Genomic DNA, 56,425 nt, shown 5'->3' with positions numbered 1-56,425 from the left:
TGTGTGTCGTGACCAATATCATTCGGTCATTCGTTGACAGCCAGAGGATTCTACCACCCTTCGCCACCCTTGTCAAATGCCATGGTTCTGATCCACGAAGCACACGAAGGAGCACGAAGCGCGGGCCACAACCGCGAAGATCGCGAAGGCCCAACCAGGGTTCACAGGATGCGATTGGATTGATATAGTAAGCTATTTCAACAAATCGAGGTAGTATCTATGTTTACTGTTGGCGAATTCGCCCGTATTGCCCAAGTTTCTAAGCGTTTTTTGCGCTACTACGATGAATTAGGCCTCTTTCCACCAGCCAGTATCGACCACGCCAATGGCCGACGTTACTATAGCGCTGAACAATTACCAGCATTAAATCGTATTTTGGTGCTTAAAGATTTGGGGTTTTCGCTCGATCAAATTCGCGATTTAACCCACGATCAGATTTCTGCCGACCAAATGCAAACGCTCTTACGCCAAAAAAAAGCCGAGATCGAGGCCCATTTACACGCAGAAATGCAACGGATTCACCGCATTGAGTCACGATTAAATGCCCTCAACGACTTCGATAAGCCGTTAAATGTGGTGCTTAAACCAATGCCCGGCCAACCAGTGCTCAGTACACGGATCATCGCTGCAAATTTCGAGTCAGGCTTGCAGGCAATGCAACACATTCGCCAACACTTACCCATCAGCAAACGATATGGCTTGTGCTTTTGTATTTGCCAAGATAGCAATAGCTCAATCTATGATATGGATTTGGAGATTGGCTGTTTTATTGAGCAAACCACCCATCGCCCGGTCAGAATCTCTCCACAGCTTGAATTGCAGTTCAATCATCATCCCGCCAGTAAACTTATGGCAACCAGCGTTGTTCAAGGCCCACTCGAACGCATTTTGACCAGCTATGAGCAACTTGGCCGCTGGGCCGAACTGAATGGCTATCGTCCAATTGGTATGCCACGTGAAATTTCGCTCCAATTGCCCCAAACCGCTGATGCCAGTGATTTACTGACTGAGGTGCAATTCCCAATCGAGCCAAATGAGAACATGATGAGTAGCGCAAAATAGGGCTTGCAGTTAACGTTACGTGAAGATTTAGACTGCTCATGGGTTTGATTTTATATAGGAAACAACCATGACAGCAAACAATTTAATCTTGGTCACCGGAGGCACTGGCAAAACTGGTCAGCGAATCGTCGCTCGTTTGCAAGCCCAAGAACTGAACATACGGATTGGCTCACGTTCAGCCAGCCCCAGCTTCGATTGGCACGATCAGCAAACTTGGCCCGCAGCGTTGGCAGGAGTGCAACGTGTCTACATCTGCTACCAGCCTGACCTCGCTATCCCTGCGGCCATCGACACAATTCGGGCATTTTGCCAGTTGGCGGTAAACAGCGGCGTGCAACATTTGGTATTGCTATCGGGACGCGGTGAACCAGAAGCCCAAGCCTGTGAACAAGTGGTACAAACCGCAGGCATAACCTGGACGATTGTCCGAGCTGGCTGGTTTATGCAAAATTTCAGTGAATCGTTTTTTCACGAGCCACTGCTGAATGGTCAGATCTTCTTACCAACGAGCGATATCAAAGAGCCATTTATTGATGCTGAGGATATTGCCGATGTGGCAGTAGCAGCGTTGACCAACATTGAACAACATCAAGGCCACGTTTACGAAATTACCGGGCCACGGTTAATGACCTTCGCTGAAGCAATTAGTGAAATTGCCCAAGCCAATGGCAAGCCAATCGAATATCAACAAATTCCACTTGAAACCTATCTTGGAGCACTGCGTGAACAACAATGGCCCAATGAGATGCTTTGGTTAGTTGAATATTTGTTCAGCCAAGTGCTAGATGGTCGCAATGCCTACCTAACTGATGGAGTCGAACGGGCTTTAGGTCGCCAACCGAATGATTTCAGCAACTTTGCACGCGAGGCTGCAAAACGGGGAGTTTGGCAGCTTACCAGCATCAGTCGCTAGTTTTCCCGCACTGTACCTTCGGACGAAACTATGCAAGGAGTCTGATGTGACTACTCGATCAATTTTAGTAACCTATGCTAGTCGCGGTGGTTCAACAATGGGGGTAGCTAAAGCGATTGCAACGGTATTAACAGAACAGCGTTTGCCAGTAACGCTCCTACCAATGCAACAAGTAAAGCATCTAAACAGCTATCAAGCTGTCGTTGCAGGCAGTCCCATCCACAAAAATCGTTGGTTGCCTGAAGCCTTGGCCTTCGTCAAAGAACATCAGATCGGATTGAGAACCAAGCCATTCGCAGCTTTTCTGACCTGTTTAGCCTTGGCCATGACCAACCAACCAGCAAAAACCCTTAACGATGTAGCCCAATGGTTGCAACCTGTACGGCATTTCGTACAACCATGTAGTGAAGGGCTATTTGCAGGGGTACTCGATTTGAGCAAGATTAGTTTGGGCTATCGACTCCTCTTTCGCGGCGCAATGACAGTGCGTCGCTGGCGTGAGGGTGATTATCGCAATTGGCATGCAATTGAAGCCTGGGCTGCAACCTTGCCTACTAAATTTAGTAGCATTCACTAAACATAGGTATTGTAAAATCACGCCCTTCGTTTAGGCACAACGAGCGAGGGGCGTGATCCCAAACTATTACCGAAATCGCCTCGATTATGATGATGAAGGTTCTTTACTCGACGCAGGTTTGGGTTGGCCTTCGGCATCAAAATGGGCTTTGGTACGTTGCTCGACAGTGGCCCGAGGTAGCATTACTTTATGGTCGCAGGTCATACAGCGCAACCCAATATCTGCTCCCAAGCGCGTAACACGCCAATGATAGCCGCCACAGGGATGCGGCTTGCGCAATTGCACAATATCATGAATTGCTAAATCTAAATGGGCCACAACCTACCTCGATTGCTGAGCAAAAGCTGCTAGCGCAGCAGCAAGATCAACAGTCGCTACGCCCTCAGCGAGCACATTAACCCGCCATTGTTCGCCAGCCCGCGCCATCCACTCACGCTCGCCATCAAGCGCAATCGCCCCACTCTGCAACTCAATGCCTTCGCCAGCAGCCAAATACGTGGATTCAGCCAAGGCCACGGGTGCGATCAATCCTGGAGCAATCGGTACATTGATCGTTCGCCCCGCTCCTAGCAGTACATGGATGGCGTAGGCATCAGCAGGCGCAACACCACAATGACCGCCGATTGCCGAAAGTCCAACCGTACCAGGGGTTAAACGGGTGGTAACGACCTGCTGCACTTTGCTAATTTCCCAAACGGCCCGTCCACCAAGGCTATCGGCAACGCTGGCAACATCAACTAATGCAAGATCAATTAACTCGTGGTTACGATAAATTTCGAGCAAGGCATGCCGCGTAATCGCTGTAGGTGCAAAACAGGCCACACTCCCGGCAGCCAAGCCAGCTAAAGTTGGCTCCACCGTTTGGGGAAAAGCATTGTTGGTTCCGGTCGAAAGCGCCAAAATGGGGATTGAGCGCGAACCTTTGATTGCGGCACGCGCTGTACCATCGCCCCCAAGCGTGATTAAACAACCAACGTTATGCTGTTCAGCTAAGCGGGCAGCCAACGTCGTGTCATCAGCGTGATCGTGCCATTGGCCCTCAAACGGCTGCAAATGAAATGGCAATTGTTGGCGCTCAGCGGCGTTGCGCACAATTCCAGCATGATCAGGCAAATACCAAACTTCTTCCACAGGCGTGGCCGCCAAGCCTTGCAACACCCGCCGCACAATACTGGTTTTTTCGTTGTTCGAGACACTCGACGCATGGCTGACCACCCGCCGAATATCTTTACTTGAAGCTGGATTGGCTATGATTGCAACACGGGTCATAAATAGCAACCAATCTCCAAAATTGATCTATGAAGGGGCTAGGGGTCAGGGGTCAGAGTTGAAATCGTAACGATTCTAGGTATCTACACCTAGCCCTTGATCCATGATTCCCTTATCCTCCTAGTTCTGAACCCTAGTCCTTAATCCCTAACCTCTCTATTCAAGTTCTCTATACCTCTAGCCCTTAATCCCTGACCTCTGACCCCTCGTTTACTTTTGCAATTTACGCAGCAGGGCTGGAATATTGGGATAAAAGCCAACGCCCAACAATGGCGGTGCAACTGGGCTACCTTCAGCGTTCCAGTAGCGTTGGCGTAGATCGTGGCCATTGGGCAGACGCAGGCTATAGGGAACGCCCAAGACTTTGCCTTCCCCAACCCGCAACCCACGTGGCTGCGAAAATTCTTTGAAAATCGCGCCAAGCAACAAACTAATTCCCGAAAGAATAATCGTTCGACGAAGCCATGGTTTCATCACAAACTCCTCATACATTTATGGATACAAATATGGTGAGCTAGGCATCTCGATTGACACTAAAGTTCCAGCAATTTGCGGCACAATCGAGCCATTAATTTCAGCTGGCACAAACGTTCCTTCAACCCGTACCCATTGATCGTTGCTAAAATCTGCGCCATTGTTGGCCTTGACTCGTAATGATAAGGCGGTACCATCGGCAGTACAGCAGGTTACGACATACCGTCCAACCAGCACTTCATCAGCAGGCAAATCGGGGGTACGATAAACAAAGCCTTCAAAAGCAGCCTGCTTATCGCGTAACACTTCCAGATCGCTCTGACGCACTGCGGTTGTCCATTCGAGTAATGTCCAGCTTTTGCTATCATCAGATAAATTGGTTTTCCAACGGGCTAGCAAATTATCGCTTGAATTGGCATTTAAAGCCTTACCCGAAACCAAATTGGCCCCCAACGGTCGAGCAGGTACAAGCACAGCAAAGGCCACCGGAATCGTCAATAATGCCAGCATACGTTTTGGGATAGCAGGCGCTTTGGTCAAGGCCATGCCAACTGCGACAAGAAGCAACACCACCGCCGTGGCAACTAATAAGCTCGTATAGCGGGGGTGAATATACAAATTCAAGCGATTGGTTTGCCATTTGTAGATAATCATCGCGCCAAGCCCAAACATTACTCCAACCGAGAGCCAGCGCTCAAGCACCTGACGTTGCATCATTCACCTCAGATCAAAACAACATAGCTGATCAAGCCAGCAATAATTGCAAATAAGGCTGCTAGCACGACCATTGCCATCACTGCTGAGCGGCGGAATGTCGTGGTCAGCATCAAGGTACTTTTAATATCAATCATCGGGCCAAAGACCAAAAAGGCCATGACTGCACCTGGATGAAACAAGCCAAGGAACGATAAGGCCAAAAAAGCATCAACCGTGGAACACACGGAAAGCAGCACTGCCACCAACATCAATACCACAATCCCCAACAACGGAGCAAAAAAGCCGATGCCGCTATCATTTAAAGTGAGCAAGGCCGATTGGGGAATGAAGGTTTGCATAGTCGCTGCCAACAACGAACCCATCACCAAATACTGGGCCATCTCAAAAAATTCAACGCTGCCGTGGGCAATCAGGCCTGCCAAACGACCCTTGGGTTGTTCGTGGGTATGGTCGCAAGCACCATGATCATGGTCGCAATGGCTATGATCATGTTCAACATCGGGGGTTAGGGCAAGTGGGGTCAAAATTGCTTCGCGTTTAATTCCAGCTCCAATAATCAAGCCAATTGTTAAGGCAATGATGATTGTAAAGCCGACCCGCGCCAAAGCCCAACGCACATCGCCAAAGGCAATCGAGGTTGAGATCAGCACAATTGGGTTGACCACGGGGGCCGCTAAGGCAAAGGCAATTCCCATTGAGGCTGGTGCGCCTTTGCGCAACAACCGCCGACTGGTTGGAATCGCCCCACACTCGCAGACCGGAAACAGCAAGCCCAAAAGCGAGCCAAAAATTGAGGCTCCAAAGGCATTTTGGGGCACAAAACTGGCCAAATGCTGCGGCTTGACGAACTCGCCAATTAATACCGAAACAATCACCCCTGCACTAAGAAAGGGCAGCGCCTCAATAAAAATCCCTTGAAAGGTGGTGACTAAGCCTTGAAGTTTGTTGGTTAAGGGGGCTAAATTGCTTGGGACAAGCCAGCCGCTCGCCAGCCACAGCCCAAGAATGCCGATGATTGGCGCGAAAAAGAGTAGCCATTTGCGTTGGTTTTTGGGTTTAACATCGATACTGACAACAGCCATGGGGACACCTCGTTGGTTCGACTGTTGCCATGATACCCGAAAATACCATCGCTGAAAACAGCACAATCAAGGTCGATAGATGGTTGATCCCCACACCCAGCTCATTTAAAGCAAGATGCGGAGATCAACCATCTAAATTATTGTTGATAGCCCGTAGCCCGATCAGCAGCATCGCGCAAGCTTTGCACAAACTGTTGCGCTCCAGTAGCACGCTCTTCGGCGGGCAAATTGCCAATATAATCGAGCAAGGCACTGGCGCAAATTGCCCCTTCAGCCATTTTGGCAACTGCGGCCACATGTTCAGGTTTGGAGATGCCAAAGCCAACCGCACGCGGCAATTGGCTATATTGGCGTACTCGCGCCAAGAAATCACCCAAATCGTCTGCCAACGCAGCCCGCGCACCAGTTACGCCGCGCAATGCCACACAGTAGATAAACCCCGACGACAGGCTGGCAATCTTGGCGATACGGGCATCAGTCGAGGTTGGAGCCAACAAGAACACCAAATCCAACTCATGGGCTTTGGCCGCAGCATGAAATTCGTCGGCCTCCTCAGGTGGTAAATCAGGCACGATAAAACCATCAGCACCCGCCGCTTTAGCTTCGGCCACAAACCGTTCAACGCCATATTGAAACATAGGGTTGAAATAGCCCATCAGCAATAACGGAATGCTCATGCCAGTCGCTCGTAATTGGCGCACCGTCTCCAAACAAAACCCAATATCCACTCCATTGGTTAGGGCAATATCGGTGGTACGTTGAATCGTCGCGCCATCGGCCAACGGATCAGAAAAGGGCATGCCAAGCTCAAGCATATCTGCGCCGCCAGCAACCAAGGCTTGGGCTAAACTCAGGGCAGAATCACGCTCAGGGTAGCCAATCGTCAAAAATGGCATCAGGGCTGTCCGACCTTGGCTGGCTAAGCGTTCAAAAGTTTGGGCAATTCGGCTCATAGCGTCCTCAACTACAGCAGCCACCTACTCACGAAACTGGCTGTCATTCCATTCGGCAAAGAGTTCTTGCAGGCGCAAGCGTTGATACTTGCCCGTTGCAGTAACCGGAATTTCAGTGCCAAATACCACAACTTTTGGGCATTTAGCAAAGGGCATGTGGGCACGGCAATGGGCCAAAATTGCTTGCGCATCAAGTTGTGCGCCATCTTCGGGCACAATATACGCCCCAACTTCCTCGCCATACCAATTATTAGGGAAGGCGATCGCTAAGGCGGTGCGCACTCCAGGTACGGCCAACAGCACTTCCTCAATCTCAAATGGGCTATATTTTACCCCACCACGATTGATCAGTTCTTTGAGGCGGCCCGTGATAAACAAAAATTGGCGACCTTGGGCATCCCATTGATAAAAGCCTTCGTCGCCAGAGCGAAACCAGCCATACTTAAAGGCTTCGGCGTTAGCATCAGGTCGATTGAAATAGCCCATCATCACATTATGGCCGCGAATCACAATCTCGCCACGCTCACCTTCGGATAAGGCATGGCCTTGGGGATCATGCACTGCCATTTCGTTCGGCCAAATTGCCACGCCAATGCTCGGATAGCCAAAATCTTCCATCCAATGGCGATATTCGGCATCACTCAGATTGGTTGGTAAGAAGCATGAATAGCATGTAGTTTCGGACAGCCCATATCCATGGAGCACCCGCACCCCAAATTGATCGTAAAAACGTTTGGCGAGGGCAACGGGCAGCGTACCAGCCCCACAAATTAAATAGCGCAAGTGGCTGCGTTCAAATTGGCTGTGTTCTGGTTTGCCTTCGCATAAATATTGCAAAATTGTTGGCACAACCGAAACAATCTGCACGCCTTCGTTGGCGATGCGCTGCCAAAATGTGCTTGCACTAAATGCCCGATTCAGCACAACCGAAGCCTTGGCCAGCAAGGGCGTAACCAAGGTCACCACAATTCCATTCACGTGATGAATTGGCAAAATTGCCATCAAACGGCTGGTTGCATCAATCCCATGCCAGCGCATAATCCCAGTACAATCGGCCAGCAAATTATAGTGGCTCAGTTGCACGCCCTTGGGAGCACCAGTTGTGCCCGAGGTATAAACCAACAACGCTTCATCATCAAGGCTTGGCGCTTGAGTCGGCTGAAAAGTTATAGCTTGAGCCGCCAACGCTTGCTCAAAATCAGCATCCAAGGCCACCACATGCTCAACCCCAGCGGCATGGCTACAAATAAGCTTGGCCCGTTCGAGGTATTCGGTTCGCGCCAACACCACCCGAACCGCAGCATTGCCTAAAATAAAGCCAATCCGCTGATCATCTTCGCCAACATTTTGTGGCGCAATTGTGGCCCCAATTAACCAACAGGCTGCATAAATTGCCACCGTGTCGGGGTGATTATAGGCCAACGTGGCAACCCGTTCGCCATGCTGCACCCCATAAACTGTCGTAAGCAAATTGGCAATTCGAGCCGCTCGCTCAAACAAATCGGCATAGCTCCAACGAATTTCCTCGCCAGCATGATCATTAAAATAGGCCAAATATTCGCGTTGAGCTTCGCTGGCTGCTCGAGCTTGCAATAGCTCAGCCAACGAAGACCATGGCGTTTGCACCGTCGTGGCAGGAATTCCAGTGTAGGTATGGGCAGCATTCAACAACTGCATTGTCGTTGGATCAAGCTCAGGGTGCGTCATTGCACAAATACTCCTTAACGGATAGCACACAGCGAACAGCCGCACCATTATAAACGATGCTGTGGCGAAGAATTAAGTTAAAATAGCGAGTCACAGATTCATACAAGCAAGGAATGTGAGTGATGACAGAGCAACAACCAATGGCCGCCGCGCCAATTAAATATCGCGAAGATGGCGAGGTCGATTGGGCCAATATGTGGGAAACATTCTGCGATTTAGCGCTTGAGGGTGGGCCAGCCCATCGCGGTGCCGAGGCAAACATCCCAATCCAAATCAATGCCAATCCCCAGCATCCCAACTATATGCAGGTCTATGCTGAGTTATGTCGCGGTATCTACGAAGTCAGCGGCTTGAGCGCCCATATCGGCGAAAAGCCCGAGTGGTTGGCGATCGAATGTCCGATTGTTGGTCAAGCTCAGTGGCTAGCTGGCGCAATCAATCAAGAACATGTTGCGGCGCAGGCTACTGGTCAACAGCTGCTTGTGCCAATTCATCAAGATTTCAGCCTCAAAAGCGAAATCAAAAGTGTGATTACGGTCGTCGCCAAAACCACTCACTACTGGACTGAGCACCTGCCACAGTCGGTCAAACAAAGTTTTGCCATTCAAGCCCAATTGAGCAAAGCCGGCAAAAAAATCAAACGGCTGTTCAATCGCAGCTAAATCAATTGCTCGAAGGAAAGCCCAGCAATCCCCATTGCGTCTTAATGGCATCGAAGAGTTATTTTCGTTCGGAGGATTTCAATGGGGATTCACGATTCGTTTGACGATATTGGCAACCAAGCAAGTTCACGACGCTCATTTTTGCGCAATAGTGGGTTGGCAGCCTTAGCAACTGCTGGGGCATTGAGTGCCTTTGATCAAGCGGCAGCCAATACTAAGCCTGCCCAAAGCGAAAGCATTGCCGCCACCACAGGCGAGATTCCAGCCAGTGCCCAATTTGCGCGGCGAGCATTTCGCTCGTTGACCTTGCTGGCAATGAGTGCCGTCACCAGCGACACGCGTTTTGCCCAAAAAGTTTATGGCTTGGCCTTAGCCGATTTAGAAATAAACCTCGCTGGTTTGCAAAACGCCAGCGATAACGTTACCAGCCTGAGCTACACCCCCAACCCCGACGACGACTACGAACCACGTCCTTGGTGGTGGCCACGTCCTTGGTGGCGGCTCAAAGAACAATTATTCACGCCAATTGAGCGGATTCCTGCTGGCGGTTTGGTAGTACTTGACCTCCATCGCAGCCTTGATGCCTTCAACATGGCCTTTCAATATGGCGACCAAACCTTGCAAGCCGAAAATTTGCGTTTAGCTCGCGGCGAATTACGCAGCCACCTGGCAACCTTGAAAGGCTCAAGTAGCTTTGCCGCATGGGAGCCAGGCGATGATATTTGCCCACCTTGGTGGCCATGGCCGTTCCCTCCAATCCGCAAGCCAAGTATTCCTACATCGCAGCCATTACTTGAGCTTGGCACATTAACCAAAGGTTTAATCAACTATGGTTTAGGCCAATCCATGCACAATGCGGCACTTGGTCGCGCCCGCAGCAAAGCAATTATTGTGCAAATTCAGGGCAGTGCTCGCAAAATGGCTGGTTACGGTGGAAGTTTGGTTGGCTGGGAAGATGGCGATGATATTTGCCCACGCTGGCCGTTCCCATGGCCAGGCCCATGGTCACTTGGCCAAGTGCTTGATCAATACAGCGCCGAGCCAGAGCCACTGCCATGGCGGCCTATTGCTAGCGAAGTCTTGCGGGCCGGCACCATTTTTGCCATCGCCAGCAATCTCGGTGATCGTGGCATCGCCCAAGGCTTACGCGATGCAGCAATTGTGCAAATTCAAGATCAAGTTGCCAAATTAGGTTAATTATTGCCAATTGCAGCCGAGCTACGCAACCCGTTTGCTCGGCTGCAAACGATTAAGTGGCCAAATCTCAAGTTCGTCCAGTTCGCGTAACAACCGTTGGGTTGGCACAAACCGCCCAATCGCTTGAATCGAGGCTGGTTGTTCGGGCAGTTGTTGGATAACTTCATGAGCTGCTAAATGCTGGCTCTGTTGAGCGAACCATGGCCGTAGTTGGGCCACGGGCAAAACATACACTTTGCTGGTAGCGGCAACATAGCTATACCAATATTCAGCCGCCGTAATGCTCAAACGACTGGCGGGGTCGGGGTCGGCTTGCCAAGTTGGAATAAAAAGCTGTTGATCGTTGCCAATTTCATCATAGTAGAAGGCAATTCGGATGCTGCGCTTGGAACAGGGAGGCATGCGCACTTTCCAGACAATATTGACTGCTAATTGTTGATACAACGGCACATGGGCAACATCATTAACTTCAAGCGTATCGCTGAAGCTGCGTAAATGCTTCATCAGCAAACGCTTAACTTCACGGCTTTGTTGATCGCGCAGCGAGGGAATTTGCAGAATTGTTGCCATTAGAATGCCTCATTTCGTAGTTGCTTCAGTAACCCATTTTGACTATACCAGAACAAAATTTCTATGTCAAGCACATATGTTCAGTTAATATTAAAAAAGGCCAGTTGCAATAAGCAACTGACCTTAATTTTGAGCCAAAAGTTAATATTTAAAGCTTAACCTTGCCATGCTCCCCAATTTCGGGGCGTTCGCCCGTAACCAGCGCCGACAAAAAACCAGCCACTTGCACAAAGGTACTGTTGGGCGTATCCCAATATTCGACAATTTGCGGCTCGACCTTAATTAAAACAATATTAGGGTCGTTTTCATCTTTAAACCAGGCTTTCGCCAGCGGAGTCCAAAGTTCTTTGATTTTGGCCCGATCATCAACAATTTGGCCTGTACCACTCAGCGAAACATAGCGTGAGTCATCAACATCAACAAAGGCGACATTTACTTGCTTGGATTGGCTTAACTCAGCAATTTTGCCGCTATCACGCCCAGTCATAAACCACAAATCGCCATCAAATTCTTTTTGTTGCACCACCATCGGGCGGCTATGCAACGAATTGTCGCTAGCAACCGTGGTTAACATCGCCAACTTAAAGCCTTTCAATTGCTCGGCGACTTTGCTAATATTTTGTTGGGTAGTTGTTTGATCTTGCATTGCAGTATCCTCCATAACACGTTTTCCACTGCATAACCAAGGCAAGAGCTATGCCAAGAACCATTCCAATTCGTGGTATGATCAAATTGTAATTTCAGCATATCTTCCTGAGGAGGCTTCTGTGGAATATCGACGGTTAGGCAAAGCAGGCATGCGGGTAAGTGCGGTATCGCTCGGCGCATGGTTGACCTACGGCGGCAGTGTCGAAGGCGATCAAGCCGCCCAATGTTTGCGGGCAGCAATCGACAATGGCATCAATTTTATCGATGTTGCCGATGCATATGCCTACGGCGAAGCTGAAAAAGTGGTTGGCGGCGTAATCCGCGATTACAAACGCTCGGATTTGGTGCTTTCTTCCAAGCTCTATTGGCCGATGAGCAACAATGTGAACGATCAAGGGCTAAGTCGCAAACATATTATGGAATCAATTGATAAAAGTTTGCGCCATTTTGGTACCGATTATTTGGATATTTATTTCTGCCACCGTTTCGATGCCAACACGCCACTCGAAGAAACTGTCCGCGCAATGAGCGATTTGGTGCAGGCTGGCAAAATTCTCTATTGGGGAACTAGCGTCTGGGAAGCTGAGCAAATTGAGCAAGCGGTCAGCATCGCCAAACAATATAATGGCTATTTGCCGCAAGTTGAACAACCACGCTACAACATGCTTGATCGCCACATCGAGCCAGCGATCATCCCAACCTGTGAGCAACATGGCCTTGGCTTGACGGTTTGGAGTCCTTTGGCCCAAGGCTTGTTAACTGGCAAATATAATGCGGGCTTGCCAGAGGGCAGTCGCGGAGCCACCACCAAATGGCTTGATCGTGAACTCAACGAAAATAACTTGAATAAGGTACGCCAATTAACCACGATTGCTGGCGATCTTGGCCTAACCACCAGCCAATTGGCCTTGGCTTGGGTGTTGCGTTTGCCGCAAATTAGCTCGGTCATTACTGGCGCAACCAAACCTGAGCATGTGCTCGATAACATCAAAGCTGGCGAAGTTCAATTGAGCGCTGATGTCCAAGCCCAAATTGAGGCAATTCTGGCCTAAAATAGCACAGCCCCACCAACGATCTCGTTGGTGGGGCTGCTTCAAAAGCTTAATTATTTCATAGTCCATTCGCCGCTGCCACCAGTAACCGATGCTGCCACGGCCAAGGCTGCCCCAGTAAAATTACCAAGGTAATCGTTGCCCCGCCAGAACTGAATCGTCACAGCGCCAGCAACCCCCGAAACCACTGTCACTTGGAAGCTGCAATCGCCAACCAATTGATTAGCGGGTACGCCGATATAGGCACCAGCGCTGGTTCCGCCACCAATCCCTATTCCCCACATGGTGCCATAAAAATGGGTCTTTTGGCCATTATCAAAGGTCAAATCGCAGGTACACGTACCATAGATAAAGGCGGTTGCAAAAGTTGCCGAGCCAGTTGCAGTTGTGGTTGAGCTGGCAGCTGATTTTTCTAGGGCATTTTTACTCGCATCAGGAAATGATTGCTTGATTGATTCAATTGTCGCATCATATTGAGCTTTAGCAATCGAGGCATAATCAATTTGTTGTTGAGTCGTCATAATAATTCCTTTACTACACAAATTCTGATGTCGTTTGAATCGATTCATGATTAAAACGTTGAATCAAGCACAATCCTGAATTTTATCAGCAAAATTTCACAAATTAATCTACTATAATCAATCATAAAATTATCATATTAATAAATCAAAAACCATTAAATCATTATTTAAATTTAAACCACAAAAAAACCAGCCATGGCCGTTTCGCCATGACTGGTTGAAAATTAATCGTTACTGGAGCTTACCGCGAAAACCGATTGGCCCTTCGCCAGCATAGACCATCGTGCCATTGAGGGTTTGGCCACCATCACGCGAATCAACATCAAGATTAACTGGATTTTGATTATCACGCGTTCCAATAATCCAATGGCCGCCTGGATGCCATGGAGCGCTATCGCCGCCCCATTGGTTTTCGACAGCATAGTTGTTGGCACTGGTACGGGTTGCGCGGAATCCGATTGGGCCTTCATTGATGTAGGTCATCGTGCCAGTAAATGTTTGGCCATTATCAGCGGAGGAAATATTGATCGCCACAACATTTTGGTTATCACGAGCACCTAACACCCATGTACCGCCTGGATGCCATGGAGCACTATCGCCGCCCCATTGATTTTCAACCCAATACACGCTCATCGGTTGTCCTCCTAACTAAACCGTTGTACCAAAGAACTCAGCCACAGGCCATCGCAAAGCAGCTCAGGCGTTGATGGGAGCTTTGATTGAACGTGATATTACATTGGCTCGTTGCTGGTTCTATCTATTAAACGTTATCCAGCAATCAATCCTGAATACGTTTAGGTGTCTATTTTTGCTTAAATTGATATACGATTTCTTCAGTAGTAAATTGGCAATCGCTACGTTGGGTGGACGGGTCATACCAACATACCCGATAGAATAACGTTGATTCAAGCAAGCGAATTGCTCGCGACCAATAGCCTAAGCGATAACCTGTTGCTGTCGGTTGATAGAGCCACGTTGAATATTCATAATCGGCGATAGAGAGCGAAGAGCGATCTGTTTTTTGCAGTAATGCTTGACATTGCCCATCCAAGGCATTGGCATCAAATTCAAGATCGAAGGCCAAATAGGGCGGATATTTGCCATGCTGAAGCTGACGTTGCGCCAGTTTCTCAGCTGTTTGATCAAGCGCCACTTGCATCATACAATCTTGAGCTTTGATTAAAGGATATTCGACGAATGCTTTGACAGTCAGCGGCAGGATAACCGCCACCAACAGGTTAATGCTTAATCGTCGAAGCCGCCCTTGAGCAACTCGCCACTCATACAATCCGCTGCGCACAAGAATCCCAAGGCTGTTGCCCAGCAAGATCCAATCGCCAAACGGCCACAAATCATGGATCGTTAAGCATAAGATGCCCAGCCCATAGATAGTGCTAAGAATAGCGAAACCCCAGTAACGCAACTTCTTTTTAGGCTGATAAATCAAGCCTAGGCTATACCAACTTAACCAAGCCCCAATAATTGGCCAGAGATAAAACACGAGATACAAGACTATCACTAGCGAGCCTGTAATTACCAATCCAAAGATTGGGGCTACAGCAATCACGATAATGCTTAGTCCCAGCAAAATCACAATCAGAAAGAAGTAAGAGAGCCATCGCATGCAAAACCTCGCTAAACAATCAGCATTTTAGATAGGCTGAGTTTAGCGAGGTCATGTTACACAGGTGTTACAAAAGGTTATGTCAATTACCAAGCTATGGCACATTCGCAGTGCGAGCGGCGGCCAACAGATGATACCATTCTTCACGACTGAGTTCGATTTGCAAGGCTTGTTTGGTAGCAGCAATTCGGCCTGGATTGGTTGTGCCAATAATCGGCAAAATTTGGGCCGGATGACGTAGCAACCAGGCCAACTGGATCGCTTCCGAGCTTACGTCATACTGTTCAGCCAGCTGATTTACCAGTGCAGCAGTAGCTTTAACATTCGCTGGTGCATCGTCATTGAAATTAACGAGCTGCCCAGCCGACAATGGTCCCCATGCCTGAATTTGAATTTTGTGCAGGCGACAATAATCCAATAAGCCAAAGGCCGCATTAAACGGCAAGTTGCTACGATTGGTATCAATGCCTTCGCTAATCAACTGATGGTGCAGCAAACTCAGTTGCACTTGATTAACCACCAATGGTTGATCGAGCGCAGCCTGAATTAAATCGATTTGGGCTGGAGAGTGATTACTAACCCCAAAATAACGAACTTTGCCACTCTGCTGCAATTGATCAAAGGCTTGCGCAATTTCTTCTGGCTCCACTAACATATCGGGTCGATGTAAAAGCAAAAGGTCAAGATGATCGGTATTCAGGCGTTTGAGGCTGCCTTCAACCGATGTAATAATGTGCTCATAGCTAAAATCATAGCGTTGCGGCGAGCCAGGCGGCTCATCAGCAAAGCGAATACCACACTTCGATTGTAAAACAATCTGCTGGCGTAGGCTTGGTTGTTCGGCTAAAAGTTCACCAAAGAGCCGTTCGGATTTACCACGGGTATAAATATCAGCATGATCAAACAACGTAATTGATTGTTCAAGTGCCGCCGCTAAGGCCTTGCGACCGATCTCATACTCGCTACTAGTCCACGGTTCAGTGCTCCAATTCCCACCAATCGTCATACATCCATAGCCAATCGGAGCCATCTGGAGATCGGTGCGTGAAATGGTATAGAGTGGGGTTTTCAGCATACTATCCTCACTATCCAAAACCTTGGGCAGGCTTCAGCCCAGGTTTAGGGTAACATACTTTTAATCGCCGAAATGTCTTCATTATTTCTTCATTGTTTACTCATAATCTAGCAGCACCGACCAAACCGACCCATCCAGCAGGAGGTTTGCTGATGCTGAATCGACGAAATTTTTTGAAAATCAGTGGACTGGCCGCTGCCTATAGTGTGCTCCCCCTCTGGCTAAGCGCCTGTGATCGGGCGGCTCCTAGCGCAATCGCCCAGCCAACCTGGGAGCTTGAAGCTCCGACCAACGGCGATCATCGCAGCCGTGTGGCAATTCGCCATTTGCTCAATCGGCTCAGCTATGGCCCATTGCCCGGCCAAATTGAGCAAGTTCAAGCCCTCGGTTGGGATGCCTACCTTGAACAGCAATTAAACCCAAGCCAGCTTGACGACTCAGCACTTGAGCAACAATTGGCTCAATTTACAACCCTCAAGCTCTCTAGTGCCCATTTAATCGAGCACTATCCCAAAGGTGCGAACGGCCCACGCCTGATTATGCGCGAGCTTCAAGCCGCTAGTTTATTGCGGGCAGCGAGCAGCCAACGCCAACTATTCGAGCTAATGGTCGATTTTTGGAGCAACCATTTCAATATTTACATTGGCAAAAATCAGGTCAAATGGCTCAAAACGGCTGATGATCGTGAAGTAATTCGCCAGCATGCGCTCGGTAAATTCCGTGATTTATTGCTGGCTTCGGCCAAAAGCCCAGCCATGTTGGTCTATCTCGATAATGCCGAAAACGTGCGACCTGGAGTTAAGGTTGGCAAGAAGATGCTTGGCTTGAATGAAAATTATGCCCGCGAACTGCTCGAACTGCATACCGTCGGGGCTGATGCAGGCTATAGCCAAGCCGATGTCCAAGCAGTTGCCCGTGTTTTGACGGGCTGGACAATCACCCGAGCCAACAGCGAGCAGCCTGGACTTTTCCAATTTCTGCCCAAATTTCACGATGTTATGGCCAAACGAATCGATTTTCTGCAGCTAGATTTGGCTGCCGATGGCGAAATCGAAGAGGGCGAATTATTGTTAAAGCTGTTGGCTGAACACCCTAAAACTGCCCAACGATTGGCCTATAAGCTCTGCCTACGCTTCGTCAGCGATGATCCACCAGCTGATTTAGTTGAGCGGGTTGCTCAAGCGTATCTTCAGCACGATACCGATATTCGCGCCATGCTCAACATGTTAGTCAACTCCGCTGAGTTTTTGGCCGCTGCTCAGCAAAAAATCAAACAGCCCATGCATCTGTTAATTTCAGCCATTCGCGCTACCAATAGCAGCATCACCAAACAAGCCTTCAAGGGTAAAAACAACCTCCTTGATCAATTGGAAACCTTAGGCCAAATGTTTTTCAACTGGCCTCCACCCGATGGCTATCCCCAAATCAGCAGCGCTTGGATCAACACTGGCGCGATGCTCAGTCGTTGGAATCTGGCCTTTGCACTCGCTGAAGGTCGAATCGACGGCCTAAAAACCGATGTCCCTAAATTCGCCAAACAGCCAAGCCAAGCCAGCGAATTGGTCGATACGCTAGCCGATTATCTCAATTTAAGCCTTGCCGCCGAGTCGCGAGCCAGTTTAATCGATTATTTAAATGATAGCCAATCACCAAACCCAACCGTTGATCAAACTAAAATCGCTGGCCTACTTGGCCTATTGCTGACCAGCCCTGAATTTCAATTGTGCTGATAAGCACATGGGGGAACGATTTTTAACCACGAAGGCCACGAAGAACACGAATGCTGATTAAACGGTAGTAAACCATTGGTTAGCAATTCAGGTAGTTAATCGGCCTAACCTGCGCGATCTTCGTGGTTTCAAGCTTCGTGGCCTTCGTCGATTATTCAAAGGAGTTTTATCATGCTTAATCGTCGCCAATTGCTAGGGCTAGCGCCAAACTTTCAGGTTGTTCAACGCCAACCTATCGCGGTTAGCCCAGCCCAACGTGATGTTTTGATTTGTGTATTTCAGCGGGGCGGAGCCGATGGATTGAACATGGTTGTGCCGCATGGCGAGGCTGCCTACTACCAAGCTCGCCCAAATGTGGCGATTGCCCAGCCCAACCAACAATTGGGGGCAATTGATCTTGATGGATTTTTTGGGCTGCACCCCAGCCTTGAGCCATTCAAAGAAATTTGGAATGCCAAACAACTGGCGATCGTGCATGCATGCGGCTCGCCCGACCCAACCCACTCGCATTTTGATGCCATGGATTATATGGAGCGAGGCACACCTGGCCAAAAGAGCGACCCGCGCGGCTGGCTAGGGCGGCATCTAGCAGCAACTCAACAAAGCAACGATTCACCATTTCGCGCCGTAGGGTTTGGCTCGTTGCTCCAAGCCTCATTGCGCGGCGGCTCGGCCACAGCACTCACCAGCCTTGAGGCTTTTAATCTTCAAGCCAACCGCCTAGAACTACCCAAACTTCGTGCTGCCCATGGTCAACTCTATCGTGGCTCGGGCATGTTGGTTGGAGCCGCCCAACAAACTTTTGCGGCACTTGAAATTATGCAAAAACTCAATCCAAGCCAATATCAACCGAGCGATGGTGCGGTGTATCCTGATAGCCCTTATGGCAAGGCTTTAAAGCAAATTGCTCAACTGATCAAGGCCGATTTGGGCTTAGAGGTCGCCTGTGCCGACATCGGCGATTGGGATACGCATGTCAATCAAGGTGGCGCTGATGGCGAGATGGCCGCCAATTTGGCTGAATTTGCGGCTGGCCTACGGGCATTGTATACCGATTTGAGCGCCAATTTAGGCCGAGTGACGATTGTAACCATGAGCGAATTTGGGCGCAGGGCTGCTGAAAACGGTGGCGGCGGGACTGATCATGGCCATGGCAATGTGATGTTTGTTATGGGTGGCAACGTAACTGGCGGCATCTATGGCACATGGCCAGGCTTGCAGCCCGAACAACTTTACGGGCCTGGCGATTTAGCAATCACCAGCGATTTTCGCGATGTATTGGCTGAAATTTTACAAAAGCGCCTGCGCGACCAACAGCTTAATGAGCTATTTCCTGAGTATACGCCAAGCCAAAGTTACCAGTTAGTTCGTTAATCTTTACCCAAAACAAGCTTATCGCGCGGTAAATTCATAGTACAATCAGGATTAGATCCTATGATTGAGTTGTGAGGAATTAAGCAGATGGCTAAAATGTATCCTCCAAGCCTTGGTTCAAATAATGAAATCCCTTCATCAGAGCGCCTTTTATACGAAATCTTCCAGAGTCAACTTGATGCTGATTTTATTGTATTTCACAGTGTTGCTTGGCTTGGACGTGGGGCACGCGGCCAGTTAAGCGATGGGGAAGCCGATTTCATTATTGTGCATAAAGCGTATGGCATTTTAGTCATTGAAGCCAAAGGCGGTCGAATTCGCTATAATGCCAACCTACCAACCGATCAACAATGGCAAACGATTGATCGGTTTGAACAAAAGCATCAACTAAAATGTAGCCCTTTTGAGCAGGCCAAACGAAGCAAACATGCACTATGGAATAAATTAAAAGAATTACCTCGGTTCAAGCAACCTAAGCTGTTGTTTGGCCATGCAGTTGCCTTTCCTGATATTACAGCCGACTTCGAAATCTTACCACCAGATACTAACCAATCAACAATTATTGATAGCCGTCATCTTACCGCTATCCAACCTAAAATTATCAAGATCTACCAACAATGGCAGGGAAACCAGCGTTTTGAATCCTTAACTCCTGCAACAGTGGATTTAATTATTCAGTTGTTGGCTCCAGTCATTAGCATTGATATTAGTTTAGGTTCGCGAATCAATCAGTATCAAGCCCAATTATTAACGCTTACTCAACAACAATTTCAAACCTTAAATATGTTACGTCGCCAACGCCAAGCGCTCATTACTGGCTGTGCAGGGAGTGGCAAAACGATGCTTGCGCTCGAAAAAGCTAAACGCTTAGCGACGAACGAAGCAATGAATGTTTTACTGCTTTGTTTTAATCGTCGATTGGCGAATCATCTTAAAACTCTCAGTAGTGGGATTCAAAATTTACAAGTTTATACATTTCATGAGTTTTGCAGTACTATTTGTTCTCAATATCATATCAATAGTAGCAAACCAGCCAATATCGATGAAAAAACTTATTATCGCTATTTTTTACCTGAACAGGCCTTTTTGGCGAGCGATGATCTTAGTGAAGAAACAAAATTTGATGCATTAATTATCGATGAAGGTCAAGATTTTGCTGAAAATTGGTGGGATATTCTCACTATTTTCATAAAGCCAAATCCTATTTTCTATATTTTTTATGATAACAATCAACGAGTTTATCAAGAAAGTAACACATTTCCAATCAATCAAGACCCATTTTATCTTGATATTAACTGTCGTAATACTCAAAAAATCCATCGAGCAGTTCGTTATTTTTATCAGGGTAGCGATGCGGAAACCATCTCTGCCCAAGGCCCAGAAGGAGAAACAATTGAGGTACTATTGTATGAAACACCACAACAAGAACGAGAACTCTTGGGCGAAATACTCGGTCGGCTACACAATCAAGAACAAATTTCAGCGAAGCAAATCGTTATTCTCACACCATATAGCCCACAAAATCTCAATTTAGCCAATACAACAATTGCTGGGTATATTATTAGCGACAAGCCGCGCAACCCCCAACAAATACTGTGTTCTAGCATTCAAGGCTATAAAGGGCTTGAGGCTCCGGTCGTTATCTTAGCGGGATTGGATGAGCGGATTGATGCTGGTGAGGTTGAGCAGCTCCAAACCATTTTGTATATTGCCTGCTCACGGGCAAGCGGTCATTTGATTGTTTTGTTGCCGAAATCGGCCCCAGCTAAAATTCGGAAAGCTTTTACTGGATAACATGCTCGGAGCCAGCCATTGGCTCCGAGCCAGCTTAATTACAAGGCCTCAAATTCCTCTTCGCGTAGTTTTGTCCAAACCCAAAATGGTCGTCGTTCAAGATCAAACGTGGTTGGGTAGGCCATGCTTGCAGTACTAACCTGGCGAATAAGTGGATGGCGTGGTTGTAATTCGGTGGTATAGCTTCGATCCGTAAAGTGAATTTGAATTGTTTGTGGATCAAGTTGCTCTAACACCGTTGACGGAATAGCAAAACTTTTGAGTTGATCAATCGCCCGCTCAGCCATAGTCGGTGTTAGCTCTGGCAACTCACCATGTTGGATGAACCGAATCACATCATACGCCAGCCGACGATCTAACAGTGCGTGAGCATATTGATTATTATAGTCAAGCAGACACCCATAACATGCTCCTGAACATTGACAATCTCGACATAACACAGCGGCACGCTGGAGAATTGCAGTTAATCGGTCGTTTTGGGCAATTGCGTGGGCATAACCAGCCCCATTTGGCAATGTATCGTAGAGGTAAATTTCGGTGCTTAATTGAGAACCCTGCCGCCATGGCCGAATTCCCATGGCTAATTCACTGGGATTAATCTGTAATTCTGCCGCCGCCGCTCGTAATAAGGCCGAACCAAAGGAAAGCCAAACAGCCCTGCCAGCAGTTGTGCGCGGATCAGCATTGTAGGCGCTTGGAAAATTGAGGCCAAACAGCACCACATCGCTTCGCAATTTATGCAACAGAACAGCAGGTGTTTGAAGTTTTTCACCACAATCGTTGTTAGTTTCTGGTGATTTATGTTTTTTATCGGCAGTGAGCGAGCCATAACCACAACGATGGCAGATGTAAAAACCTCGATCATTTGATGTTTGGCCGCGATTGACCATATACAGATCGCATTGTTCTCGGGCAGCAACCCATAAGCGATCAGCATATTCTAAACGGCCACTTGAAACATCTTCACCTATTTCAAGTTGCGCCATTGAAGCATAACCCGAACGCTCTTGCCGCCCTCCACGGTATTTGCTCGGTTTGATGCCCCAATTTGTCCGAAACCCATTTGGGGTTATGGCTGCCAAAACAGCATCCTTCTGAAACGCTGTCCCACATGATTCACAGGGATTTGGAAAGGCCTCAGTGATAACACCCTGTTGATTGAAGGGTCGATAATGGACTGCACGGCATTCAGGGCATTGATAAAATTGACCCTGAGGCCGATAGCCACCATTTTGAAAGTGATCATAAATGCCAGCAACTTGGTATTGTTTTCCATCAACCACCAACTCACTGCCAGGCGCAAATTCAGAAAGCGCAATCTGTAAATCACGGGTTAAATCTTCATCAGGCATGTAACGCTGGGGTTTACTACGATACAGCGGCACAATATCAACCGGAAATGCATAGCGTGGCAAAATCCCTGCATTAATTGCCACTTCCAAAAGTTCCTCTTCTGGTCGTTTTTGCTCAAGTGCCTTACTGATCTGATCAGGTAATGCTTCTAGCCATGCCTGGACACGTTCTGAGTCATAGTATGTCGCTAAAATACTTGCTGCCGAGCGTAGAATGGTGTCGGTAAAGGTTGGGTCGGCTAACTGTTGTTTGAGTTTTTCGATCATGGCAGGAGCCTGATCAACCCTCCCAAACGCGCCTAATACCCCCAAATTATCAGATACACCCTGCATCTGATGGAAAAATTGTTGTAACACTAAGGCATAAATATGGCGTTGGGCAATCACAAGATTATCTATTGGAATAATGGGTAATTTGACTGCGCCAGTAATAATCTGAGCAACTTCACGAAAATAATATTGATCGTGACTACGATCACGCGCGAAGGTCAGTACCGCAGCTACGCCATCACTGCGCCGACCAGCTCGTCCAGCTCGCTGTTGATAATTAGCCACCGTTGGGGGCATATTATGCAAACCAACCACCGTCAGATCGCCAATATCAATCCCCATCTCCATCGTTGTGGTAACACTCAGCATATCAACCCGATGGGCTTGAGGATGCTCACCACGATCGTTAACTGCACCACTCGGCGTATACAGCGGAATAAATTGATCTTTAAAGTGGCGTTCGCGATCGCTGGCCTGTTTACGGCTAATCTGCGCTGTATGTTCCATCACATGCAATGGAAACGGATCAGCAAACATCGATGATTGGTTACGCGCATAATCAACAAGTTTGCGATAATAATTGCCTTCTTGCTGTTCAACATCGGTTAAAGTACATTCATCCATCGTATTTTGGCAGCGTAAACAAACCCCAAAAATCGATTCAGCACTCAAGTAGCGACAAGCCCGACATTGATACATGGTTGTGGTTAATAGTAATAAACCTAAACTAGCAATCGAGATTGCAAAACCAGGCTGAGTTACCCCTTGTACAGGACGCAAAATACCCATTCCGGTCAGTGCGTCCCACAGTTCATGCATCAATTGGCTGAGCGTAATTCCAGCAGTTTGGTTTGAGCTGGCAATAACCGCACGTAAATAACGTGTTATACGGTTGTCGTTTTCTCCCGCATTCCAAAACAAGGTCTGTGGGCTTTTTAAGGCTCCTTGATTCACCACTGTTCGGCGTTCCCAATACTCAATTAATGCCTGATCCCAATCGCGCGGATCAGCACTTGCCGGTAGAATCATATTCTCGCCCAATAAAATCCGTACAATCGAGGTGATTATCCCTATCGTTTGCTCAGTATCAAAGCCAGTCAAGGTTGATCCCGATTCACGAATATCTTGGCGAATATCCTTTTCTGCACTATCGAGCGGAACCCATCGTGCTAAGCCCAAGGCCTCAACCCCAATCTGCCGATCAGCCAATTCCCGCCGAAAATAATCATCAAGCACTGGGCGGGCTAAACGTTTGGCTTCTTCACGATTTTGCTGAAGCGTATTCCAAAAGCCATCTTTTTCCCCAAAGGTTGGATCAATCGCATGATCAATACAAAAGTTGAGGATTGCCTCACGTAAATTGGTTAATGCGTATGGCTGATCAGGGTTGGTAAGCTGTTGTTGATCAAGCAGTTTCATCACAATCTGACGAAAAAGGTCACGTGTTCGTTGAAAATTTAGCGTTCCAACTAGGCGTGCAGCCGTTTGTCGGCCATCAGAAAACGTTAGTAACTTCCGACCTCGATTCGGATTGCTTTGGGTAGAGGTCACCACTGTCGGTTGTACTCGCCGAAAGCTCCATTTATTTTCAACGATAGGTGTCGGAATTGATTGGCTTTTTTGGTCACGAGGGGGCTGAATCCGAAAGGCATGTTCCATCAAGACCGCAAAGAATTGCGGAGTTAATGTACGGAAAGCTTCGGCTACTCCTCTATCAGAGGGATAGATACAACGAGGGCAGGCTCTTGGCAAGCGCATACTCTCGGTTTTTTTTTGCTTGATCGTCTCGGTTTGTTCCCAGACCATCCGGGCATCAGCATCCGTTTCGCGGCATAGACCACTACTTTTAACGGAGCGATAGTTTAATTGCCAATCAGCCTGAGGCTGTTTATCAGGGTTAGGGTTTTCCAAGGCAAATACTTGATAACCACGACTATCGGCGACTATCCGCTCCAAATCGTCATTAGGATATGGCCACAAACGCTGCTCATGGGGATCTTCCGGGATTCCGCCTAAGAAGGCTAAGCCACAGACCCGACACGACATTAACTCTAAAACCCGTGAACCACAGCCACACCAAATAGTTGGGGTAGCATATAATTTGCCACATATCCGTTGGCTTGAGGGCAATTCCGTTACTTCGCTACATTGTGGGTTCATACAAGCCCATAGGCCAGGTAAGCCACGATACATTAGATGCATCCGGCTGGGCAATAATGGTTGCGCATCAGAGGTTGGCTCCATTTTGGCTAAAACGCCTGCTGTTAACATTCCAGCAGTTGCCTGTTGGGCTTGGGTCAGGTCAGCTTCTGCACCCCAGATCGTTCGGGCCAAACGATCAAAATCAACAGCCTTACGGGCAGTCAAACGCCGTAGATCCAAGAGCCGTGGATGTTCAAGCAACGTCTGATACAGCTGCGCTTCAGCCCATCCCTCGCCCAGTGTGCCACCTAAATCGGTGATTAAACCCTTGATGGTTGTAGCCGAAACAGTTGGCTCGGTTAAATCATGTTCTTGAACCGCACCTTGAAAATTCGCAAAAGCAGCTATTTCTTGGCTTGTCGGTGGAGCCGTGGGTTCCGCAAGTGCTTCTGTTTGGGCCGTAATCAGTTGAAATCGATCTGCCGATTGGCCAAAGAGATCAGCAGCAAATGCTTTAACCTTGGCCAGATCGGCTGGTGTTTCGCCTAAACTTGCGCTTGTGGCAATACAGCGTAATTGATTTGGCTCAATCATCAAGCGTTGACACAAGCGACGAATCAAATAGGCTACCTCAGCACCCTGCGCTCCACTATAGGTATGGGCTTCGTCTAAGACCAAGGTAAACCGATGGTTTTGGCGATCTGCAGCCAACCAATCGCGGGTTTGTTGCCAAATCGAGGCCTCAATCGGCCGAACCAACATATATTCCAACATAGAATAGTTGGTAATTAAAATATCAGGCGGCGCAACCTGCATATCCCAACGACACCACATTTCGGCACTATCAGGCCGCAGCCAACCGCCAGTTTTTTGGAGTTCGGCTCCCACATTCTTCCATTGTTCGGCCATTTCCTGATATTCGCGTTCAACCAATTCGCGCTTTTTCGGGTGGCTTGCCACCCCGGCAACTGGGGTTTGGCTTGTATAACGCCCAAAGGTTATTCGATTGCCTGCTAAATGGCGTGATTGCCAATCAAGCGCAGGATCATTGACCAAGGCTTTACGCAAACGACTTAGTTGATCGTTAACCAAGGCATTCATTGGGTACATAACCAAAGCCCGAATCGCAGCAGGTCGTCGTTCGTGGCGACGACTATGCAGCCAGGTGTTTCCATCCCATAAACCACGTTGTGGCTCAACCTTACTAGCTTGCCAACTGCGGGCTTCCCGTAGAATGTCAGCTAAAATCGGCAAATAAAAGGTTTCGGTTTTCCCTGAACCCGTCCCCGTCGATACAATTAAATGTTGTGGGTAACCATTGGCATCCCAAGCCGATGCAAGTGCCATTTGTTGATGTGCATACAATGGATAGCGTGGGTTCAGCAAGCCCAAATTGACGAGTGCTGCCAACTCAGGCCCAACCATGGGATGCTTAAAATCTGCTAGGTGGATTCCTGATTGATAGCGTGGCGTTGTTTCAATATAGGGTTTTTGGCTAAGAACACCATTTTGGCGAATTAATGCAGCCCGATCACGGGCGAGGCTCGAATTAGAGAGCCGATAGACGGTTTCAAGGGATACACTTACTATTTCCAAGAGTTCTTGTTCAACAAATGCTGGACTATACATTAATACAGCTCCTTAGATCCAAAGACGTGATTGGCCTAAGCTTGATTAATTGTCGTGCGCCATTGAATTCCTAATCGGGTTGTTAATACATCACGAACTTCATCACACAATTCCAAGGGCAATTTCAAGCGCCAATAATCGCCATCAGCGCTTGGTTGTTCAGTGATAAGAAATTGCAACCATTGCCAATATTGGGCAGGCAAGCCTTTAGGAATTTGCAAATGTGCGAGTTTCTCAACCCATCGTGCTTGGCGCGGGAAAGTTTGGGCATCAATTTTCCAACGCCATAACACCGCATAGTCATACTCTAAAGCGCTAAGTGCATCGGGATAGTGTTGGTAATAATAACGAGTCAAGTAGGCGGGGCTATCCACAGTTGGTCGCCATCGCACAAGGCAGTTTAGGCGGCGGTTGGTTTGTTCTTTTAAACGCCAGGCTTGATAAAACGGCTGCTGGGCAAATTGCGGATCATATATCTCAAAAACACCTTCAACCGTTAGGGCGCGAGCCTTTTGCGGATCAGGCACCTCAAGTTCAGCAATTGATGGCAGTGCCTGCGTCAGGGTCGCAAGCTCCAACCAAGGTAGAGTTTGTTTGATTAATTGGTGATTGGCCGAATCAAGCCCAATCACACGCCGCTCATACCCACAAGGATACGGTGAATGAGTGTGTTGATAAATCAGGCGTTGGACAAGCGAGAATGATCGGCGTTTAAGCTCCTGATCAATCCGTGGGTCGCCATAAATCACCAATTTTGGCTGGTTAAGGCTACTGGCCCCAATAACATAGGCCGGCATACAGCGATAGCTCGCCCCAAATTCACGTTGAATATCTCCATGATCAAGAAACCATTCCAAACAAGCAGTAACTGCTTGTTGCACAACCTCATATGTTGGCGCAACTGGTAACCATTTTTGCATCCATAGGCTAAGCTGGCGCACGTGCTGGCCAGGATACAGCGCAATTCGATATAAAAGTTGCTGCGGAAAGTATTCAAACGCTCTCTTCTGAAATAGAGGAAGTGTTGGGTTGATTAATTTCATCCAATCAACTCCTTAATCCGAGTCAGCACGAGTTCCAATGCTCGGGCATAGGCTAAAAAGAGACGCTGACAGGTTGATGGAAGTGTCGGTTGGGCGGCCTCGGCTAAAACAACCATACCAATTTCTTGAAGCCCCTTTAACCACGTTAGCGGATCAATATCTTTATCTTGTGGCATCAGGAGTGAAAGCTCATCAAAAAGGGATTCCCAAAATTGTCCAACTGGTTTATTATCAATAAAATCATCAATAATCTTAATAAATTGACGAAAAATTACTTCAACCCCAATTAATGCACAGAGATAAACCCGTGGATAACGTAATTGTTCAATATCTTTTTCATGGCAGGTATACCCGGCTTGCATAAGATGCTGATGGGCGATTTTGCTCATTAAAATTAATCGGCAGTTACGACAAGCATAAATAGTATGCTGAGAATGGTCATCAATAAATAATTTATATTCCCCATCGATAATATTCCAATGAGTTGTAATATCCGTTTCATATATTTCATTATGTGCAATTTTCCCATAAACCCGAATTTTATTGGTTGTAATTAACATTGTACGTTGAAATGCGTTGATATCATATGGATATAAAATATGGGCATTTTGATTAAATGTATGAATATGTGGCAGATGTTCAGTCAAAACAAGTGGAATAAATACAGCTTGTGCTCTCAGCATAATAATAGTATCAATTATGGTTGGTCGGCGTAGCTCAATCCAATGGTTCGTATCTAAAAGATATTGACGCAGCGTTGCCCAACGATCAAGCGTTTGAGTATCTAATACCAATTTACCTAAACGTTTTGGCAACACCTGTTGATTCATTAATTGGATAAAATGTTGCCATTGACGTGTCATTTTAGGCGTTTTAGCTGGCGAAGGTTGGCTTTTTTGCAGTTCGTAAAACCCTAAAAATGAACCAGGCTTTTGTCCATCGGCCTCAAAAAGCGCCAACCAACGAACAACCTGGGGGTTAAGACGCAGATTAAACTGAACTGAGCCAGTCTCAATCCGTTTGATTTGTTGCCAAATTTGGTTCTCCCAAGGGTATTCTCCAAGAACAATTGCAAACAAATTAATTGATTTTTGATACTGAGGTAAATCCATTAATATTTCTAAGCGATCTTCAGTAAGGTATGTAACGATACTATCGGGATCAAGCATTCGTGGTTGGTAACAATCAAAGATTGGGCTAATTGGAATATTTCGCCATGCGACCCAAAAAATAAACGATGTCCGTTGCAAATTCATAATTTGGGTAACAGCCAACGGAAGATCAACAAATCCGCTGGCATCCAGTGATAATGGTATTGTTACGCTATCCAGCGAGCTTTTTGCAACAATCTGAAGTTGAGCATGTGGCCATGCTTGAATCTGTAAACGACTCTGCTTGAGAATTGCGGATGTAAGGGCGGGTTGAACTTTATCTTGGAATACTATATTAACAGCTGATTTAAGCACATAATAGGTCGATTGATATTCAGGATAGGTATATGCCCATTGCAATTTTAGCTGTCCATCAATAGATAACATAAAGACAATCTCTGAATCAGAATCTAATTCTGGTTCAAGGAAATGGTCGCTAAGCTCAGATTGAGGCGGTAAATAAATCTGTAACACATTTTGAGCAGAAGGATCATTAATCAACTGCTTTTTTAATTGTATTTGTAATGGTTTATTCCAACATCCAGCTATTTTAATTAATGGTGGTTGATCAGCGTGAAAATAGTGAATATCATTAATCAAACCGATCTCTAACCCTCCAAGCAAGCTCACAGTTGGCGTTCCATAGGCCTCAAATACCGGGAAATCATAATCAGTCGCGTATTCGTTGAGATCAATAAATGAACAATCATCTGATGGCAAACGAACGGTAACCCACTTAAAAACAAAATCATGCCACAAACCTTTTGGCCTAATCGCCGCTTCATATTCGCTAAATAGCTTTTGGAGATTAGGATCGGCTGCCGATTTACTTGGCAATGCAATTAAATAACGCTCTCCCAATTGCCATGTCCGTAAGCGCTGACCAGAAATTTCATTGAAGATAACTGGTTCATCATTAGAAATTATAGGAAGATCAATTTGTGTATTGTAATTGATTCCATTAACGTGAATAGATATTAGTGTATTTAATGAATTAATCGGTAAATTCAAAGTATATTTATAAAATGTATCATCAAATACCCAATAAACTAATTTTTTATCCCAATCACTCCATAACTTCCCTTGCGGCTGGTTAAAATACAATGTACAATGTAGTTCAATTTGATTTTGAGAATGATTGTAAAAAAATCGCCGGAAACACCGCATTTGAATTGAATTGATTTGATTTTTCGATAAAACCTGATTCGTATTGAGACTTTGTTGATTTAATTCTTTTAAATAATACTGAATTAGGTCTAAAGTAATCGAACTATGTTCCGAATTATGAATACTCTGATAAAGGTGGGTTGTTGTAAATTGATGATCGATTAACCATTTTTTTAAATCTAACTCTAAATCATCAATATTATCAGAGTGAGTTAACAGTTGAAATTCATCGCTCGTCCATGTTAAGCGCATTGTACGCCAAAAACTCTCAAGTAGACGTTTATCCTGGACGAGTAAACCAGCGTGAGCTAAAGGCCATTTAATATTTTTCTTGCCATGCTGTGGAACAAATAAAGCAGCATTTGTTTCACGATAGAAGCGAATCCATTGGCTCGTAATTTCTGGCGCAATATTTGTACGAAGATTATCAAGATCTATTTGCGAATCAAAGAGTTGCTCACAGCAAAGCGTCCAATAACGGTTTAATCCGCCACCTCTTAGTGCAACCAGTCGTAATGCATACAAAAAAACCAAACGATCTTCATGAGTAAAGCGGGCCAAACGAGCGCGGATTTGGGTTAATGGGGATTGTAAGCGTGATGGTAAAAGATACTGACGTAATGTCATAAACAATTGATTTATTTCAGCATCAGTTAATTCTGCATCGCCAATTGGCACCAACAGCCAAGGAATCGTCGGTGGTTGATGGTTCGTATAGCCCAACAATTGTTTAATGCGCTCAATCCACGATGATGGCAAACAAGTTTGCATGATCGCATCACTCACTACTAGACTTGCTACTATGCTGTGATAGGCAATTAGTATAACATAGTTGATTTTCAATCGATAAATATGTTTTGAAGCAGTTTTTTATTGTAAATACACAAAATGTCGCATTTAACGAGGTTTACTAGTTTCAAGCTCGATGTGAGCGGTAATGGTTGCAGATAGCAGCAGGTAAGTATACTTGGGCGCTTCAACAATATTGAGGCGTTTGAATTGAAACTTTTTGTGCCCGCTTCATGCGACAACACGCTATTAGCATACCTTAGACCTAGCCTGTTAGGTGCTTGGAATCAATAAAGATCAATCATGGATGAATGGGAACATTGAGCACGCATAATCGCAGCATTGTCATCAAGCTGTCATCTGCAAGGCTCGTCATGGCGGGGGCTGACTGCTATGCTAGTTAGTAGCAAAAGCAGATTCATCCTAGCCAAGAAGGAGCCAGCAGATGAAATTTATCAATATCAAAAATCACGAAGATGTTAGCGATTTTGCCGATACAGCGTTGGAATGTAAGCAATGCAAGCATCAAATGCGCATCTCTGGGCCATTGCCCAAGAACGCCAAATGTAGCGCTTGTGGCTCAAGCAATGTTGTACGCAAAAACGGCAAATAAGCAGGATTAAAACTTGTAAACGAAGGCTATGAATGATCATAGCCTTTTTTGTTTTAATCTAAGCAGTTTGCCAACATTGGTCAATGCCAACCAGCCTGATAGAGCATGTCCATGCAACAACTACCCAAATCTATCAACAATTAGCTACCAAGGTTGAGCCATTTAAGCTGGTTGACGCGCAATGGCTAGCTCGTTTTTTGCAGCAACTTGAGGCTGAAAACGGGGGTTTTTAGTTCAAAAATTCTAACACTTTCATGGCTAGACAAGGGTGAGCGAATACCGTATAATGGCTAACACGTTCACGTGAGCAATCGCGTGGGCGTTTCTTTTGACTGAGAGTCCTCTCGGTTTTTTTCATTCCATAATCGAGGCAAGTACTATGACCGATAAGCCGTTTTATCTGACTAAAGAGGGTCGTGCGAAACTGGAAGCGGAAATTGAGGAACTTGAAACAACTGGCCGTATGGAAGTTGCCGAGCGGATTCGTCAAGCCAAAGAACTCGGCGATATTTCCGAAAGCGGCGAGTACGAAGATGCCAAAAATAAGCAGGCTTTCCTCGAAGGGCGCATCCGCGAAATCCGTAACATTTTAAATAACGCCCAAATGATTGAAGAAGATGGGGATAACCGCGAGGTACGGCTAGGGTCATCAGTCACGATTCGCTATGAAGACGGCGAAGAAGAAGAATGGATGATTGTCGGTGCTGCCGAAGCTAGCCCCCGCGATGGCAAAATCTCCAATGAATCGCCGATTGGCAGCGCTTTGATGGGTAAACGCGCTCGTCAAAAAGCCACTGCCAGCACCCCCAGCGGGATTATGAAAATGACAGTTCTCAAAATTCGCTAACCAATCCCCACTCAATTCAGTGTGTGACAAAGCCTAAGGCGCACTGGAGAGTGCGCCTTTTGGATTATACAGCGCGTTCTCGGCTATAATAGCCAGCAGGATTCAAGCAGTAGGCCATCCAGCATAGCCCTTTTTCGTTAGCATTAGCACGGGTTGCGCTGGCTCGCTTTACTCTACTATTGAGATTAGCATGGAATTAAACGATTTACAGCAAACACGCTATGGCAAGCTACAGGCGCTGCAAGCCGCTGGCATCGAGCCATATCCAGCCCGAGTGCCGCAACGCACTCATACATTAACCGCCGTGCGTGAGCAATTTTCGGCCCTGGTTGAGGCCAATGCCACGGTAACAATTATGGGGCGCTTGCGCCAACGTCGCGTTATGGGCAAATCAGCGTTCGCCCATTTAAATGATGATCATGGCGCGTTTCAAATTTTCCTCAGCAAAGCCGATGTTGGCGATGAGCCATTCAAGCATTTTGTTGATCTGACTGATCTTGGCGATATTATTGCGGTCACAGGCACGCTCTTTACGACCAAAATGGGCGAACCAAGCGTACATGTCACCAGCTGGACGATGCTCAGCAAGGCGATCACGCCGCCACCCGACAAACGCGAAGGTCAATTTAGCGACCAAGAAGCTCGCCAACGCCAACGCTATGTTGACTTATCCGCCAATCCTGAAGTTCGCGAAATCTTCCGGATTCGCGCTCGTTTGATCACGGCAATGCGGCGCTACCTCGATGAACGCGGCTTTTTGGAAGTTGAAACGCCAGTATTGCAGGGGATTTATGGTGGCGCAGCGGCGCGACCATTCACCACCCATCATAATCAATTGCACCAAGATTTATACCTGCGGATCGCCACCGAGCTCTATTTGAAGCGCTTGATCGTTGGCGGCTTCGATGGTGTGTATGAAATTGGCAAAAACTTCCGCAACGAAGGCGTTGATCGCACCCATAACCCCGAATTTACCATGATCGAGGTCTATCAAGCCTACGGCGATTATGAATCGATTATGCAATTAACCGAGGGCATGATTCGCTTCGCTGCTGAGCAAATTTTTAACAGCACCAGCATCGAATACCAAGGGCATCAGATCGAGCTTGGCGGTTCGTGGCAGCGCTTGACCATGCGCGATGCCATTTTTGAAAAAACCGGGGTTGATATTCGCGAGTGCCGCGAATTTGATACACTATGGGAAGCAATTGGCGAAGCTGGCCTGAAAATTGAGCGCAAGCCAACCTGGGCCAAGCAAGTTGATGAGCTATTTAGTGAGTTTGTTGAGCCTGAGTTGATTCAGCCAACCTTTATCACCGAATACCCTCAGCCACTTTCGCCTTTGGCCAAGCGCAAAGCCGATGATCCACAGTTTGTCGAGCGCTTTGAGCTATTTATGCTTGGAGCCGAAATTGCCAACGCCTTCAGCGAATTAAACGATCCCTTCGATCAAGAGCAACGCTTCTTGGAGCAAGGCCGCGATTATGCTGCTGGCGATGACGAAGCCATGCAAATGGACGAAGATTACCTTGAGGCGCTTAAAGTTGGTATGCCACCAACTGGCGGTTTAGGCATCGGGATCGATCGGCTATGTCTGTTATTTACCAATCAAACTACGATTCGTGAAGTAATCTTCTTCCCGCATTTGCGCAAGCAGGGCGAGGAGTAGCAACGAGGGGCTAGGGACTAGGGGTCAGGGTTCAGAAAATTAGACCCATTAGACCAATACCTGTATCGTCAGATAGATACGAACCAATTGTTCAGAGGCTCGAAGCTAGGAGTACATTAACGACTAGCCCCTGGCCCCTGACCCCTAGCCCCTACTAACAAAGGACCCACATAATGCCACGTTCATTAGTAATCGAGCGGGAAAATTTACCAACCGTGGTGCAAGGCTGGCTCGATGCAATCGGCCTTGAGCATCACGATACCGTCGAATTAGTCTTTACTGAAGGCGAATTGGTGTTGCGCAAGCCACTCAGCCCAGAATTACGGGCTTGGGCTAAGGGCGTAGTCGATGCCTATGATCGCGAGTTTCAATCGTTAATCGGCTTATAACCTGAGCCAGCCGCAACGTTGCGCCGGCTTACTCAATAATGAAGTGGCATATGCACTACTTAAAACGTGAAGATATGTTGGATATTCATGGCTATTTAGTTGAACGATTCGGCGGTCGGCTCGGCCTTAACAGCCTTGATCGACTGATTGGCTTAGTGGTAAGCCAAACTCAGACCTGTTTTGGCGAGGAATTGTATCCTGATTTACCTGCCAAAATTGCCGCCCTGAGCTATACATTCATTAAAAATCGCCCGTTTCGCGCGGGCAATACTGCGACCGCCTTGTTAGTTGCCTTACGTTTGGCCCATATCAACGATCAAACCATCGAAGATATCGAGGGCTTGAGCCATGAACTCGCTGCCGCCGCCCGTTCCGAACGTAGCCAAGAGCAGCTTTTGCAATGGTTCAACGATCATCTGATACCTGGCTCATTGACAATTCAACCACGCTAGGTCAACCGATTTATTCTTGCCGAGGAGCCACGTTTTTTTGCATAGAGCTTCACCCACGTTCGCTGCCACGCTCTATGTGCTCACCACGGTTGTGCTCGCATTTGGCTTTTTTTGGATAAGGAGCTTTTGTGGAACGACGCACAGTGCTGATCACAGGGGCTGCTGGTCGCTGGGGACGGCGATTAGCCCGCCAATTGGCGAAATTTCCGATTGTGCGCGTGATTGGCCTTGATATTACTCCACCAGAACGCCCAATTGATGGCGTTGAGTATATTCAGGCCGATTTACGCAACCCATTGTTGGTCGAATTGCTTCGCACCGAGAAGGTCGAAGGCATTTTACACATGGTCTTTACCTCTGGTTTATCTGGAGGTCGCGGCCTGCTTTCGCCCGAAGATGCCTTTCAAACCAATGTGATGGGCACAATGGAGGTTTTGGCGGCGGCAAATGCTGCTGACGTTAAACAGGTGGTAATCAAAAGCACAACCATGGTTTATGGGGCGCACGTTGATAACCCCTTGTATTTGCATGAAAATGCGCCGCTACGTGGCACTGATGGCAAGCCACTCTTGCGCCATCGCTATGAAATCGAGCGTTTTATCGCTGATTTTCGGCGTAATCACGCCATGAATATTGCGGTTTTGCGCTTTCCAGGCATTGTTGGAGCCAGCGGCGCATCATCAACCATGCGCTACCTAGGTCAACCAACCCCACCAACCCTGCTTGGCTTTGACCCATTGATGCAAATTGTGCATGAGGCCGATGTGATTGGCTCCTTGCTACATGCCTTGGTCGCTGAAGCCAATGGGGTTTTTAATGTTGCTGCCGATGGTGTAATGCCGCTGAGCCAAATGATTCGGCGGGTTGGTCGCCAACCGTTGCCAATTTTCCACCCCTTGGCCTATGCCGCTGGACGATTCGGCTTTGTACGCCACAATCGGCTAGCCAACCAAATTATGCCATTTGAATTAGATTATTTGCGCTTTCCTTGGGTTGCCGATACCACGGCCATGCGCGGCGAATTAAATTACGAGCCACGTCACACCGCCGAGGAAGCGCTCGATGCCTTCCGTAGCTCGTTGCGCTTGAAAAGCTACAGCGATTTATTGCCCAAACGCAAAGCCTACGATGGAATTCAAGCCTTTTTAAATCGTCGCCGTCAGGAGGATGAAGCATGAGCGATCAACCCCAAAAACGTCGCCGTCGCGCTGCTGGCGGTGCTGATGAAGCCGAACAAACAATTCCAGTTGTTGATGCAAGCACTGAAGAAACTGCGCTCACAGCCGCCGATGAATATCCAGTCGAGCCTGAAACTCCAATTGAAGTTGTTAATATCGATAATGATCTGCGACGCACCAGCCAAACGCGGATCGATTCGCTGCTCTCAGCCTTAGAAACCGAAATTCGAGCCTTGCCACCATCGGAAGATGAACGAGAGAGCGCAATCGCCGAAGTGATTCATTTAATTCGTGAATCGCTGACCCGCTGGCCCAAGAAAGCGATCGAAATGGCCGTAACCACGCTCAAAGCCAATATCAACAGCGATTATCTTGATGCCGATTTTTGGAAAGGCATCGGCTTGGTGCTACGCTATCAGCTTGATGCTAACGCCGATATGGTCAAACGGCGCTGGCGTGGCGATTACGCGGTTGATGAATTTGGGCTGGATTATGAATTGCTCGATTTGGCCAAGCCGCTCTTGTTGTTCATGTACCGAAAATATTGGCGGGTCGAAGCAATTGGCCTCGAAAACGTCCCCGATTCTGGCCGTGCTTTGTTAGTTTGTAATCATTCCGGTGTACTGCCTTGGGATGGGGCGATGGTTGGCGCTGCGCTCAATTTTGAGCATGAAGCTGGCCGCGTGTTGCGTAATTTGCACCTGAGCTGGTTCTCGTCATTGCCATTTATCTCGCCCTTGCTCAGCCGTTTAGGCCAAGTTCAAGCCTTGCCTGCCAATGCCGAAGCCCTGCTAGAGCGCGATGAGTTGGTTGGGGTGTTTCCTGAAGGCTTGAAGGGCGTTGGCAAATTGTTCAAAGATCGCTATCGCTTGGCGCGGTTTGGGCGGGGCGGCTTTGTCAAAGTTGCGGTCAAAACTGGTGCGCCAATCATTCCAGTCTCGATTATTGGCGGCGAGGAAATTCACCCGCACTTGCATAATGCCAAGTCGGTAGCCAAACTCTTGGGCTTCCCTTATTTTCCAATCACGCCGACCTTTCCATGGTTGGGGCCATTGGGCCTGATTCCCTTGCCCACCAAATGGACGATCGTGTTTGGCGAGCCAATCGAGACCGAACAATATGGCTCGAAGGGCGCAGAAGATCCATTGTTGATCTCACAATTGACTGAGCAAGTGCGCACGACCATTCAAAATACTTTGCTCGACCACCTTAAAGATCGCTCGAATATTTTCGTTTAGGACTTAAGCTCTACCAAACTCTAACTAAGCCTTGTTTTTTAGCAGGGCTTGGTTGGTTTAACCACCTATCCTCAAATCCCCCTAACTCATTCGAATGGTTGAAGCCCAAGCACAGCTTTAGGTCTAAGCAGCGCCGCCCACATATGCATACAATTGATTGTTACTAGGTTTTTTTGGAGTGTATGACCATGGATGAAATCGATGAAACCGCGCTTATTTTTGAGCGGTCAGCCTTACGCAAACTTTTTCGTAAAGCCGAGGATTATGAACTGCCGCTCGATATTCGGCTCTCGCAGCATGGTTTTTACCATTGGCTGGCCGAACGAACCAATCGGATCTATCTAGTTTGGCATGATGGCACTCAAACGCGAGGAATTGTATTCAACATGTCGGCTCATGCGGGCAAGCCATTTCGCCAACGCCAATGTGATTTATGTGGTCAGTTCGTTGAAGTTGGCGATATGATTTCGGTGCGCAGCCTCAAAGGTCGCCAAGATGCCGCCTATCAGGCCACCTACAGCTATATTTGTGCCGATCTTGAGGATTGTCGGGGTTCAGCGATCAGTACTGGCCAATTAAACCATTTTCTGAACAAACATCGCAGCTAGCGCTCATGGGTAAATCGATCAACCATGGCGCTAATTAAAGGGATGACTTGGCGGCCAAACGCTGCTGGTGATTGGGTACGGGCGCGAGTTTTCCATTCTTGCGCCGCTCCATACAAGGCCCAACTCACCAGCGCGGCGCTCAATTCAAGCGGCTGATAGCGCAAAACTTGGGCTGGGATATGTTGGCGAAACCAAGCCTGAATATGTTTGCAAACTTGAGCCTTAATCTGTACCTCAATCACCGCCTCAAACGTCGAAAAGGTATCTTGACATTCGGTGCCATTAAACATCGTTAGCTGATCGGTAATTGCCAAAAATAGTCGTTCTAAATAAATCTCAGGATCATCAAGCGGCCCAACCAGCCAGCGCTGCAAGGTATCGGCAAAGCAAATCGCCATAATCGCATCGAGCAGGGCATGTTTATCGGGAAAATGCGCGTAAAATGTCGCGCGATTGACTCCAGCTTGGCGGGCAATATCCCGCACAGTAATTTCATCAAACAATTTTGCATGCATCAACTGATTAAAGGCATCGATTAACCGTTGGCGCGTGCGGGTAATCCGTGGGTCGATTGGCAAATCAACATGAATCAAAGTTGTACCTAATTTTGCAACTAAACAACACTTGTAGCTTATTGTTGGTTGACGCAGGTTTTTTAGCCTACTATCATACACATGTTGTCTAAATTATTGATGGCTATATGCAAGGATGGTAGCACGGCCCCTAGCCCCAAGCAAGCCACAATAATCGCGATAGCAACAGTTCAGCTAGTTAGGTTAACCAGAAGGAGTGTTCAATGACCACACCACGGATCGCGATCATCATCAGCAGCACCCGTCAAGCACGTTTAGGCGAAAAAGTTGCCCAATGGGTGCTAGAGCATGCCGCTACCCGCACCGATTTAGCCTTTGAGCTGGTTGATTTGCGCGAAGTAAATTTGCCATTTTTCGATGAAGTTGCCTCCAATGCGTGGGTTCCTTCAACCAACGAAACGGCCCAACAATGGCAAAAAACCGTTGGTAGTTTTGATGGCTATATTTTCATTACCGCCGAATATAATCACAGTATCACCGCTGCACTGAAAAACGCGCTTGACTATGCCTCGCCTGAATGGAACAAAAAGCCTGCCGCAGCAGTTGGCTACGGTGGAGTTGGCGGCGCTCGCGCTGTCGAGCATCTACGTGGCATTGCAGTTGAGTTGCAAATGGCTCCGACCCGCACCGCAGTCCATATCGGCGGAACCGATTTTATTGGGATTTGGCAACAAGGTGTCGCATTGAACGATCTACCACACCTCTTGCCAACCCTTAATACCTTATTCGATGAACTCAGTTGGTGGGCAAAAGCGCTCAAAACTGCCCGCGAACAAGCATAATCAGCACTGGTAAAATTCCGTTAATTTTGCTAGCATATGTGCCATGCACGGTTAGCAATAGGAGTTGCCATGAACATCGTTCTTTGGATTATTCAAGGCTTGCTCGCGTTGGTATTTGGCGGAGCCGGAGCGTTCAAACTGATTCAACCCAAGGATAAAATTGCGGCTCAGCTGGCTTGGGCCAAAGATTTCACGCCAAACACGATCAAGTTGATCGGTGGGGTCGAAGTTTTGGGGGCACTCGGCTTAATTTTGCCATGGCTCACCGGAATTGCTCCGATTTTAACTCCCTTGGCCGCACTTGGGCTGGCACTTACGATGTTTGTGGCTGGCTTAGTTCATGCTCGGCTCAAAGAATACCCCATGGTTGGTATCAATATCGTTTTACTCAGTTTGGCGCTTTTCGTGGCCTACGAACGCTTTTAACCTCAATTGAAACCACGGTTGGCTTGTTGCTAAGGCACAAGTCAGCCTTTTTAATTTAATCGATCATCGCCAGATTCGACTTCACTATAACTATTAACATTCATTAATAACTCTAAAGAAATTAAGTAGATTTTAATAAACATCCCATGCTACGATGGCCTAACCAAGGTTGAATCGATGACCGATTGTTTTGTTCTTGCTTGGGATCGATTCCAAATCATCCTTGGAATTGTTCAGCTGTGGTTAGGAGTACCAATGATGGTGAATCCAAAACGGGGATGGCGTTTATTAATGATTATGCTGATGCTTGGATTGGTTTGGACACAGAGCCAAAAACCAGCCCAAGCGCAAACGAGCAGTGCTTGTTCGATTAGCTATAGCATTGTTGGGCAGTGGCAAGGTGGTTTTCAGGGCGATATCGCGATTCGTAACACTGGCACAAGCCCAATCAACAATTGGACATTAACTTGGAGTTTCAATAATCAAGCTATTTCACAATTATGGGGTGGCAATTATAGCCAAACAAACAATGCCGTCAGTGTTAGCAATATGGCTTGGAATGGCACAATTGCCAGCAACTCCAGCGTAAGTTTGGGCTTTATTGCTAGCTGGACAGGCAGCAATCCAATTCCTAGCCATTTTCAGGTGAATGGTATCGCCTGCAATGGCGGCATTACACCAACCGCGACCGGCGTTGTGCCAACTGCCACCCGCACACCAATGCCGAGCACTGCAACCGCAATTCCCACAGCAACCCGCACGCCTGCGCCTTCAGCCACAACAGTTGTGCCAACCGCAACCCGCACGCCTGCGCCAACCGCAACTCGCACACCTGCACCGACTGCAACTCGCACGCCAACCGTTACGCCAACGGGCTGGAATCCGCCAAGCAATTTGGTAACACCACTGAATGAAGTTTGGCAGCATGTCGAATCGACCTATGGCAATTTGTATGGTTTTCGCAATTACGGCTGGGATCAAGTGATTGCAGGCAATGGCTCGATTAATTATTGTGTACGCTGGGATTCGGATGCTCCAGTTTCCGCCGCCTTGCGCGACCAAATTCATGCCTCGCTGGCGCGACAATTCAAAAAATGGATGGATGCGATGCTTGATAATGGTCAAGGCACCAACGGCTGGCCTTACACCAATGTCAATATCAAAGTGGTTGGCTGGGCCGTGCGCGATCGCAGCACCCTGCAATGGAGCGATAACTCAGTTGATATTTATGTCAATAATATCGCTGAAAATGCACCGCAATGTGCTCCGCCATGTGGCCGTTTCTTCAACCAAGATGGCGATTATTCCGATTGTCCTGGCGGCTTCGATCACCACTACGATATGTCGTTGTGGCTGACCAAGGGTATGGCTGGCGGCGCTGGGGGCGATTGGGGTCAGCGGGTTGGCAGCGAATATTTCGTCAACAACCTCAACAGCGAGAATATTCACATCTTTCTGCATGAAGTTGGCCATACCTTTGGGCTTGACGATTTTTACGATTGGACACCGACTGGCATCAACAGCTTTATTATGAATGCTGGCAGCGCTAGCCAAATTACTGAGTTTGATAAATGGATGTTGCGCGACTTCTGGCGACATCTCAAGAGCCGCTACGGCTACTAAATTCGCTGCACACCTCACGCCAACGGCCAGCCTCGCGCTGGTCGTTCCTTTTTTAGCGCTTGACAAACTGAGTATATGCTGTATATACTGTATATATGAACATACACAGTGATTTAAGTATTTCACGCACTGATGGCCGCCCGATGTATCTACAAATTATCGAGCAGATCAAACAGCGGATCGCGATTGGCGACTGGCCAGCAGGCAGTGAAATTCCCTCAATTCGTCAGCTAGCAATTGATCTACGAATTAGCGTCATTACGGTCAAGCGAGCATATTTCGAGCTAGAACATGAGGGAATTATTGTGACTCAGCATGGCAAAGGCTCGTTTGTTGCCACTAATACCCAGCTTAGTCGCCAATTATGGGAGGATGAATTGGATTCGTATCTTGAGCAAGTAGCTCGTTTAGCAGCATTATTAGGCTTATCCAACGAACAATTAATCCATCGCTTACAAGCTGCGGCTGCTCAACAACAACAGGAGCTTTTATGAATACGCATGCCGTCGAGCTACACAAGGTTGGTAAACGCTATAAATATTTCAGCTTAAACGATATTTCGTTGAGCCTACCAACTGGCAGTATCACCGGATTTATTGGAGTCAACGGTGCAGGCAAATCAACCACGATTCGCATTTTATTAGGCCTTGTGCATCAAGATCATGGTTCGGTGCAGGTTTTGGGTCAAGCCATGCCGGAGCAACAAGTGCTGGCCAAACGCGAGATTGGCTATGTTTCCGAGGATATGCGCTTGTATCCCAAGGCTAGTTTGGCTTGGCATATGCAATTTATCCAGTCGATTTACCCAAATTGGGATCAAGCCTATGCTGAGCAATTGCTCAAACGTTTCGACCTGCGTGCTGAACAGAAGATTAAAGGCCTATCGCATGGTCAGCGCGTCAAAGCGAGCTTACTGTTGGCCTTAGCACGCCGACCCAAATTGCTGATTCTCGATGAACCGACGACTGGGCTTGATCCGGTGGCACGCCAAGAAGTGCTCACCGCATTGATCGAAGTGTTAGCCGATGAAGATCGCACAATTTTATTTTCATCGCACAACACGCTTGATGTTGAGCAAATTTCCGATCAAGTTGTGTTTATTGATCAAGGTTCAATTATCGAAGCACGTTCAAAAGAAGATTTGCTTGATGCTTGGCGGCGCTTGCGTGTGCGCGTTGCGCCAGATCAAACGGTTGCCCAATTGCCATATGTCCTGCAACACCAAGGCCATGGCCAACTCCAAACAATTATTACCAATCGGTATAGCCCTGAATTGCAGCAAACCTATCAACAAGCAGGCCTAGAAATTCAGGCAGTCGAATTATTAACCCTCGAAGAAATTTTTGTTGCCTCGATTCAAGCGCGGCGCGAAGGAAAAAATCTATGAATTCGATGATTAACCATTTAGTGCGCAAAGATTGGCAAATTAATCGCACGATGATGTCAATTTACCTCGGTGCCATGCTAGTTGCGCTAGCAATGCTCCTTGCTGATGATAATAGTTTTGTATTTGGAATTGGGGTAATTCTGATTCTGACGGTATTAATGATTTTGGGCATTCATCTCACAACCAGCAACGTGATTAGCGAACACACCCAAAAAACCTTGGCGTTTATTATGAGTTTGCCAGTTTCTGGACGTCAATATGCCTTGGCCAAAATTTTGGCCAATCTATCGATGTTTTTGCTGCCTTGGTTGCTGGCCTTGGTTGGCAGTTGGCTAATTATTCTCAGCCGTGATAGCCTGCCCAATGGCTTGGCTGCAATAACAACATTGGCATTGATCGAAATTTTGCTAAGCTATTGTTTAATTATGATGATGGGACTGGTGACAGGCTCGCAGCATGGGGCAATTGGAGCCATGGCTCTCGCAAATTTGGGGTTTCAAGGGTTTTTATGGGGTATTCTGCAAATTCCAGCGATTGCCCAACATCGTGATAGCAACAGCCTAGCCTGGAATAGCACCGAACTGAGCATTTTGGCAATCCAACTAGTGATTATCGTAGGTTTATTGGGCATCACACTTGTCGTCCAACAACGCAAAACCAACTTTATTTAGCAAACAGCGCTAGCTACGTGGCTAGCGCAACCATGATTAATGATAGCGCTCAAGCGTGGCATAGGCTACACCACTTTGCAAATTGCCGCGTACAATCAAATCGTTGAGATTCACGCCCAAGCCAACCAAGGTTTGGGCAACTTCTGGGCGAATGCCAGTTAAAATAACCTGACCGCCAAGCAAACGCACCGATTGCGCCGCTTGAATCAGCACATGGGCCACCTGAGTATCCACAATCGGCACCCCAGTAATATCCAAAATGGCAAAACGCGCGGTCATGTGACTAATGCCATGCAGCAAAGTTTCCATCATCTGCTGTGCCCGCCGCGTATCGACCGCCCCAATCAGCGGCATAATCACCACACTATCGGTAATTGGAATTAATGGAGTTGAAATATCAGCCAATGCTTCCTGTTGGCTATTAATAATCGCCTGTTGCTCCATCATATGGCGTTGGGCTTCGAGCACCTGCTTTTGCTCGGTAATATCGGCAACTTTGATACACAAAATATCGTTGGTAAGCGGAATCGCTGAAAGCTGGGCAATTCGAACCCCAATATCTGGCACTTTGACGGTTAATTCATTCAAATGCACCATCTCACCTGAATCCAGCGCATGCTGATAGCGATCAAAAACCATGGGTGGCACATCGGGGAAAATATCTTTAATCAACTTGCCCACGTGGAGGCGCATATCAATCGGTGCATTGGGCATCAAACCATTGGTAAAAATTAAGCGCAGCGAGGTCGGATCATTGGGATCTTCGCGTTGTAACAAATCGATGCCAATTGGCAAGCGTTTGACCAGATTTTCAAATAACTCGGCTTGGCGTTGGGCGTGGGCTAATTGGGCCTGTAATTCGGCAATTTGGGCCTGGAGTGCGGCGGAATCTGATGCTGAATTGCTCATGTCAACGCTCCAAGGTTGATACAAAGGAGTTCAACGATCACGACGATGCAGCGAGTAAAGGTCAGCCAACAGCGAAATCATTCAGATATACAGGGTATTGTATGTCAAGCTAGGCCTTAAGCATAGCATGATTTTGCCAAAAATCAGCGATAATGCAGCAATAAGCAATTATACTCTGGCTGAACCATCAACCACAGTAGGCTTCAAATGGGAGTGTTGGCATGAAACGGGGAATTCTCTACGCTGCCGGGGCTTATGCATGTTGGGGATTTTTCCCGCTCTACTGGAAGTTGTTGAACGGCATTCCAGCGTTGGAAATTTTGGCGCATCGCATGGCATGGTCGTTGGTGTTTGTGGGTCTGTTGGTAGTTCTTCGCGGCCAAATGGGCCAATTTTTGCAGGTGTTGCGCAATCGTCGCACAGTGTTAATCTATGCGACCAGCGCTTTTTTGCTCGGCATCAACTGGTATGTCTACATCTGGGCGGTCAATGCCAACCATGTGGTCGAAAGTAGCCTTGGCTATTTTATCAACCCTTTGGTCAACGTCGCGCTGGGCATGTTGTTTTTGGGCGAACGCGTGCGACGCTGGCAGGCTATGGCGATTGGTTTGGCCACCATCGGCGTGGTCTATCTTACCGTGGCATTGGGTGTGTTGCCATGGATCGCCCTAGCCTTGGCGTTTACCTTTGGATTTTATGGCCTAATTCGCAAAACTGCCGCGTTGGATTCGCTGCAAGGTCTCGCGTTGGAAACAGTCGTCTTTTTCGGGCCAGCGGCGGGCTATTTGCTCTGGCTCGAAACCCAAGGCAAAGCCGCTTTTGGCCATCAATCGTGGACGGTCAGCTTGATTTTGGCCGGCGCAGGCATTGTGACAGCGATTCCATTGTTGATGTTTGCCGCTGGTGCACGCCAAATCCCCATGACGACCTTGGGTTTATTGCAATATATCAATCCAACCATGCAATTCAGCCTTGGTGTGTTGCTCTACCATGAGCCAATCTCAGGCACAAAATTGATTGGTTTTGCAATTATTTGGATTGCCTTAGCATTGTACAGCTTCGAAAGCTATCTCAATCGTGGTCAAATTGCGAAGCCAGCAGCTCAGAGCAGTTAATTGGTTGGGAATACCACTGATCGCGTAGCCCTGATTATTATTATTTGTTCAAACCCTAGGCATAGCCTATACTGAATCACGGGATCGATTTGGAACATACATGGTTGTGTTCCTCAGTGTGAGGTCTATCAGATGACGGTTGATGCTGCCTTAGCATGGGTCAACGATCGCCACGACGATCTATTAGCACGATTTAGTGAATTGCTGCGAATTCCTTCAGTGAGTACCGACCCCGCCTATGCTGCCGATGTGCAACGCTGCGCCGATTGGCTGGTTGGCGACCTACAACGAATTGGGTTTGCTAATTGCCAAGCGATTGCGACCAGCGGGCATCCTGTGGTATATGGCGAATGGCTCAAGGCTGGGTCGGCGGCTCCAACTATTTTGGTCTATGCCCATTATGATGTTCAACCAGTCGAGCCGCTAGAATTGTGGAAAAACCCGCCATTCGAGCCAGTGCTGCGCGATGGCAAATTGTATGCGCGTGGCTCGATCGACGATAAATGTGGAGCATTCGCCAATTTGATCGCCTTTGAAGCGCTGCTTGCGACCACTGGCACACTCCCCGTCAACATTAAAGTCATCTTTGAGGGCGAAGAGGAAACCGGCTCACCATCAATGGAGCCATTTGTGCGCGAGTATCAAGCTTTGCTCGCCGCCGATTTGATGTTGATTTGTGATGGTGGCTCGCTGCCCGATCAACCGTTGATGTTCTATACCGCCCGTGGCATTATTGGGGCCGAAGTCAAAGTGACTGGGCCAAGCCATGATCTGCATTCGGGCTTAGTTGGCGGGGCAGTCCAAAACCCAATCCATGTGGTTGGCAACATTATCGCCGCGCTACACGACGAAACCGGACGTATCCAAATTCCTGGTTTTTATGCTGATGTTCAAACGCCTTCGGCTACAGAGCAAGCCCTGATGGATGCGCAAGAACAAGATTTTTTCGCCATGTTGAAAAATGAAAGTGGTCGCGAGAGCTTTTGGGCCAACGAGCTTGGTTCATTGGTCGCCCGCACCACGGCCTTGCCAACCTGCGATGTAAACGGCATTTGGGGTGGCTACCAAGGCGCAGGCACCAAAACAATCATTCCGGCTGAGGCTGGCTTTAAGGTTACGATGCGCTTGGTTGCCAACCAAGATCCTCAGGCTGTGCTCGAATCATTCTGCCAGTTTGTCCAAGGCTTCACCAGCTCCACCGCTGAGGTTCACGTTACCAAAGGTCAAACCAGTTACCCGGTTAATTTGCTCTACGATGGCCCAGTGATTGATGCATTGCAAGCGGCATTTGAAGCAACGTGGGGCAAGCCAGCCATGCTCTATCGCCAAGGTGGCTCAGTGCCAATTATGGGCATGTTTCAGCGCGAGTTGGGCATTGATTTAGCAACACTCGGCTTTGGCACCGGCGATAATGGTCATGCGCCCAACGAATATCTGCTGGTTGATGCCTTCTTCCGTGGAGTCGCCACCGCCATCCATTTTTACACTCGTATGGGTCAGCAATAAACGAAACAAGCGCAGAGGGATTGGATTCCCTCTGCGCCACGACCGCTAGCAATAACCAATTAGTCTTGGAAGGTTAAAACGGCAAACGGCTCACCAAAAGGCTGTTCGGTTGTTTCAACAAAACCACATGCCTGATACAAACGCCGTGCAACCTCATTCTCGGCTTCATAGCTAACCCCAACCGACTTACCGCCAGCCGCCCGAATCGCCTGTATCACCAGCTCAATCGCCTGCCGCCCATAGCCACGCCCTTGAAATCGCATATCAACCAAAAGCCGCAAAATCCCCCAACCATAGTCTGGATCATAACCATACATCACAAAGCCGACCAGCATATCATCAGCATAGATGCCTTGGGTTATCCAGTGAGGCTCGAACTTAGCTTGGACAAGCGAGGTTGCGGTACTGGCAACAAATCGTGTTTGATGAGGAGCAACGGTTAATGCCAAACAAGCACGAGCATTGGCAAGTGTAATCGGCTGAAGTCGAATTAGGCTATCAGGATAAAGCCGTGATGGAATTGATAATCGAAACGTTAACTCCTCGACTGTATCGGTCGGGATCGGCGACCATCCAAGCGCAACGAAAAACGCTTGGGCAACAAGATTTGATCGAGAGGTTACATAGAGATAGTCCACTGATGGATACAGTTCAAGTTCTGCTACCAATGCAGCAATTGCGGCCCGCCCATAGCCACGTCGAATATAGCGATCATCAATCACGAGATCATACAACCACCAGCGTCCATCATCAATCGAGCAACCTGAAACGAGAAGGCCAACAAGATTGCCAGTTTTATGATCGACGATGGCGCGAACTTGGGTATTCGGAATAATCGCGGCGCGTGCATAGGCCATAGTCAAAATAGATGGATCTTCCTGAAAAGCATGCGAGTTAAACGCTTGAGCCATGGTCAAGGTCAATGGTTGTAACACAACCTCCATAAGGTACTTCCTTTCACGAGCAATCCCTACCAACAACAAAAGGGACGGCATCAATAGACCTGGCAGGTCTACTCGATGGCCGTCCCCAAAATGGTGGTCGGAATTCAATTGAGGCGAACAACTATTCGCATACTAATTCTACAGCAACAGCGATAGGGGTGTCAACGCTATATATCAGCAGCGGCAAAGTCCAAACTCCTTAAACCTTTGCACGTTGCCGATTTTCTGCCTACACGTCGTTTGGGAGCGGGAGTGAGGGAGGGTGACAATTGGTTATTAACCCAATGAACCATTCCATCTATGTTCTATGTTCATCCCTTTGACTTTTGCCTGCTGATTTTTGATAATAGCGCTACACCTAGCATGTCAAGGAGGACAGGATGCTTAACGGGAAAGTCGCAATTGTGACAGGCGGAGCGATTGGAATTGGGGCGGCGACGGCGCAACTCTTAGCCAAACAAGGCGCAATAGTGGTTATCGGCGATATTAATGAGCAAACTGGCTTAGCAACGGTTGAGCAGATTCGCGGCAACGCAGGCCAAGCCTATTTTCGCCATTGCGATGTTAGCCACGAAGCCGATATCCAAGCCTTAGTGCAGTTCGCTCTCGACCAGGGCGGCTTGGATATTATGATTAATAATGCTGGAATTGGCGGCAAGCCTGCACCTTTGCACTTAACCGAGAATCACAATTGGCAACGGGTGTTAGACATCGACTTAACTGGCGTATTTTGGGGTCAAAAATATGCTAGCCAAGCCATGCTGGCAGGTGGCAAAGGCGGCGCGATTGTCAATGTTGCCTCGATTGCGGGAGTGGCTGGCTCTCCCAACCTTGGGCCATATGGCGTGGCCAAAGCTGGAGTCATTCAAATGAGCAAAACTGGCGCAATTGAACTGGCCTCTGCTGGCATTCGGATCAATGCAGTTTGCCCAGGCTGGACGGAAACCGCTATTTTAGATACATTCGAGCCAAGCGTTCAAGAACGGCTGATTCGCTCGATTCCGCTCAAGCGTATGGGCACGCCCCACGAAATCGCCGAATTAATCGTCTTTTTGGCCTCGCCAGCAGCTAGTTTTATCACTGGAGCTGAGTATATTATTGATGGTGGGATTACCAGCATGTAGCTTAATTTGCGAAGAAAGAGGCCTGTGTGACTGCCTATACAATTGAACATCAGCTGGATAATGGCATCGAACGGATTATCTATACGCCTCAAGAACAACGTTTCCAAACTCCAATTTTAATGGGCCATGGCATGTGGCATGGAGCATGGTGTTGGCAACCATGGCAAGCATTGCTGGCCGAATGGGGTTGGCAAAGCATCGCCTTCAGTCAGCCAGGCCATGGTCAATCGCCGGCCCAACGTGCCAATCGCTGGAATACACTGGGCTATTATTACCGCACACTCAAAGCCGAAATCGAGCGTTTGCCAATCAAGCCAATCTACATGGGCCATAGTATGGGTGGCGCTTTAGGCCAGTGGCATCTTGCCAAAGGCGGCGATGATTTGCCCGCAATGGTTTTGGTGGCACCTTGGTTGAGCCATAGCATGCGCCCAGTTTTTGCCAATGCCCAGAAACTTGACCCTTGGGGCACGCTTTTGTGCTGGCTTTCGCTCTCGGCAACGCCCACGGTTCGCACGCCCAAACGCGCAGCCTTTTGGTTTCTTAGCGAAGATGCGACCATTAAACCCAAACAGTTGCATAGCCAGCTTGCGCCTGAATCGGCATTGGTGTTGTTACAATATCGTTGGCCCTTGTGGCGACCAGCCAAACAGGTCAAAACACCGTTGTTATGGCTGGCCGCCGAGCAGGATCGTTGCATTCCCGAACAATATTCGCGACCTTCAGCTGCCCATTACAATGCCGAATATTGGGTCATTCCCAAGGCCAATCACGATTTGATGTTCGAGGCATCGTATCGCGAAACCGCCGAATTGATTCATAATTGGTTACAATCTGTCGTTACAGGAACCCAGCATGATCAGCATTCAAGCCTACAATTTCAATCAAGCGCAAGCTAAAATCGACCAATTGTGCCATTTATTAATTGATAGCGTTGGACAAGGCGCATCGATCGGCTTTCTGCCACCGCTGAGCCAAGCTGAAGTAACCGCCTATTGGCAAGCGATCATCGGCGATCTACAAACAGAGCAACGAATATTATTGGTAGCATTGCAGGATGATCAGATCGTCGGTAGCGTCCAGCTTGATTTGCCTAGTAAAGCTAACGCCAGCCATCGTGCCGAAGTGCAAAAATTATTGGTGCATTCACAATTTCAACGCCGTGGCATTGCCCAACAATTAATGAATGCTCTTGAAATACATGCCCAAGCCCAAGGCCGCTGGCTTTTAGTGCTCGATACCCGTCAAGGCGATAAAGCCGAGCCGCTTTATCGCAAATTGGGCTATCAAGCGGCGGGAGCAATTCCCAATTTTGCCCAAAGCGCCGACGGCACAACTCATGCCACAATCTTTTTCTATCGCGAGTTGGCACCCAACGTTTAATGCTCCCTCACCCCCGACCCCGCTCCCACGGTGAAGGGCGAGGGGGTCAGCTTACAAGGGTAGGTTTTACGCCCCCTCACCCCCAACCCCGCTCCCACGGTGAAGGGCGAGGGGCGTTCCAATCATCATCATGGACGGTTCTCCCTCGCCTCGCGGGTGGGCGAGGGGGTCAGGGGGTGAGGGCATGAAAATCGATGATTTGGTGATCGTATAGCTTTTCCTAAACTCATAATTTCGCTCAGCAAAACTGCCAAGATCTTTTATAATGCATTCACGCTCTTGCTTCATTATTGCCGCTTATTTCGCTCAATCAAATCATTATGTTCAGTTAATCTCGGTGGATGTGAAGGAGTTTCTATGCAACGGAGCGTTCTCTATCGATTGTTGTTATTAATGATGCTCAGCGCTTGTGGCACAACCCCAGCCCAGCATCCAACCACCACCAGCGTTGCTGCTGAAACTCCAGCAATTCTTGCCGCCGAAATTACGCCTGAAGCCCAAAATTATCCTTTATTGACCGCCTATCAACAAGTAATCAACCAGGCTTTAACCGCAACGCCACCAGTCTTGACCTTGGGCAGTCTCGATTCACAACAAGCCATGGCGCAGATTGTCGCGCTCAACGAGCCGAAATTACAAAGTCAATTCGTTGATCAAACTGGCACGCCCTTTCGGAACGAGGTATTTGGGGTTGTGCCAGTCCGCGAAAGCGATATTATTGAAGCAACCGCTGCCTGCTTGCAAGTCAGTTGCTATCGCGTCGAGGTCTATAATTTCGCCTTGAATTTGACCCTTGCCATCACCGTTGATGTTTCCAATCAAAAAGTGATTGTGGTCGAACGCCTCGCCAACAGCCAGCCCGATATTCCCGAATACCTAACCGCAGTTGCCCGCGAAATTGCCAGCAATGCGGCTGAAGTCGAGCAAGCTCTCGGCTACAAACCAACCTCGGATCAAGCGGTGATGGCCAATACCAAAACTGCCTTGAATGCGACCCGCTGCGAACGTTCAATCCATTTGTGTGTTGCGCCAACCTTTGTTGCAGGCGAACGGGCACTCTGGGCAATTGTCGATTTGACCGATACCCGCTTGGTTGGGGTGCGCTGGACAAATGTTGGAGCAACTGGCCCTGCCGTCACCGAAAAGGGCATGCAAAACGAGGCCGTACTGAAATATTGCGACCACACCACCCGCCTAGAGCGCGATGGTTGGGCCTTTGATTATATGCTGACTTCATCCGATGGCCTGCGAATTTCCGATGTGAGCTATCAAGGCAAGCCCTTATTCAAAAGCGCCAAGTTGGTCGATTGGCATGTTAACTATAGCGAACGCGATGGCTTTGGCTATAGCGATGCCGTCGGTTGTCCTTATTTTTCGCAAGCGGCAGTGATTGCGGTCGAACCACCGATGATCGGTGAGATTCGCGAGAATGATCAGGTGGTCGGCTTTCAACTAGTGCAGGAATTTTGGTCGGAGCTTTGGCCTGAGCCATGCAATTATTATTATGAACAGGCCTTTTATTTCTATTTTGATGGGCGTTTTCGGCCAGCGATTGCCAGTGTTGGCCGTGGTTGCGGCGATGATGGAACCTATCGACCTGTTACCCGCATCAGTTTGGCCGAAACTGGCACGATCAGCGCCTGGAATGGCACGCAGTGGCAAGCGTGGCAAACAGAGCAATTGCAAGGAGCCGACACGCGCCAAATCAACCCTGATGGCGCGGAATATCGCCTCGATTTGGCCAATGGCGAGAGTTATACGATTGCAACAGGTCGTGGCCAATTTGATGATGGCGGGCGAGGCGACCAAGCCTATGTGTATGCAACGCTTGATCATCCTGAACGCGACGAAGGCGAAAGCGATATGGTGACGATTGGTCCATGCTGCAATACTGATGCCAACCAAGGCCCAGAACAATTTATCGATAATCCGCCCGAAAGCATTAGCAACCAACATATTGTTCTATGGTACGTAGCCCAACTCAAAAACGATGATACGCCTGGTAGCCAATATTGCTGGGCCGAATCGGTGTTGCGACGTGGCGTGTACATACCAGAGGAATATCCATGTTGGTCGGGGCCGCTCTTTCAGCCAGTACGAGGCAAATAAATGAGTCGTCGCAAAAAACGCCCAACCTCTGCTCAACCCGTAGCCAAAGCCAGCCAGATAGCTAGCACTAAAGCGACCAAAGCGCAACATCGCCGCTCGTTATTGGCAGTTGGCAGCGTCCTTGCGGTGCTCAGCGTTTTAGGTTTAGGTTTGTGGTGGGTAAATCGTAGTTCAGCGACTGCCAGCAATTTTCCAGTTGGCGAAGTAACCTCGTGCAAGCAAATCCCGCCCTTTGCCCAAGCTCAAGGATTCGGGGTCAATGCGGTTTTAGATACTCAAGCGCGGCGCGTGCGTGGCATGGTAATGTACGATCTGACCAGCGATGGTCAAGAGGCCAGCCAACCAGCACCCTATCAACACCCTTCTTGGTCAAAAGCAGGCTACTTGAGTTCACCAATTTTGGATCGCGATGGGGCGATTTACGTTGGCGCAGTGCCGTGGGTCAGCATTTTGTATAATCCCCCAGCAGCAGCCAACAAAGTCTATCGGATCGATCCACGCACTGCCGAATTGAGCGAATTGCTCGATTTGCCAACAGCTGCACCCGCCAACAATACCAATCCCTATGGCATTTTGGCGCTCAACTACGATTGCAACACCCATAGTTTGTATGTTTCATCGGTGCTTGGCTCGACCAAAGATCAACAATTTGGGCGGATTTTTCGCGTCGATTTAGCCACGAATAAAGCCAGTATCGTAATTGATGGCGTTGATAGCTTTGGCATTGGAGTGTATAACGGTAACACTGGCAAGCGCTTGTATTATGCATTGGCGCGGCAGCCGCAAATCTACTCAATTGCCTTAGATAACCAAGGCAACCCAACTGGCCAGCCGCGCCAAGAGATCGATTTTAGCGGTCAAGGCTATCATGGTGATGAGCGTGGACGACGGATTAGCTTTGGCGATGCCACCATGCAAGTGCGCATCGTTCAATTCGATTACACCCTAACTGCGGTTACCAACCCAAATGAAACAACCTTGAGCTACCGTTACAACCCACAAACTGATAGCTGGCAAGCTGAACCATAACCAAGGAGCCTATACGACCGTAGTTCGCAGGTCGCGATTGACAGACCCAAAATCCCATAAACGAATCCGCCTAAAGTACCGTTTAAAGTCATGCAGAAAAGCTCAAAATATAGTGTAGTGTGTGGAGCAATATTCGCGTGCAGCTAGCACCTATTCTGCGGCGGAGGCATCGCATGCATACCATTATTTTGACTGGTGATAGTGAAGCCAGCATTCACTGCCTGAAAACCATCAGCAGCAGCTATACAGTAAAACCTCTCAGCCCAACCACTGGTGCTGTGCATATTGGTGAATATCGATTAACTACCACCACCAGCATTCGCTTGTTGGCGGTGCCTAAAGATTTATACGAGGAATTAGGCAGTGGCTTGATGGAACGAGCCATCGCCACCATTACCTTTGTCGATGGCTGCCAGCCCTCGGTGGATAGCGGCTATTTTGTCAACGAGCTTGAAGAACAGGCTTTTCGCTTGGGCAAGCCCTTGATTGTGGCGGCAACCCGTGGCAATGCTCCAAATGCCTTGAGCAGCGAGGCTTTGCGCGAAGCCTTGGGTACATCAAGCTATGCCACCGTGGCGAGCTGCGAACTCCAACAAATTAGTACCTTGTATCGGCTGATTGGCCAGGCGATTAAGCTGGCTCCATCGACTGCTCAACGCCATGCCCAATTGCAACAAGTGCTCAATCAATTGGTCAATGTGTCGCAATATCGGCTGCGGGGCATCGCCTTGGCAACTCACGAAGGCCTAACTTGTGCCCTAAGTTTCACCAAATCAAGCACCCATCAACGGATTAGTGGCTTATCCAAAGCTTTGTTAGATGTCTATCGCCAAATGGGCTATGCATGTGAATTGGGTTGGGCCAGTGCCTTAATTCTGCATGCCGACGAAGGCACGCTGATTGTCGAAACCCTTGGCGAATATCTGGTCACAATGTTATGTGATGATGATTTAGGCGATATTGATGCGCTACGACGTGATCTGAGCGCCGCATTAATGCCCCAACCAGCTGAGCCACAACTCCACGCCGCCTAAAAAACGACGGGCTACCATATTCGCTTGGTAGCCCGTCAACTATTTAATCAGCCATAAATTGGCGTGGACGGTCGGGATAATCAGCGCCAACCGCATCAACCCCCAAACTCAAAATATGTTGATAATCTTGTTCGGGGCCACCCCATGGGCTAACAAACAAATCAGCAGCATGGCAAGCTTCGACTTCCTCGCGGGTCAACATTGCCCAATAAGGCATCACCAAATCAGCATTCACCAATTTAGCCATAGCCGGCGCATCGGGCACGCGCGAGGCATAAATCACCCCAGTTGCTACATCGGGAGCGATCGCCTTGAGTTGGCCCAACACCACATGATCAAACGAAATCGCCATGACTTGATCACGCACATTCAATTCATCGAGCAAACGCACCAAGGCCACTTCAATATCGGGGTAGAAAATCGGGCCATTTTTTAGTTCAATCACCACTTTAGTGCGATCCTTGGCCCATTGCAAAACCTCGCGCAAAGTTGGCACGCGGCAATCGCTGAACGAAGGATCGAACCATGAGCCAGCATCAAGCGCCTGAATTTCGGCAGCAGTGTGGTGACAAACTAAGCCCGAGCCGTTGGTAGTGCGATTGAGCGTTGGATCATGGATCACCATCAACTCACCATCTTTGCTCAAATTAACATCTAATTCCACGGCATCGGCGCGTAAAGCCAAGCCACGTTGAAAAGCCGCCATAGTATTTTCAGGAGCATAGCCTGCTGCTCCGCGATGCCCAATTACAAATGGCCCTTTGCGTGCGCCAAACGGCTGTAACACAGCGACCTCCTTCACAAAAGCTTTTGGTTAATGCCATTGTGCAACGCCTCTGCGGGGCTGTCAATCTACGCCACCCGTTTGGGGATCGGTTATTGGTGGGCGGGGATCGGGAACGCAGAAAATCTATTATTGGTCTATAAAGCAACCAATGGGGTATAGATAAAACAATGATAATTTCCAAAACAAATATTAGGGGATGCAAGGGGATGAAAACCCCTTGCGTTTCCCTCCGGCGGAGGGACGGAAGGGTGGCGAATCAATTATTAAGAATTGTGTCCTGGGAGCATAGCAACCACAAAGGCACAGAAGATCTAGGCTATTATCGCCATATAACAATATTAAAATCTTTAACTTGCAATTAAAAAGTTTTAATATATACTTATGCACATCCACACATCAAACGGCACACCACTTCCAACAATTTCTCATCAACCCAACGTAACTAGGAGGATCAGCAATGCATCTATCTGTTCGGCGGTACGCACGGGTCGCGGTGGTTTTGAGCGTTTTAGGCTTGAGCTTGGCCCAAGGCGATGTGACCTTAGCCAAGAAGGAAGTCGAAGCTGGGGTTGACCCACATACCATCGTGGCTAGTGATGGGAAGCCTGTAGACGTTATTACTGATGGCATTGTTTATGATCAATTTGGGGCCTATATCGCTGGTAACGAAGGAACTGGTGTTTTAGCCGAAGATGATCGAGCCGAGGCCGTTGATCCCAATGCCTTGCCTGCAACCCAAAGTGGCAGCCAAGAAGGCTTAAATTCAGTGATTGGTACTGATAATCGCGTGCGAATCACCGCGACGACCTCAGACCCCTATCGCCGGATCGGCCAAATTACCTTTAGCAGTGGCGGCGGCAACTACATTTGTACTGGTTGGTTGATCAGCGCCAACACCGTGGCAACCGCAGGCCACTGTCTCTGGAGCAACAACGCTTGGGTCACCAACGTTAAGTTCTACCCAGGTCGCAATGGCACATCGAACCCTTACGGCGGCTGTAACGCCACCAAACTCTTTACGGTTTCACAATGGCAAACCAGTGGCAGCCCCAACTACGATTATGGTGCATTCAAAATTAATTGTAGTGTTGGCAGCCAAACTGGCTGGTTCGGCTTGCGTGCCCCAAGCAACACCGGCTTAGTTGGCCAAGTAACCAACATTGCTGGCTACCCAGGCGATAAAACCTCGGGCACGATGTGGTTCCACGCCGATACCGTGCGCAGCTACACCAGCCTACGACTCTCGTATGCCAACGACACCTATGGCGGCCAAAGTGGCTCACCAATTTGGAACAGCAGCGGCAGCTGCACCAACTGTTCGATTGGCGTACACACCAATGGCGGTACCACCACCAACTCTGGTACACGCATCACCTCAACCGTCTTGAGCAACTTCAACACCTGGATCAATACTGCCCCATAAACCAAACTCCAAGCAAAGCAACGCTCTCGATCAGCTGATCGA

Annotated in this window: 51 protein-coding genes and 2 pseudogenes; 33 read left to right on the top strand and 20 right to left on the bottom strand. The window is 48.1% G+C overall.

The genetic code is table 11. From position 1 onward, the window contains the following. The first annotated feature begins 219 nt into the window (after window positions 1–219). The 3 genes from DEF47_RS18865 (at window position 220) to DEF47_RS18855 (ending at window position 2,552) form a co-directional block, all read left to right on the top strand. The gene (locus DEF47_RS18865) at window positions 220–1,062 is read left to right on the top strand and encodes a MerR family transcriptional regulator (protein WP_012189250.1); all 843 of its coding nucleotides are present in this window, start codon (window positions 220–222) and stop codon (window positions 1,060–1,062) included. Between the two features lie 67 nt (window positions 1,063–1,129). After that, complete coding sequence (locus DEF47_RS18860; RefSeq protein WP_012189249.1) at window positions 1,130–1,975, top strand: NmrA family NAD(P)-binding protein; 846 nt, start codon at window positions 1,130–1,132, stop codon at window positions 1,973–1,975. A 46-nt stretch (window positions 1,976–2,021) separates the two neighbouring features. Continuing rightward, window positions 2,022–2,552, top strand: a complete 531-nt coding sequence (locus tag DEF47_RS18855) for a flavodoxin domain-containing protein (protein ID WP_012189248.1) — start codon at window positions 2,022–2,024, stop codon at window positions 2,550–2,552. 84 nt (window positions 2,553–2,636) lie between these two features. Here DEF47_RS18855 and DEF47_RS18850 read toward each other — a convergent pair whose 3' ends face one another. The 7 genes from DEF47_RS18850 to DEF47_RS18820 form a co-directional block, all read right to left on the bottom strand. Then, window positions 2,637–2,870 (bottom strand): DUF951 domain-containing protein, encoded by a 234-nt coding sequence (locus DEF47_RS18850; protein WP_012189247.1) that lies wholly within the window; start codon window positions 2,868–2,870, stop codon window positions 2,637–2,639. A 3-nt stretch (window positions 2,871–2,873) separates the two neighbouring features. After that, window positions 2,874–3,821 (bottom strand): NAD(+)/NADH kinase, encoded by a 948-nt coding sequence (locus tag DEF47_RS18845; protein ID WP_012189246.1) that lies wholly within the window; start codon window positions 3,819–3,821, stop codon window positions 2,874–2,876. Between the two features lie 210 nt (window positions 3,822–4,031). After that, the gene (locus tag DEF47_RS18840; protein WP_012189245.1) at window positions 4,032–4,295 is read right to left on the bottom strand and encodes a hypothetical protein; all 264 of its coding nucleotides are present in this window, start codon (window positions 4,293–4,295) and stop codon (window positions 4,032–4,034) included. A gap of 18 nt (window positions 4,296–4,313) precedes the next feature. After that, complete coding sequence (locus tag DEF47_RS18835; RefSeq protein WP_012189244.1) at window positions 4,314–5,012, bottom strand: TIGR03943 family putative permease subunit; 699 nt, start codon at window positions 5,010–5,012, stop codon at window positions 4,314–4,316. 5 nt (window positions 5,013–5,017) lie between these two features. Further along, a complete protein-coding gene (locus DEF47_RS18830; protein WP_012189243.1) occupies window positions 5,018–6,094 on the bottom strand; it encodes a permease in 1,077 nt (358 codons plus the stop codon). 137 nt (window positions 6,095–6,231) lie between these two features. Then, complete coding sequence (gene trpA / locus DEF47_RS18825) at window positions 6,232–7,047, bottom strand: tryptophan synthase subunit alpha (RefSeq protein ID WP_012189242.1); 816 nt, start codon at window positions 7,045–7,047, stop codon at window positions 6,232–6,234. Window positions 7,048–7,071: 24 nt separating this feature from the next. After that, complete coding sequence (locus tag DEF47_RS18820) at window positions 7,072–8,754, bottom strand: class I adenylate-forming enzyme family protein (protein WP_012189241.1); 1,683 nt, start codon at window positions 8,752–8,754, stop codon at window positions 7,072–7,074. A 122-nt stretch (window positions 8,755–8,876) separates the two neighbouring features. Between DEF47_RS18820 and DEF47_RS18815 the strand changes: the two genes are divergently transcribed. Together DEF47_RS18815 and DEF47_RS18810 are read left to right on the top strand one after the other, a co-directional pair. Beyond that, window positions 8,877–9,416 carry a hypothetical protein gene (locus tag DEF47_RS18815; protein ID WP_012189240.1) on the top strand — a complete coding sequence of 180 codons (540 nt, stop codon included), beginning with the start codon at window positions 8,877–8,879 and terminating at the stop codon, window positions 9,414–9,416. A gap of 81 nt (window positions 9,417–9,497) precedes the next feature. Further along, on the top strand, window positions 9,498–10,613 hold the full coding sequence (locus tag DEF47_RS18810) for a hypothetical protein (RefSeq protein ID WP_012189239.1): 1,116 nt from the start codon (window positions 9,498–9,500) through the stop codon (window positions 10,611–10,613). 21 nt (window positions 10,614–10,634) lie between these two features. Here the strand turns inward: DEF47_RS18810 and DEF47_RS18805 are convergent, their stop codons facing one another. Together DEF47_RS18805 and DEF47_RS18800 are read right to left on the bottom strand one after the other, a co-directional pair. Then, window positions 10,635–11,183, bottom strand: a complete 549-nt coding sequence (locus tag DEF47_RS18805; protein WP_012189238.1) for a hypothetical protein — start codon at window positions 11,181–11,183, stop codon at window positions 10,635–10,637. 148 nt (window positions 11,184–11,331) lie between these two features. Then, complete coding sequence (locus DEF47_RS18800; RefSeq protein ID WP_012189237.1) at window positions 11,332–11,829, bottom strand: pyridoxamine 5'-phosphate oxidase family protein; 498 nt, start codon at window positions 11,827–11,829, stop codon at window positions 11,332–11,334. 121 nt (window positions 11,830–11,950) lie between these two features. Between DEF47_RS18800 and DEF47_RS18795 the strand changes: the two genes are divergently transcribed. Next, window positions 11,951–12,883 carry an aldo/keto reductase family protein gene (locus DEF47_RS18795; RefSeq protein ID WP_012189236.1) on the top strand — a complete coding sequence of 311 codons (933 nt, stop codon included), beginning with the start codon at window positions 11,951–11,953 and terminating at the stop codon, window positions 12,881–12,883. Between the two features lie 53 nt (window positions 12,884–12,936). On the opposite strand, the gene DEF47_RS18790 is transcribed toward DEF47_RS18795, so the two are convergent. The 4 genes and pseudogenes from DEF47_RS18790 to DEF47_RS18775 all read right to left on the bottom strand — a co-directional run bounded on the left by DEF47_RS18790 (window position 12,937) and on the right by DEF47_RS18775 (window position 16,103). Further along, window positions 12,937–13,404: a VapA/VapB family virulence-associated protein gene (locus tag DEF47_RS18790; RefSeq protein WP_012189235.1), complete on the bottom strand. Its 468-nt coding sequence runs from the start codon at window positions 13,402–13,404 to the stop codon at window positions 12,937–12,939. A 231-nt stretch (window positions 13,405–13,635) separates the two neighbouring features. After that, window positions 13,636–14,028, bottom strand: a pseudogene (locus tag DEF47_RS18785) (lectin OAA family protein); the annotation flags it as partial. A 178-nt stretch (window positions 14,029–14,206) separates the two neighbouring features. After that, the gene (locus DEF47_RS18780; RefSeq protein ID WP_012189233.1) at window positions 14,207–15,028 is read right to left on the bottom strand and encodes a hypothetical protein; all 822 of its coding nucleotides are present in this window, start codon (window positions 15,026–15,028) and stop codon (window positions 14,207–14,209) included. A 94-nt stretch (window positions 15,029–15,122) separates the two neighbouring features. After that, the gene (locus DEF47_RS18775) at window positions 15,123–16,103 is read right to left on the bottom strand and encodes an aldo/keto reductase (protein WP_012189232.1); all 981 of its coding nucleotides are present in this window, start codon (window positions 16,101–16,103) and stop codon (window positions 15,123–15,125) included. A gap of 152 nt (window positions 16,104–16,255) precedes the next feature. Between DEF47_RS18775 and DEF47_RS18770 the strand changes: the two genes are divergently transcribed. From DEF47_RS18770 to DEF47_RS18760, 3 genes are all read left to right on the top strand, one after another. Next, the gene (locus tag DEF47_RS18770) at window positions 16,256–17,833 is read left to right on the top strand and encodes a DUF1800 domain-containing protein (RefSeq protein WP_012189231.1); all 1,578 of its coding nucleotides are present in this window, start codon (window positions 16,256–16,258) and stop codon (window positions 17,831–17,833) included. A 171-nt stretch (window positions 17,834–18,004) separates the two neighbouring features. Beyond that, window positions 18,005–19,207, top strand: a complete 1,203-nt coding sequence (locus tag DEF47_RS18765; RefSeq protein ID WP_012189230.1) for a DUF1501 domain-containing protein — start codon at window positions 18,005–18,007, stop codon at window positions 19,205–19,207. Between the two features lie 87 nt (window positions 19,208–19,294). Continuing rightward, complete coding sequence (locus tag DEF47_RS18760) at window positions 19,295–21,001, top strand: nuclease-related domain-containing DEAD/DEAH box helicase (protein ID WP_012189229.1); 1,707 nt, start codon at window positions 19,295–19,297, stop codon at window positions 20,999–21,001. Between the two features lie 38 nt (window positions 21,002–21,039). Here DEF47_RS18760 and DEF47_RS18755 read toward each other — a convergent pair whose 3' ends face one another. Genes DEF47_RS18755 through DEF47_RS18745 form a run of 3 tightly spaced genes read right to left on the bottom strand, consistent with a single transcriptional unit; the run spans window position 21,040 to window position 30,541 of the window. Beyond that, window positions 21,040–26,394 (bottom strand): DEAD/DEAH box helicase family protein, encoded by a 5,355-nt coding sequence (locus DEF47_RS18755; protein WP_012189228.1) that lies wholly within the window; start codon window positions 26,392–26,394, stop codon window positions 21,040–21,042. Window positions 26,395–26,429: 35 nt separating this feature from the next. Then, window positions 26,430–27,437, bottom strand: a complete 1,008-nt coding sequence (locus DEF47_RS18750; RefSeq protein ID WP_012189227.1) for a hypothetical protein — start codon at window positions 27,435–27,437, stop codon at window positions 26,430–26,432. After that, entirely contained in the window at window positions 27,434–30,541 is a 3,108-nt protein-coding gene (locus DEF47_RS18745) for a hypothetical protein (protein WP_287045292.1), read from the bottom strand. The genes DEF47_RS18750 and DEF47_RS18745 overlap by 4 nt, the downstream gene beginning before the upstream one ends. A gap of 448 nt (window positions 30,542–30,989) precedes the next feature. On the opposite strand from DEF47_RS18745, the gene DEF47_RS18740 reads away from it, so the two are divergent. From DEF47_RS18740 to DEF47_RS18705, 8 genes are all read left to right on the top strand, one after another. Further along, a complete protein-coding gene (locus DEF47_RS18740) occupies window positions 30,990–31,157 on the top strand; it encodes a hypothetical protein (RefSeq protein WP_287045291.1) in 168 nt (55 codons plus the stop codon). A 379-nt stretch (window positions 31,158–31,536) separates the two neighbouring features. After that, window positions 31,537–32,004, top strand: a complete 468-nt coding sequence (gene greA, locus DEF47_RS18735) for a transcription elongation factor GreA (protein WP_012189225.1) — start codon at window positions 31,537–31,539, stop codon at window positions 32,002–32,004. 190 nt (window positions 32,005–32,194) lie between these two features. Continuing rightward, a complete protein-coding gene (gene lysS, locus DEF47_RS18730) occupies window positions 32,195–33,673 on the top strand; it encodes a lysine--tRNA ligase (RefSeq protein ID WP_012189224.1) in 1,479 nt (492 codons plus the stop codon). A gap of 173 nt (window positions 33,674–33,846) precedes the next feature. After that, on the top strand, window positions 33,847–34,062 hold the full coding sequence (locus tag DEF47_RS18725; protein WP_012189223.1) for a hypothetical protein: 216 nt from the start codon (window positions 33,847–33,849) through the stop codon (window positions 34,060–34,062). Between the two features lie 50 nt (window positions 34,063–34,112). After that, window positions 34,113–34,514: a type II toxin-antitoxin system death-on-curing family toxin gene (locus tag DEF47_RS18720; protein ID WP_287045290.1), complete on the top strand. Its 402-nt coding sequence runs from the start codon at window positions 34,113–34,115 to the stop codon at window positions 34,512–34,514. A gap of 128 nt (window positions 34,515–34,642) precedes the next feature. Next, window positions 34,643–35,692 carry an NAD-dependent epimerase/dehydratase family protein gene (locus DEF47_RS18715; RefSeq protein ID WP_012189221.1) on the top strand — a complete coding sequence of 350 codons (1,050 nt, stop codon included), beginning with the start codon at window positions 34,643–34,645 and terminating at the stop codon, window positions 35,690–35,692. Then, complete coding sequence (locus DEF47_RS18710; RefSeq protein ID WP_012189220.1) at window positions 35,689–36,930, top strand: lysophospholipid acyltransferase family protein; 1,242 nt, start codon at window positions 35,689–35,691, stop codon at window positions 36,928–36,930. Before DEF47_RS18715 ends, DEF47_RS18710 begins: the two co-directional genes overlap by 4 nt. Window positions 36,931–37,112: 182 nt before the next feature. Continuing rightward, window positions 37,113–37,538, top strand: a complete 426-nt coding sequence (locus tag DEF47_RS18705; RefSeq protein WP_287045289.1) for an FBP domain-containing protein — start codon at window positions 37,113–37,115, stop codon at window positions 37,536–37,538. Here DEF47_RS18705 and DEF47_RS18700 read toward each other — a convergent pair. After that, window positions 37,535–38,131: a TetR/AcrR family transcriptional regulator gene (locus DEF47_RS18700; protein ID WP_287045288.1), complete on the bottom strand. Its 597-nt coding sequence runs from the start codon at window positions 38,129–38,131 to the stop codon at window positions 37,535–37,537. The genes DEF47_RS18705 and DEF47_RS18700 overlap by 4 nt on opposite strands. Window positions 38,132–38,334: 203 nt before the next feature. On the opposite strand from DEF47_RS18700, the gene DEF47_RS18695 reads away from it, so the two are divergent. The 7 genes and pseudogenes from DEF47_RS18695 to DEF47_RS18670 all read left to right on the top strand — a co-directional run bounded on the left by DEF47_RS18695 (window position 38,335) and on the right by DEF47_RS18670 (window position 43,020). Next, a complete protein-coding gene (locus tag DEF47_RS18695) occupies window positions 38,335–38,913 on the top strand; it encodes an NADPH-dependent FMN reductase (RefSeq protein ID WP_012189217.1) in 579 nt (192 codons plus the stop codon). Window positions 38,914–38,982: 69 nt separating this feature from the next. Then, window positions 38,983–39,339 (top strand): DoxX family protein, encoded by a 357-nt coding sequence (locus DEF47_RS18690; RefSeq protein ID WP_012189216.1) that lies wholly within the window; start codon window positions 38,983–38,985, stop codon window positions 39,337–39,339. 177 nt (window positions 39,340–39,516) lie between these two features. After that, window positions 39,517–39,990, top strand: a pseudogene (locus DEF47_RS25210) (cellulose binding domain-containing protein); the annotation flags it as partial. A 69-nt stretch (window positions 39,991–40,059) separates the two neighbouring features. After that, window positions 40,060–40,962, top strand: coding sequence for a hypothetical protein (locus tag DEF47_RS18685; RefSeq protein ID WP_353845099.1), 903 nt, complete (start codon window positions 40,060–40,062; stop codon window positions 40,960–40,962). Between the two features lie 95 nt (window positions 40,963–41,057). After that, window positions 41,058–41,456: a GntR family transcriptional regulator gene (locus tag DEF47_RS18680; protein WP_012189214.1), complete on the top strand. Its 399-nt coding sequence runs from the start codon at window positions 41,058–41,060 to the stop codon at window positions 41,454–41,456. After that, window positions 41,453–42,349, top strand: coding sequence for an ABC transporter ATP-binding protein (locus tag DEF47_RS18675; RefSeq protein WP_012189213.1), 897 nt, complete (start codon window positions 41,453–41,455; stop codon window positions 42,347–42,349). The genes DEF47_RS18680 and DEF47_RS18675 overlap by 4 nt, the downstream gene beginning before the upstream one ends. Continuing rightward, complete coding sequence (locus DEF47_RS18670) at window positions 42,346–43,020, top strand: ABC transporter permease (protein WP_012189212.1); 675 nt, start codon at window positions 42,346–42,348, stop codon at window positions 43,018–43,020. Before DEF47_RS18675 ends, DEF47_RS18670 begins: the two co-directional genes overlap by 4 nt. Window positions 43,021–43,056: 36 nt before the next feature. Here the strand turns inward: DEF47_RS18670 and DEF47_RS18665 are convergent, their stop codons facing one another. Continuing rightward, complete coding sequence (locus DEF47_RS18665) at window positions 43,057–43,929, bottom strand: STAS domain-containing protein (protein ID WP_012189211.1); 873 nt, start codon at window positions 43,927–43,929, stop codon at window positions 43,057–43,059. A 221-nt stretch (window positions 43,930–44,150) separates the two neighbouring features. Between DEF47_RS18665 and rarD the strand changes: the two genes are divergently transcribed. Continuing rightward, entirely contained in the window at window positions 44,151–45,044 is an 894-nt protein-coding gene (gene rarD / locus DEF47_RS18660) for an EamA family transporter RarD (RefSeq protein ID WP_012189210.1), read from the top strand. A gap of 132 nt (window positions 45,045–45,176) precedes the next feature. Continuing rightward, the gene (locus DEF47_RS18655) at window positions 45,177–46,550 is read left to right on the top strand and encodes a dipeptidase (RefSeq protein WP_012189209.1); all 1,374 of its coding nucleotides are present in this window, start codon (window positions 45,177–45,179) and stop codon (window positions 46,548–46,550) included. A gap of 59 nt (window positions 46,551–46,609) precedes the next feature. On the opposite strand, the gene DEF47_RS18650 is transcribed toward DEF47_RS18655, so the two are convergent. Beyond that, window positions 46,610–47,494 carry a GNAT family N-acetyltransferase gene (locus DEF47_RS18650; RefSeq protein ID WP_012189208.1) on the bottom strand — a complete coding sequence of 295 codons (885 nt, stop codon included), beginning with the start codon at window positions 47,492–47,494 and terminating at the stop codon, window positions 46,610–46,612. A 380-nt stretch (window positions 47,495–47,874) separates the two neighbouring features. Here DEF47_RS18650 and DEF47_RS18645 point away from each other — a divergent pair, with 380 nt between their 5' ends. From DEF47_RS18645 to DEF47_RS18620, 6 genes are all read left to right on the top strand, one after another. Next, window positions 47,875–48,618 (top strand): SDR family NAD(P)-dependent oxidoreductase, encoded by a 744-nt coding sequence (locus tag DEF47_RS18645; protein ID WP_012189207.1) that lies wholly within the window; start codon window positions 47,875–47,877, stop codon window positions 48,616–48,618. Window positions 48,619–48,644: 26 nt separating this feature from the next. Continuing rightward, window positions 48,645–49,517, top strand: coding sequence for an alpha/beta hydrolase (locus DEF47_RS18640; protein WP_012189206.1), 873 nt, complete (start codon window positions 48,645–48,647; stop codon window positions 49,515–49,517). Continuing rightward, complete coding sequence (locus DEF47_RS18635) at window positions 49,474–50,001, top strand: GNAT family N-acetyltransferase (protein WP_012189205.1); 528 nt, start codon at window positions 49,474–49,476, stop codon at window positions 49,999–50,001. The genes DEF47_RS18640 and DEF47_RS18635 overlap by 44 nt, the downstream gene beginning before the upstream one ends. Window positions 50,002–50,358: 357 nt before the next feature. Then, window positions 50,359–52,110 carry a hypothetical protein gene (locus DEF47_RS18630; RefSeq protein ID WP_012189204.1) on the top strand — a complete coding sequence of 584 codons (1,752 nt, stop codon included), beginning with the start codon at window positions 50,359–50,361 and terminating at the stop codon, window positions 52,108–52,110. Beyond that, a complete protein-coding gene (locus DEF47_RS18625; RefSeq protein ID WP_012189203.1) occupies window positions 52,111–53,139 on the top strand; it encodes an SMP-30/gluconolactonase/LRE family protein in 1,029 nt (342 codons plus the stop codon). A 173-nt stretch (window positions 53,140–53,312) separates the two neighbouring features. After that, entirely contained in the window at window positions 53,313–54,173 is an 861-nt protein-coding gene (locus tag DEF47_RS18620; RefSeq protein ID WP_012189202.1) for a hypothetical protein, read from the top strand. A 43-nt stretch (window positions 54,174–54,216) separates the two neighbouring features. Here the strand turns inward: DEF47_RS18620 and DEF47_RS18615 are convergent, their stop codons facing one another. Continuing rightward, the gene (locus DEF47_RS18615; RefSeq protein WP_012189201.1) at window positions 54,217–54,960 is read right to left on the bottom strand and encodes a glycerophosphodiester phosphodiesterase; all 744 of its coding nucleotides are present in this window, start codon (window positions 54,958–54,960) and stop codon (window positions 54,217–54,219) included. 457 nt (window positions 54,961–55,417) lie between these two features. Between DEF47_RS18615 and DEF47_RS18610 the strand changes: the two genes are divergently transcribed. Further along, window positions 55,418–56,383, top strand: a complete 966-nt coding sequence (locus DEF47_RS18610) for a trypsin-like serine peptidase (RefSeq protein ID WP_012189200.1) — start codon at window positions 55,418–55,420, stop codon at window positions 56,381–56,383. Window positions 56,384–56,425: the final 42 nt, after the last annotated feature.

It is taken from the genome of Herpetosiphon sp., from assembly GCF_003512625.1.
GTDB lineage: Bacteria > Chloroflexota > Chloroflexia > Chloroflexales > Herpetosiphonaceae > Herpetosiphon > Herpetosiphon aurantiacus.
This window is presented reverse-complemented; position numbering and strand designations above follow the sequence as displayed.

Coding starts and splice junctions, on each gene's coding strand:
- DEF47_RS18790 (WP_012189235.1), bottom strand. CDS start 13,404: ATGACGACTCAACAACAAATTGATTATGCCTCGATTGCTAAAGCTCAA.
- DEF47_RS18620 (WP_012189202.1), top strand. CDS start 53,313: ATGCATACCATTATTTTGACTGGTGATAGTGAAGCCAGCATTCACTGC.
- lysS (WP_012189224.1), top strand. CDS start 32,195: ATGGAATTAAACGATTTACAGCAAACACGCTATGGCAAGCTACAGGCG.
- DEF47_RS18775 (WP_012189232.1), bottom strand. CDS start 16,103: ATGCTGAAAACCCCACTCTATACCATTTCACGCACCGATCTCCAGATG.
- DEF47_RS18610 (WP_012189200.1), top strand. CDS start 55,418: ATGCATCTATCTGTTCGGCGGTACGCACGGGTCGCGGTGGTTTTGAGC.
- DEF47_RS18750 (WP_012189227.1), bottom strand. CDS start 27,437: ATGAAATTAATCAACCCAACACTTCCTCTATTTCAGAAGAGAGCGTTT.
- DEF47_RS18665 (WP_012189211.1), bottom strand. CDS start 43,929: ATGAGCAATTCAGCATCAGATTCCGCCGCACTCCAGGCCCAAATTGCC.
- DEF47_RS18865 (WP_012189250.1), top strand. CDS start 220: ATGTTTACTGTTGGCGAATTCGCCCGTATTGCCCAAGTTTCTAAGCGT.
- DEF47_RS18760 (WP_012189229.1), top strand. CDS start 19,295: ATGGCTAAAATGTATCCTCCAAGCCTTGGTTCAAATAATGAAATCCCT.
- DEF47_RS18725 (WP_012189223.1), top strand. CDS start 33,847: ATGCCACGTTCATTAGTAATCGAGCGGGAAAATTTACCAACCGTGGTG.
- DEF47_RS18830 (WP_012189243.1), bottom strand. CDS start 6,094: ATGGCTGTTGTCAGTATCGATGTTAAACCCAAAAACCAACGCAAATGG.
- DEF47_RS18780 (WP_012189233.1), bottom strand. CDS start 15,028: ATGCGATGGCTCTCTTACTTCTTTCTGATTGTGATTTTGCTGGGACTA.
- DEF47_RS18800 (WP_012189237.1), bottom strand. CDS start 11,829: ATGCAAGATCAAACAACTACCCAACAAAATATTAGCAAAGTCGCCGAG.
- DEF47_RS18695 (WP_012189217.1), top strand. CDS start 38,335: ATGACCACACCACGGATCGCGATCATCATCAGCAGCACCCGTCAAGCA.
- DEF47_RS18635 (WP_012189205.1), top strand. CDS start 49,474: ATGATCAGCATTCAAGCCTACAATTTCAATCAAGCGCAAGCTAAAATC.
- DEF47_RS18710 (WP_012189220.1), top strand. CDS start 35,689: ATGAGCGATCAACCCCAAAAACGTCGCCGTCGCGCTGCTGGCGGTGCT.
- DEF47_RS18670 (WP_012189212.1), top strand. CDS start 42,346: ATGAATTCGATGATTAACCATTTAGTGCGCAAAGATTGGCAAATTAAT.
- DEF47_RS18655 (WP_012189209.1), top strand. CDS start 45,177: ATGACGGTTGATGCTGCCTTAGCATGGGTCAACGATCGCCACGACGAT.
- trpA (WP_012189242.1), bottom strand. CDS start 7,047: ATGAGCCGAATTGCCCAAACTTTTGAACGCTTAGCCAGCCAAGGTCGG.
- DEF47_RS18815 (WP_012189240.1), top strand. CDS start 8,877: ATGACAGAGCAACAACCAATGGCCGCCGCGCCAATTAAATATCGCGAA.
- DEF47_RS18690 (WP_012189216.1), top strand. CDS start 38,983: ATGAACATCGTTCTTTGGATTATTCAAGGCTTGCTCGCGTTGGTATTT.
- DEF47_RS18810 (WP_012189239.1), top strand. CDS start 9,498: ATGGGGATTCACGATTCGTTTGACGATATTGGCAACCAAGCAAGTTCA.
- DEF47_RS18680 (WP_012189214.1), top strand. CDS start 41,058: ATGAACATACACAGTGATTTAAGTATTTCACGCACTGATGGCCGCCCG.
- DEF47_RS18765 (WP_012189230.1), top strand. CDS start 18,005: ATGCTTAATCGTCGCCAATTGCTAGGGCTAGCGCCAAACTTTCAGGTT.
- DEF47_RS18755 (WP_012189228.1), bottom strand. CDS start 26,394: ATGTATAGTCCAGCATTTGTTGAACAAGAACTCTTGGAAATAGTAAGT.
- DEF47_RS18630 (WP_012189204.1), top strand. CDS start 50,359: ATGCAACGGAGCGTTCTCTATCGATTGTTGTTATTAATGATGCTCAGC.
- DEF47_RS18645 (WP_012189207.1), top strand. CDS start 47,875: ATGCTTAACGGGAAAGTCGCAATTGTGACAGGCGGAGCGATTGGAATT.
- DEF47_RS18770 (WP_012189231.1), top strand. CDS start 16,256: ATGCTGAATCGACGAAATTTTTTGAAAATCAGTGGACTGGCCGCTGCC.
- DEF47_RS18805 (WP_012189238.1), bottom strand. CDS start 11,183: ATGGCAACAATTCTGCAAATTCCCTCGCTGCGCGATCAACAAAGCCGT.
- DEF47_RS18840 (WP_012189245.1), bottom strand. CDS start 4,295: ATGAAACCATGGCTTCGTCGAACGATTATTCTTTCGGGAATTAGTTTG.
- greA (WP_012189225.1), top strand. CDS start 31,537: ATGACCGATAAGCCGTTTTATCTGACTAAAGAGGGTCGTGCGAAACTG.
- DEF47_RS18625 (WP_012189203.1), top strand. CDS start 52,111: ATGAGTCGTCGCAAAAAACGCCCAACCTCTGCTCAACCCGTAGCCAAA.
- DEF47_RS18835 (WP_012189244.1), bottom strand. CDS start 5,012: ATGATGCAACGTCAGGTGCTTGAGCGCTGGCTCTCGGTTGGAGTAATG.
- DEF47_RS18845 (WP_012189246.1), bottom strand. CDS start 3,821: ATGACCCGTGTTGCAATCATAGCCAATCCAGCTTCAAGTAAAGATATT.
- DEF47_RS18705 (WP_287045289.1), top strand. CDS start 37,113: ATGACCATGGATGAAATCGATGAAACCGCGCTTATTTTTGAGCGGTCA.
- DEF47_RS18720 (WP_287045290.1), top strand. CDS start 34,113: ATGCACTACTTAAAACGTGAAGATATGTTGGATATTCATGGCTATTTA.
- DEF47_RS18820 (WP_012189241.1), bottom strand. CDS start 8,754: ATGACGCACCCTGAGCTTGATCCAACGACAATGCAGTTGTTGAATGCT.
- DEF47_RS18860 (WP_012189249.1), top strand. CDS start 1,130: ATGACAGCAAACAATTTAATCTTGGTCACCGGAGGCACTGGCAAAACT.
- DEF47_RS18740 (WP_287045291.1), top strand. CDS start 30,990: ATGAAATTTATCAATATCAAAAATCACGAAGATGTTAGCGATTTTGCC.
- DEF47_RS18685 (WP_353845099.1), top strand. CDS start 40,060: ATGCCGAGCACTGCAACCGCAATTCCCACAGCAACCCGCACGCCTGCG.
- DEF47_RS18650 (WP_012189208.1), bottom strand. CDS start 47,494: ATGGAGGTTGTGTTACAACCATTGACCTTGACCATGGCTCAAGCGTTT.
- rarD (WP_012189210.1), top strand. CDS start 44,151: ATGAAACGGGGAATTCTCTACGCTGCCGGGGCTTATGCATGTTGGGGA.
- DEF47_RS18675 (WP_012189213.1), top strand. CDS start 41,453: ATGAATACGCATGCCGTCGAGCTACACAAGGTTGGTAAACGCTATAAA.